The 41,468-nt window shown below is 60.9% G+C and carries 38 protein-coding genes; 25 read left to right on the top strand and 13 right to left on the bottom strand.

All coding sequences use genetic code 11. The features are described from left to right. Positions 1–2 precede the first annotated feature (2 nt). From QZ653_RS07840 to QZ653_RS07825, 4 genes are all read right to left on the bottom strand, one after another. On the bottom strand, positions 3–1,184 hold the full coding sequence (locus QZ653_RS07840; protein ID WP_296419215.1) for an ammonium transporter: 1,182 nt from the start codon (positions 1,182–1,184) through the stop codon (positions 3–5). Between the two features lie 141 nt (positions 1,185–1,325). Beyond that, positions 1,326–1,820 carry a CinA family protein gene (locus QZ653_RS07835; protein ID WP_296419213.1) on the bottom strand — a complete coding sequence of 165 codons (495 nt, stop codon included), beginning with the start codon at positions 1,818–1,820 and terminating at the stop codon, positions 1,326–1,328. After that, on the bottom strand, positions 1,813–2,319 hold the full coding sequence (locus QZ653_RS07830) for a phosphatidylglycerophosphatase A (protein ID WP_296419212.1): 507 nt from the start codon (positions 2,317–2,319) through the stop codon (positions 1,813–1,815). The genes QZ653_RS07835 and QZ653_RS07830 overlap by 8 nt, the downstream gene beginning before the upstream one ends. Continuing rightward, the gene (locus tag QZ653_RS07825; protein WP_296419210.1) at positions 2,316–3,446 is read right to left on the bottom strand and encodes a bifunctional 2-C-methyl-D-erythritol 4-phosphate cytidylyltransferase/2-C-methyl-D-erythritol 2,4-cyclodiphosphate synthase; all 1,131 of its coding nucleotides are present in this window, start codon (positions 3,444–3,446) and stop codon (positions 2,316–2,318) included. The genes QZ653_RS07830 and QZ653_RS07825 overlap by 4 nt, the downstream gene beginning before the upstream one ends. Positions 3,447–3,605: 159 nt before the next feature. Between QZ653_RS07825 and dusB the strand changes: the two genes are divergently transcribed. From dusB to hflX, 9 genes are all read left to right on the top strand, one after another. Next, on the top strand, positions 3,606–4,583 hold the full coding sequence (gene dusB, locus QZ653_RS07820) for a tRNA dihydrouridine synthase DusB (protein WP_296419208.1): 978 nt from the start codon (positions 3,606–3,608) through the stop codon (positions 4,581–4,583). Next, positions 4,580–5,674, top strand: a complete 1,095-nt coding sequence (locus QZ653_RS07815; RefSeq protein ID WP_296419206.1) for a two-component system sensor histidine kinase NtrB — start codon at positions 4,580–4,582, stop codon at positions 5,672–5,674. Before dusB ends, QZ653_RS07815 begins: the two co-directional genes overlap by 4 nt. Continuing rightward, positions 5,674–7,032, top strand: coding sequence for a response regulator (locus tag QZ653_RS07810; RefSeq protein WP_296419205.1), 1,359 nt, complete (start codon positions 5,674–5,676; stop codon positions 7,030–7,032). The genes QZ653_RS07815 and QZ653_RS07810 overlap by 1 nt, the downstream gene beginning before the upstream one ends. A 138-nt stretch (positions 7,033–7,170) precedes the next feature. Continuing rightward, on the top strand, positions 7,171–9,384 hold the full coding sequence (locus QZ653_RS07805) for a sensor histidine kinase NtrY-like (RefSeq protein ID WP_296419256.1): 2,214 nt from the start codon (positions 7,171–7,173) through the stop codon (positions 9,382–9,384). A gap of 7 nt (positions 9,385–9,391) precedes the next feature. After that, complete coding sequence (locus QZ653_RS07800; protein ID WP_296419203.1) at positions 9,392–10,798, top strand: sigma-54-dependent transcriptional regulator; 1,407 nt, start codon at positions 9,392–9,394, stop codon at positions 10,796–10,798. Positions 10,799–10,861: 63 nt separating this feature from the next. Further along, entirely contained in the window at positions 10,862–12,238 is a 1,377-nt protein-coding gene (gene trkA, locus QZ653_RS07795; protein WP_296419202.1) for a Trk system potassium transporter TrkA, read from the top strand. Positions 12,239–12,242: 4 nt separating this feature from the next. Further along, entirely contained in the window at positions 12,243–13,760 is a 1,518-nt protein-coding gene (locus QZ653_RS07790) for a TrkH family potassium uptake protein (RefSeq protein WP_296419200.1), read from the top strand. 130 nt (positions 13,761–13,890) lie between these two features. Next, on the top strand, positions 13,891–14,124 hold the full coding sequence (gene hfq / locus QZ653_RS07785) for an RNA chaperone Hfq (RefSeq protein WP_085862848.1): 234 nt from the start codon (positions 13,891–13,893) through the stop codon (positions 14,122–14,124). Between the two features lie 15 nt (positions 14,125–14,139). After that, the gene (hflX, locus tag QZ653_RS07780; RefSeq protein WP_296419196.1) at positions 14,140–15,438 is read left to right on the top strand and encodes a GTPase HflX; all 1,299 of its coding nucleotides are present in this window, start codon (positions 14,140–14,142) and stop codon (positions 15,436–15,438) included. 223 nt (positions 15,439–15,661) lie between these two features. Here hflX and QZ653_RS07775 read toward each other — a convergent pair whose 3' ends face one another. Further along, positions 15,662–18,130 carry a penicillin acylase family protein gene (locus QZ653_RS07775; protein WP_296419194.1) on the bottom strand — a complete coding sequence of 823 codons (2,469 nt, stop codon included), beginning with the start codon at positions 18,128–18,130 and terminating at the stop codon, positions 15,662–15,664. Positions 18,131–18,231: 101 nt separating this feature from the next. On the opposite strand from QZ653_RS07775, the gene QZ653_RS07770 reads away from it, so the two are divergent. Both QZ653_RS07770 and QZ653_RS07765 read left to right on the top strand, forming a co-directional pair. Beyond that, complete coding sequence (locus tag QZ653_RS07770; protein ID WP_296419192.1) at positions 18,232–19,107, top strand: NAD(P)-dependent oxidoreductase; 876 nt, start codon at positions 18,232–18,234, stop codon at positions 19,105–19,107. A 122-nt stretch (positions 19,108–19,229) separates the two neighbouring features. Then, on the top strand, positions 19,230–19,799 hold the full coding sequence (locus QZ653_RS07765; protein ID WP_296419191.1) for an outer membrane protein: 570 nt from the start codon (positions 19,230–19,232) through the stop codon (positions 19,797–19,799). Positions 19,800–19,872: 73 nt separating this feature from the next. On the opposite strand, the gene QZ653_RS07760 is transcribed toward QZ653_RS07765, so the two are convergent. From QZ653_RS07760 to QZ653_RS07750, 3 genes are read right to left on the bottom strand one after another with little or no spacing between them, the layout of a single operon-like run. Then, entirely contained in the window at positions 19,873–20,178 is a 306-nt protein-coding gene (locus tag QZ653_RS07760) for a hypothetical protein (protein ID WP_296419189.1), read from the bottom strand. A gap of 56 nt (positions 20,179–20,234) precedes the next feature. Further along, positions 20,235–20,672, bottom strand: coding sequence for a hypothetical protein (locus QZ653_RS07755; protein WP_296419188.1), 438 nt, complete (start codon positions 20,670–20,672; stop codon positions 20,235–20,237). Positions 20,673–20,716: 44 nt separating this feature from the next. Next, positions 20,717–21,718, bottom strand: a complete 1,002-nt coding sequence (locus QZ653_RS07750; protein WP_296419187.1) for a GlxA family transcriptional regulator — start codon at positions 21,716–21,718, stop codon at positions 20,717–20,719. 200 nt (positions 21,719–21,918) lie between these two features. Here QZ653_RS07750 and QZ653_RS07745 point away from each other — a divergent pair, with 200 nt between their 5' ends. Then, a complete protein-coding gene (locus QZ653_RS07745) occupies positions 21,919–23,289 on the top strand; it encodes a class II 3-deoxy-7-phosphoheptulonate synthase (RefSeq protein WP_296419185.1) in 1,371 nt (456 codons plus the stop codon). Between the two features lie 26 nt (positions 23,290–23,315). On the opposite strand, the gene QZ653_RS07740 is transcribed toward QZ653_RS07745, so the two are convergent. After that, positions 23,316–24,005 (bottom strand): PAS domain-containing protein, encoded by a 690-nt coding sequence (locus tag QZ653_RS07740; protein WP_296419183.1) that lies wholly within the window; start codon positions 24,003–24,005, stop codon positions 23,316–23,318. Between the two features lie 200 nt (positions 24,006–24,205). On the opposite strand from QZ653_RS07740, the gene QZ653_RS07735 reads away from it, so the two are divergent. The 11 genes from QZ653_RS07735 to phoB all read left to right on the top strand — a co-directional run bounded on the left by QZ653_RS07735 (position 24,206) and on the right by phoB (position 34,808). Continuing rightward, the gene (locus QZ653_RS07735) at positions 24,206–25,090 is read left to right on the top strand and encodes a YicC/YloC family endoribonuclease (protein ID WP_296419180.1); all 885 of its coding nucleotides are present in this window, start codon (positions 24,206–24,208) and stop codon (positions 25,088–25,090) included. A gap of 3 nt (positions 25,091–25,093) precedes the next feature. Continuing rightward, positions 25,094–25,732 (top strand): guanylate kinase, encoded by a 639-nt coding sequence (gene gmk, locus QZ653_RS07730; RefSeq protein WP_296419178.1) that lies wholly within the window; start codon positions 25,094–25,096, stop codon positions 25,730–25,732. After that, positions 25,732–26,247: a gamma carbonic anhydrase family protein gene (locus QZ653_RS07725; protein ID WP_296419176.1), complete on the top strand. Its 516-nt coding sequence runs from the start codon at positions 25,732–25,734 to the stop codon at positions 26,245–26,247. Before gmk ends, QZ653_RS07725 begins: the two co-directional genes overlap by 1 nt. Continuing rightward, positions 26,247–27,428, top strand: coding sequence for a trans-sulfuration enzyme family protein (locus QZ653_RS07720; RefSeq protein WP_296419175.1), 1,182 nt, complete (start codon positions 26,247–26,249; stop codon positions 27,426–27,428). Before QZ653_RS07725 ends, QZ653_RS07720 begins: the two co-directional genes overlap by 1 nt. Before the next feature lie 3 nt (positions 27,429–27,431). Beyond that, positions 27,432–28,484: an ATP-binding protein gene (locus QZ653_RS07715; RefSeq protein WP_296419173.1), complete on the top strand. Its 1,053-nt coding sequence runs from the start codon at positions 27,432–27,434 to the stop codon at positions 28,482–28,484. 150 nt (positions 28,485–28,634) lie between these two features. Further along, positions 28,635–29,663: a PstS family phosphate ABC transporter substrate-binding protein gene (locus QZ653_RS07710; protein ID WP_296419171.1), complete on the top strand. Its 1,029-nt coding sequence runs from the start codon at positions 28,635–28,637 to the stop codon at positions 29,661–29,663. A gap of 148 nt (positions 29,664–29,811) precedes the next feature. After that, complete coding sequence (gene pstC / locus QZ653_RS07705; protein ID WP_296419168.1) at positions 29,812–31,290, top strand: phosphate ABC transporter permease subunit PstC; 1,479 nt, start codon at positions 29,812–29,814, stop codon at positions 31,288–31,290. Beyond that, positions 31,287–32,594, top strand: coding sequence for a phosphate ABC transporter permease PstA (gene pstA, locus QZ653_RS07700; protein ID WP_296419166.1), 1,308 nt, complete (start codon positions 31,287–31,289; stop codon positions 32,592–32,594). Before pstC ends, pstA begins: the two co-directional genes overlap by 4 nt. Before the next feature lie 47 nt (positions 32,595–32,641). After that, the gene (gene pstB / locus QZ653_RS07695; protein WP_296419254.1) at positions 32,642–33,403 is read left to right on the top strand and encodes a phosphate ABC transporter ATP-binding protein PstB; all 762 of its coding nucleotides are present in this window, start codon (positions 32,642–32,644) and stop codon (positions 33,401–33,403) included. A gap of 9 nt (positions 33,404–33,412) precedes the next feature. Further along, positions 33,413–34,120 (top strand): phosphate signaling complex protein PhoU, encoded by a 708-nt coding sequence (gene phoU / locus QZ653_RS07690; protein ID WP_296419164.1) that lies wholly within the window; start codon positions 33,413–33,415, stop codon positions 34,118–34,120. Between the two features lie 4 nt (positions 34,121–34,124). Next, entirely contained in the window at positions 34,125–34,808 is a 684-nt protein-coding gene (gene phoB / locus QZ653_RS07685) for a phosphate regulon transcriptional regulator PhoB (protein ID WP_296419162.1), read from the top strand. On the opposite strand, the gene QZ653_RS07680 is transcribed toward phoB, so the two are convergent. The 4 genes from QZ653_RS07680 to QZ653_RS07665 are packed head-to-tail and all read right to left on the bottom strand — an operon-like array spanning position 34,805 to position 38,993. After that, positions 34,805–35,617 (bottom strand): ABC transporter permease, encoded by an 813-nt coding sequence (locus QZ653_RS07680; protein ID WP_296419160.1) that lies wholly within the window; start codon positions 35,615–35,617, stop codon positions 34,805–34,807. The two genes, phoB and QZ653_RS07680, sit on opposite strands and share 4 nt — an antisense overlap. After that, positions 35,614–36,702, bottom strand: a complete 1,089-nt coding sequence (locus tag QZ653_RS07675) for an ABC transporter permease subunit (RefSeq protein ID WP_412766003.1) — start codon at positions 36,700–36,702, stop codon at positions 35,614–35,616. Before QZ653_RS07675 ends, QZ653_RS07680 begins: the two co-directional genes overlap by 4 nt. Next, a complete protein-coding gene (locus QZ653_RS07670; RefSeq protein WP_412766002.1) occupies positions 36,699–37,850 on the bottom strand; it encodes an ABC transporter ATP-binding protein in 1,152 nt (383 codons plus the stop codon). The genes QZ653_RS07675 and QZ653_RS07670 overlap by 4 nt, the downstream gene beginning before the upstream one ends. 54 nt (positions 37,851–37,904) lie before the next feature. Continuing rightward, the gene (locus QZ653_RS07665) at positions 37,905–38,993 is read right to left on the bottom strand and encodes a polyamine ABC transporter substrate-binding protein (RefSeq protein WP_296419156.1); all 1,089 of its coding nucleotides are present in this window, start codon (positions 38,991–38,993) and stop codon (positions 37,905–37,907) included. Between the two features lie 198 nt (positions 38,994–39,191). Between QZ653_RS07665 and QZ653_RS07660 the strand changes: the two genes are divergently transcribed. After that, positions 39,192–40,589 (top strand): aspartate aminotransferase family protein, encoded by a 1,398-nt coding sequence (locus tag QZ653_RS07660; protein WP_296419154.1) that lies wholly within the window; start codon positions 39,192–39,194, stop codon positions 40,587–40,589. Continuing rightward, positions 40,589–41,468, top strand: an 880-nt coding sequence (locus tag QZ653_RS07655) for an NAD(P)/FAD-dependent oxidoreductase (protein WP_296419152.1), incomplete at its 3' end; no start/stop codon positions are given. The genes QZ653_RS07660 and QZ653_RS07655, both read left to right, overlap by 1 nt.

The following is a 41,468-nucleotide window of genomic DNA, read 5'->3' as shown; positions in this document are numbered from 1 at the left end:
GATCAGCTGGTCATGTCGTAGGCGCGTTCGCCGTGCGATGTGATATCGAGGCCGGAATGTTCGTCCTCTTCGCTGACGCGGATCGGGAAGACGGCCTTGGCGACCAGAACGATCACGGTGGTGGTCACGATCGTCCAGATGCCGACCACGGCCAGACCACCCAGCTGGGCTGTCCAATCGGCATAACCGAAGACCGCCAGCATGATGATGCCGAACATGCCGCCCACACCGTGGACCGCGAAAACGTCCAGCGTGTCGTCGATGTTGAGGATATTCTTGACCACGGAACACAGTTCCTGACACAGGATGCCAGCGATGCCGCCGATGATCAGCGCCTCAACCGGACCGACAGAGCCGGAGGCCGGGGTGATCGACGCCAGACCCGCGATTGTACCGGTGACCAGCCCCACGAGGGAGGTTTTGCCAAAGCGGATACGCTCCCACAAAATCCAGGTGAGGGAAGCTGTTGCAGCCGACAAATGCGTCACCGTCAGCGCCATCGCGGCCGAGCCATTGGCCGCCAGTTCGGACCCGCCATTGAAGCCGAACCAACCGACCCACAGCATCGCGGCCCCGATCATCACCATGCCGGGGTTGTGCGGCGGCTTGCCCTTGTCACGACGCCCGCCGAGGAATGCCGCCACGATCAGGGCCGCGATACCAGCCGTCTGGTGCACGACGATACCACCGGCAAAGTCGTTCACGCCTTCGGCAAACAAAGCCCCTTCACCGCCGGACAGCATGCCGCCGCCCCAGATCCAGTGGGCCACAGGCGCATAACAAATCAGCATCCACAGCGCGGAGAACAGCATCACAAAACCAAAGCGGATGCGTTCCACATAGGCGCCCACGATCAGCGCAGGGGTGATGATGGCAAAGGTCATCTGGAAGGCGAAGAACAGCACTTCGGGGATGTTGCCCGCCATAGTGTCTTCATCAACGCCGCTCAGGAACGCCTTACCAAGGCCGCCCCAATAGGCGTTGCCGTCGCCAAAGGCGATGGAATACCCCGCGACAAGCCACAGAATGCTCATCAGGCAGGCAATGCCGAAACACTGCATAAACACGCTGAGCACGTTGCGCGCGCGCACAAGCCCACCGTAAAACAAAGCCAGACCCGGCAGGGTCATAAACAGCACCAAGGCTGTGGCCACGATAATCCAAGCGGTATCCGCTGCGTTCATTTGACTGTCCCCTTATTTTCAGTTGCCGCGCGTCAAACCGGATTCGCAGGCGCTGAAAAAGAGGCGTGCGGCCTTAGCGGTGCTGATTTTGCAGGCACATTGCATATCGCCTAAAATTAAGGCGACATTTTTGGTCTTTGCTTACGAAAAGGGCAATCCTTGTGCGCAGGCGCGACAGACCAGTGACAGGGCATGTGCTGCGGTCTGCGCACGCACATTGGCACGCCCGATGGCGCCGAAATCAACGGTTTCGACGTGCGATTTGCCATCAATCGTGGACAGGCCAAAACACACACGGCCCTCGGGTTTGAACTCTGATCCACCAGGGCCCGCGATGCCCGTGACGGATACGGCGATCTGCGCCATGGACCGCATCCGCGCGCCTTTCGCCATTTCCTTGGCGACCCGTTCGGAAACCGCCCCATGGGCGTCGATCAGTTTGGGCGGCACGCCCAGCATGTCGGTTTTGGCCGCGTTGGAATAGGTGACAAATCCGCGATCAAAAACGGCCGATGATCCGGGTTCTTCGGTCACCGCCCATGAGATCAGCCCGGCGGTGCAGCTTTCGGCGGTCGCCAGTTTCCAGCCGCGCGCGGTGAGGGCCGCGATCACCTCTTTTGCGGTCGCCTCAGCCATGCCAAAGCGCCCCCAGCGCCGCCACACAGACCGCTGCCAGCAGCCCTGCGATGACATCGTCCAGCATCACGCCGGTGGCATTGTCCTTGCGGTCGGCCCAGCCCACGGGGCCGGGTTTGGTGATGTCGAACAGGCGAAACAACACAAAAGCCGCAATCCAGCCGGGCCAGAGCGCCAGCGCGGAGACACCTGCGTGGGCGGCCCCGATAAACACCGGCATCAGGGCGATCCATTGGCCCACGACCTCATCAATTACGATTTCTGACGGGTCATGGTTGTCGCGGCCTTGGGTCATCCATTTCGTGGCGAGATAGCCTTTGACGTAAGTGGCCGGGATCGCCAGCGCCATCAGCCAGACACCGCCTATCGCGTAGATCAGCCATGCCAAGGGCAGGGCGGCCAGTGACCCCCAGGTGCCGGGCGCGGGTTTCAGATAGCCCACGTAAAAATAGGTGGCTGTGATTTCGGCCCAGCGATCTTTCATGGTGTTGGCTTTCATGATTTCACCAGTGTGACAGTGGCCAGCGCCGCGATGCCTTCGCCGCGACCGGTAAAGCCCAGTCGTTCCGATGTGGTCGCCTTGACGCTGACACGGTCGATATCCAGCGCCATGATGCGCGCCATTTCGGCCCGCATGTCTTGGGCCACCGGGCCGATTTTGGGAAATTCGCAGATCAACGTGCAATCCATATGGGTGATGGAATAGCCCATGTCGCGCGCCAACTGGCATGCGTGTTCAAGGAAAATATGGCTGGCCGCCCCCTTCCATTGCGGATCACTGGGCGGGAAATGCTGGCCGATGTCGCCGCGACACAGCGCGCCGTAGATCGCGTCCGTCACCGTATGCATCCCCACATCCGCATCCGAATGGCCCTGAAGGCCGCGATCAAACGGAACGGTCACACCACACAGCACCACATGATCGCCGGGGCCAAACCGGTGCACGTCAAAGCCGTTGCCTGTTCTGATGTCCATCGTCGTCTCCAATAGGGCTGCGGCGCGGGCAAAGTCGCCCGGTGTCGTGATCTTCAGGTTGCGTTCATCGCCCTCAACGATGGAAACGTCCAGACCCGCGCGGCGGGCGACCTCCACATCGTCGGCGGCACCGGACCCGTGGGTGTCATGGGCGGCGGCGATGGCTGCACGGTGGAACCCCTGCGGGGTCTGCGCGCGGTAAAGGCCGGTGCGGTCCTGCACCCCCGTGACGCGGCCCTTTGCGCCGGTCCACAGGGCATCGGTGACAGCCAACGCAGGGGCGGCGGCAGGGTGGATGCTCAACGCGGCCAAGACGCGGTCAATCACCTCAGGCGGGACGCAACAGCGCGCCGCATCGTGGATCAAGACCAGATCGGCCTGTGTGGCCGCCAATCCGGACCGTACCGAGGCAGACCGTTCCGCGCCGCCTGTGACAACTGTCGCACGATCAAACAGGCCCAGTTCGCGGGCAAGGCCGTCATCATCGGGGGAAATCACGACCACGATGTCATCCACGGCTGCATGTGCCTCGAAAATCGCCAGCGTATGCTCAACAACCGTGCATCCGGCAATTTGCTGCCATTGTTTCGGCAGCGGACCGCCAGCGCGGGTTCCGCGCCCTGCAGCGACAATGATAGCGGCGGTTTTCATGGGCATCCCGTTGATAAACTTCAGCCTTTGTAGGCGGCGCTGTCTTGCTGGGGAAGGGGGTGCACTCTTGCTGCCTCATTTTTAAGCGATATGTGTTTCGCGCCTAATTTTTATGCCGGTTTGCTTGCGGCATGGGGAGCTTGGGGATACCACAATGACATGACGCAAGACATTTTGTTGCACGATCCCAAATCCCCCGTGGCCCTTGCCCCGCTGGCGGGCATCACCGATTTGCCGTTTCGCAAATTGGTTGCGTCCTTTGGGGCCGGTTGGGTCGTGTCGGAAATGGTGGCCAGTCAGGAAATGGTGCAGGCGAAACCCGGCGTGCGCGAAAAGGCGGAACTGGGGTTTGATCAGGCCAACACTGCCGTCCAGCTGGCCGGTCGTGATGCCTACTGGATGGCCGAAGCCGCCCGCACGGTCGAAGGCAACGGGGCGGCGATGATCGACATCAACATGGGCTGCCCTGCCAAGAAGGTGACGAACGGTTATTCTGGTTCCGCGTTGCTGCGCGATCTCGATCACGCGCTGACGTTGATTGAGGCGGTCGTGGGGGCTGTGGCGATCCCCGTGACGTTGAAGACGCGGCTGGGCTGGGATGACACGCTGCACAACGCGCCCGATCTGGCAAGGCGGGCCGAGGGCGCCGGCATCAAACGCATTGTCATCCACGGGCGCACGCGGTGTCAGTTTTACAAGGGCAACGCCGATTGGGCCGCGATACGGGCGGTTAAGGACGCGGTGCGCATTCCGGTCATCGCCAACGGGGATATCGTTGATGTGGCCACGGCCAAGGCGGCATTGTCTGCCTCTGGCGGGGACGGCGTGATGATCGGGCGCGGCGCACAAGGGCGGCCGTGGGTGCTGCGCGATGTGGCGGCGGGTCTGGCAGGGGCGATGCCGGAACCTGCCCCGCGCGGGGATGCCTTTGTCGATATGGTGGCGGCCCACTACGAAGACATGCTGACGTTTTACGGCGCGGAGCTGGGCAGCAAGACCGCGCGCAAACATCTGGGCTGGTACATGGATCAGACGGCCCCCGATCCGGCCCTGCGCAAGGCGGTGCTGACCGAGCGCGACCCCAAACGGGTGCTGGCGATGCTTCCTGATGCCCTGACCGAACGGGTCGCCGCATGAATGCGCTTTGGAATTCCCTTCCGGTGCCGGCGCTGCTTTTGAATGCGGATGACACCATCGCGGACAGCAACCCTGCGGCGGAAAGTTTTCTGAACCTGTCCGCCAAATCGCTGACGGGGGCGCCGGTTTGGGACAAGGTCATGATCGACGCCCCGATCGAGGGCGCCTATGCCCGCGCCAGCGCCAACCGCACCTCCCTTTTTGTCAATGACGTGGATGTGGGCAGCGGAGAACGTCCGCCCCTGCAATGCAACATCCAGTTCGCCCCGCTTCAGGATGACGGCCAGCCTGATGGCGGCACGCAGATGCTGATGATTTTCGAGCCGCGCGAAATGGCGTCGCGGATGACAAAATCCGCGCAATCCGTGCGTGCTGCGCGGTCCGCCATCGGCATGGCCGAAATGCTGGCCCATGAAATCAAGAATCCGCTGGCGGGGATCACAGGGGCGGCGCAACTGCTGTCGATGACCCTGTCCAACGGCGACCGTGAATTGACGGATCTGATCGTCGAGGAATCCCGCCGCATCGTCAAATTGCTCGAACAGGTCGAACAGTTCGGCAACGTACAGCCGCCCAACCGCGCGCCGGTCAACATTCACGATGTGCTGGACCGCGCGCGGCAATCGGCCTCGGTCGGGTTTGGCGCACATATGATGATGATCGAGGACTACGATCCGTCTTTGCCACACACCTTTGCGGATGCCGACCAGCTTTTGCAGGTGTTCCTGAACCTGCTGAAAAACGCGTCCGAGGTCGGCGGGCCGGGCGGGTCAATCCGGTTGCGGACGTTCTACGAACCCTCCTTGCGGGTGCAGCGCAAAGACGGCAGCGGCGCGCGGCTGCCCTTGCAGGTCGAAATCATCGACGACGGCCCGGGCCTGCCGCCCGATATTGCCGCCGACGTGTTCGAACCCTTCATTTCCGGCAAGGAAAACGGCACCGGCCTTGGCCTTGCCTTGGTCAGCAAACTGATCGCGGATGTGGGCGGCTGGATTTCCGTCGACAGCGTGCCCGGCAAAACCGTGTTCCGCGTATCCCTGCCCACCGTGCCCAAAGACACCCCGTTCACCGCAAACACCGGAGACACCTAATGGATGGAACAGTACTGGTCGCAGATGACGACCGCACCATTCGGACAGTTCTGACACAGGCCCTGACGCGGGCAGGCTGCAAGGTTCACGCCACATCATCCCTGGTGACCTTGATGCGCTGGATCGAGGAAGGCAAAGGCGATCTGGTGATTTCCGATGTGGTCATGCCGGATGGCAACGGGCTGGAACAACTGCCCAAAATCGCCGAGGCCCGCCCCGGTCTGCCTGTCATCGTCATCTCTGCCCAGAACACAATCATGACGGCCATCCAGGCGGCCGAGGCGGATGCCTATGACTATCTGCCAAAACCGTTTGATTTGCCGGATTTGATGAAACGCTCCGCCCGTGCGCTTGAGATCAAGCAACGGGCACCGGTCCCGCGCACCGAGGAGGGGGAGGCAGACGATCTGCCACTGGTGGGCCGCACCGCCGCCATGCAGGCGCTGTACCGTCTGGTGGCACGGGTGATGAACACGCCGCTGTCGGTTCTGGTCACCGGCGAAAGCGGCACGGGCAAAAGCCTGATTGCCCGCGCGATCCACGACTTTTCCGACCGCCGGTCGCTGCCCTTTGTGGTGGCCTCGGCTGCGGATCTTGAAGGCATGGACGGGCCGTCATCGCTGTTGTCACGCGCAAAGGGCGGGTCATTGGTGTTTGACGAAGTGGGCGATTTGCCCATGGACACGCAGGCCCGCATCGTACGGATGCTGGATGCGTTGGGCGACACTGCACCGCGCATCATGGCCACATCGCGGTCTGACCTGCTGGAGGCTTTGGAGGACGGCAAAGTTCGCGAAGACCTGTATTACCGGCTGGCAGGGGTCACCATTACGGTGCCGCCGCTGCGCGACCGCGTGGACGACATTCCGCTTCTGGCCGAACATTTTCTGGCCCGCGCCGAACGCGAAGGTGCCCCCGCACGTGCCTTAGGCCAGACCGCCGTCGATCTGGTGCGCGCCTATACCTGGCCCGGCAATGTCCGCCAGTTGGAAAACGTCGTCCGCCGCTTGGTGGTGACCGCGACAAATGAGGAAATCGGCCGCGCCGAGGTGGAACAGGTGCTGGGCTCGCAACCTGCTGTCGAACCCCTGCAAACCGGCAATTCCGACAAGCTGTCCGGTTCGGTCGCACAGCACCTCAAGCGGTATTTCGATCTGCACGGGGGCATGTTGCCGCCACCGGGGCTGTATCAGCGCGTCCTGCGCGAGGTCGAGGCCCCCTTGATCGAAATTGCCCTCGACGCCACCTCCGGCAATCAGGCTAAATGTGCGGAGCTTTTGGGCATCAACCGCAATACCTTGAGAAAAAAGATCACCGATCTGGATATTCACGTGACACGCCGCCGCAAATTGATGTAAAAGGGCAACATAACCGTGGCCCATTGGACGCAAATCCCGATGCAGGACCACATCAACAGGCGGTGGGCCGCGTTGTCATGACGCAAGCCCTTGAAATGCGGGGCTATTCGCGTGCAGCGATCCCTTTTGGGCATCAATATGCTGGCGTTTTCACGTTGGCGCAGACGTCGCAGCGTCCGCAACGCGGCGACAGTTATCCTTGTGGTGCTGGCCCCGGTACTGGTGATCCTGACGATCACTGCGCTGCGCCCTCTCGACCAGACGGGCCGCACCGACACCCTGCGTCTGATCCTTTTGGCCGATATCATCTATGTGCTTGTCATTGCCGCACTGGTGTTCAGCCGCGTCTTCGCCATGGTGGCTGCGCGACGCGCGAAATCGGCCGGATCACGCCTGCACCTGCGCCTGACCGGTGTGTTCGGTCTGCTTGCCTTGATCCCCACGGTGGCGGTCGCCGTCTTTGCGGTGCTGACCATCAATATCGGGCTTGAGGGCTGGTTTTCGGAACGGGTCCGCGATGTGGTCGGCAATTCGCTGGCGGCCGCCGAAGCCTATGAAGAAGAACACCGGCAAGAGGTCGCGCGCGACGGCTTTGGCCTTGCGGGATACCTCAACACCGAACGGCTGCAGACGTTTTTCATGGAACGCGGTGAGGTCCGTCAGGCCCTTGCGCGCGTCCAGCCGCAGATCGAACGCGGCCTGACAGAAGCCTTCGTGCTGGATGGCACCGGTGAAATCTGGGCGCGAGGTGACCGGTCTTATGAATTCTACTTTGAACAGCCGACGGCGTTGCAACTGGCGCAGTCGCGCGAAGACGGAATCGTCATTATCGAGGATTGGGAAAACAACGAATTCCGCGCGCTGATCCCCCTTGAAGCCTTCACCGACAAGTACCTTTACGTGACGCGCGCGGTTGATGGCGACATCCTTGCCCTTCTTGATGAAACCCAGGCGACTGTCGCCCTTTATGACCAGCTTGAGGATGACCGGGGGCGCGTATTGTTCGATTTCGGTCTGTTCTATCTGGGGTTCGCGCTTATCCTGATCATCGCGGCCGTCTGGGTGGGCCTGTGGTTTGCCGAACGGTTGTCGCGGCCCATCGGGCGGCTTGTGGGCGCGTCCCAGAGGGTCGGTGCGGGGGATCTGAACGTGCGGGTCCGCGAGGAAGAGGGCGAAGACGAAATCGCCCAGCTTGGCCGTTATTTCAATCAGATGACCGCCCAACTGCGGGGCCAGCGTGAGGAGTTGCTCAGCAACACCCGTCAGATCGAACGCCGCCGCCGGCTGTTTGATTCCGTGCTCTCTTCCGTTCCTTCAGGGGTTGTGGGGGTAGACGCGGAAGGGCGGGTGACCTTCGTCAACAAATCCGCCAACCGTCTTCTGGACGTCACAGGGGCCGAGAACATGGCCCTTTCAGTGGCAGTGCCGGAGTTTGCGACCCTCTTCGAGGATTTGACAACCGGCCAGAAACCCGTGGCACAAGGCCAGGTAAACCTTGTGCGCGGCGGCCAGCAGGAAAGCCTGCTTGTGCGCATGTCACCGCGCCTGCGCGAAGACGGCACCCTGGAAGGTTATGTGGTCGCGTTCGAGGACGTGACCGATCTGGTATCGGCGCAACGCATGGCCGCATGGGGCGATGTGGCGCGTCGTATTGCCCATGAAATCAAGAACCCGTTGACGCCTATTCAACTGTCAGCGGAACGGATCAAACGCAAATACCGCGCGGTGGAGGATCATGAGACGCTGACGCAACTGACCGACGTGATTGTCCGTCAAACCAATGACTTGCGACGCATTGTTGATGAATTTTCCAAATTTGCCCGCATGCCGGAGCCTGACCGCCATACCCATGACATCACCGCTTTGGTGCGCGATGCCGCCACCTTGCAGATCGCCGGTCAGCCCGATGTGGCGTTCGACGTGGACATCCCCGATGACCCAATCTGGGCCAGTCTGGACAGCACAATGATGACGCAGGCCCTTACCAACCTGATCAAGAACGCAGGCGAAGCCATTGAAACCTTGCAGGAAACCGCCCCCGAGGTCGAGGTTACGCCCCGCATCCGCATCATCATGACCGTGGCCGACAGCCATGCAACAATCACCGTGGCGGACAATGGCATCGGCCTGCCGGAAGACCGCGCCAAGCTGTTCGAACCCTACGTGACAACCCGCGACAAGGGCACCGGTCTTGGCCTGCCCATCGTCAAAAAGATCATCGACGAACACGGCGGCACCCTGACGCTGACAGATGCACCCGCTTTCGACACCACAGGACGCCATGGTGCCATGGCTGTCATCACCCTTCCTATCGACGCCAGCGTAGCTGCGTTGCAACAAGAAACTGCATGAGGTCCCCATGGGCGATATTCTGATTACCGACGACGAACGTGACATTCGCGAACTGATTTCAGACATCCTCAAGGATGAGGGGTTCACGACCCGTCTGGCCGGCACGTCCGACGAATGCATGGCCCAGATCGAGGCGGAAACACCGGCGCTGATGATCCTTGATATCTGGCTCAAGGACAGCCGGATGGATGGCATCGACATCCTCAAGCATGTCAAAAAGGATCACCCCGAGGTGCCGGTGGTGATTATCTCCGGGCACGGGAACATCGAAATCGCCGTGGCTGCGATCAAGCAGGGGGCGTATGACTTTATCGAAAAACCTTTTAATATCGACCAGTTGATGGTCGTTATTCGCCGCGCAATGGAAACCAGCCGTTTGCGTCGCGAAAACATCGCATTGAAACGTTCGGATGCGGCGCCAACGCAGATGCTGGGCGAAAGCGCGTCGTTCAAGACACTTGTCAGCCAGCTTGAGAAAGTCACAAAATCCAATGGCCGCGTTATGCTGACCGGTGAGGGCGGTTCGGGCAAGGAAACCGCCGCGCGCTACATCCATGCCCATTCCGACCGTGCCGATCTGCCGTTTGTGTCTGTCAACTGCGCGTCGATCGAACCGGACGGCATGGAAGAAGTCCTGTTTGGCCGCGAAACGGAAGGGCGCGGTGTGGAACGGGGCCTTCTGGAAGAGGCGGACGGTGGCGTCATCTATTTTGACGGGGTGTCGGACATGCCCCTTGGCACGCAGTCAAAACTGCTGCGCGTGCTGGTCGATCAGAAATTCCAGCGCGTGGGCGGGGTCGATAAGGTGCAGGTTGATGTGCGGGTTATTTCCAGCACAAACAACGACTTGCAGGCCGCTATTCATGCCGGAACCTTTCGTCAGGAACTGTACCACCGTCTGAATGTGGTGCCGATCCATGTGCCCAGTCTTGAAGAACGGCGCGAGGATATCCCCCTTCTGGCTGAACACTTCGTGACGGAACTTGAACAAAGTCAGGGCCTTATGGGGCGACCTTTAAGTGAAGAGGCGGGCGCGCTGTTACAGACCATGCGCTGGCCGGGCAATGCACGCCAGCTGCGCAATGTCATGGAACGGGTTCTGATCCTCGGCGACGGGACCGGCCCGATCATGGCGCGCGAATTGCCCGACCAGACGGAAGGGCCCAGCGACGAAGGCCGTGTGCTGCTATCGGGCAGCCTTGCGACCTTGCCCCTGCGCGAGGCACGCGAACTGTTCGAACGCGAATACCTTCTGACCCAGATCAACCGGTTTGGCGGCAACATCAGCCGCACCGCCAGTTTTGTGGGCATGGAACGGTCTGCCCTGCACCGAAAGCTCAAGACCTTGGGGGTGGTTACATCCAACAAGGCGGGCGCGCGCGTGGCCCATGTGGAGGAAGGCTCCGACGCGTAACGGATTGACCGAACGCGGGGGTTCTGTCACCACGATCAAACCGAAACGACGATAGGCGCGTTCATGAAAGTCATCATTTGCGGAGCAGGACAGGTCGGCTGGCAGATTGCCCGCCATCTGGCATCGGAACGCAACGATGTAACGGTGGTCGACAACAACCCCGAACTGGTGCGCCGCGCCACCGACACGCTTGATGTGCAGGGGATCGCAGGGTTCGCCAGCTATCCCGACATCCTCGAACGGGCAGGGGCTGCGGATGCGGATATGATCATCGCCGCAACCCATTCCGATGAGGTCAACATGGTCACCTGTCAGGTGGCCCATTCGGTCTTTGCCGTACAACGCAAAATCGCGCGTCTGCGGGGGCAAAGTTACCTCAACGCCATTTATTCCGATTTGTACCGGCGCGATCACCTGCCCATTGACGTGGTGATTTCGCCCGAAGTCGAAGTGGCCGAAGCGGCGTTGCAACGTCTGGCCGCACCGGCCGCGTTCGACACGGAAAGTTTTCTGGAAGGCAACGCGCAGCTGCTGGGTATTTCGATTGACGAAGACTGTCCGGTGATCAACACGCCGTTGCGCCAGCTGAGCGATCTGTTTTCGACATTGAAAGCCGTGGTTGTGGGCATCCGGCGCAAGGGATCCTTGTTTGTGCCATCCCCAGGCGACCAGATTTTCCCCGAAGACGATTGCTATGTCATGACGGAAAACACCGACATGGCCCGCACGCTTGAAATTTTCGGCAAGACCCAAGGCAAGCTTGAACGCGTGGTGGTTATCGGCGGCGGGAACGTGGGCCTTGCGGTGGCCCGCGCCCTTGAAACCCGCACCGACCGCGTTCGCGTTCGGGTGATTGAACGCAACCGCGAGATTGCCGAGGCCACCGCCGACCAGTTGGAACGCACCATTGTCCTTAATGGCGACGGTCTGGATGCGACGTTGCTGGAGGAGGCGAATATCGCCAACGCCGATGCCGTTCTGGCCGTGACCGACGATGACAAAACCAACCTGCTGGCCGCAGTGCGCGCCAAGGGCATGGGCTGCCCCATGGCGATCTGTCTGGCCAATGATCCCACGTTGGTGTCGCTGATGGCGCCGCTGGATATCGACGCATATATCAACCCGCGCGCCACCACCGTCAGTTCCATCCTGCAACACATCCGACACGGGCGTGTCCGGTCTGTCTATTCTATCGGTGATGCCGAAGCAGAGGTGATCGAGGCGCAGGTCCTGACAACCAGCCCCATCGCCGGCAAACGTCTGCGCGACATAGATTTTCCCGAAGGCGTGCTGGTGGGCGGTGTCCTCAAGGCCGGCAAGATGCACAAACCAAAGGGCGATTTGCGGATCGAGGAAGGCGATATCGTCGCCATTTTCGCCATGACCCCACAGGTGGCCGAGGTCGAGGCACTGTTGCAAGTGTCCATCGACTTCTTCTGATCCGATGATCGAAAGCCTGTCGAAACGTCCGTTTTTCGTCGTGCTGATGGGCATAGGCAGTCTGGCGATGGTGGTCCCGTCGCTTCACGCCCTGATGCTTGAGGATTACGCCGTCAGCCGCACGTTCTTTTACGCGGCATTGCTGTCCTTTGTGCTGACATTGTTCATCGGTTTTGCCACGGCCAATTACCAGACCTCCGCCGCGCGCGGCTATCTGGTGTCGCTGCTCGCGGCCTTTCTGGTGCTGCCCCTTATGCTGGCCGTGCCCATGTTCGAAGCCGTCCCCCGCATGTCCTTCATCGAGGCGTGGTTCGAAGCCGTCAGTTCCATCACGACCACCGGCGCCACCCTGTATGACAGCCCCCGCAGCCTGCCGTCTTCGGTGCATCTGTGGCGCGCGCTGATGGGGTGGCTGGGCGGTCTGCTTATGTGGGTCAGTGCCATTTCGATCTTTGCCCCCCTCAATATCGGCGGCTTCGAGGTGCGTGCCCTGCGCGGCGGGTCCGCCAGCGAACAAAGCCTGACGCAAATCGGGCAGGTGACGGACCCGTCGTCGCGCCTGATCCGGTTCGGGGCAAAGCTGATCCCGCTTTATACCGCGCTGACCGCGCTTTTGTGGCTGATCCTTGTGGCCTTGGGCGAAGTGCCCTTCGTGGCCTTTTGTCATGCGATGTCGGTCATGGCGACCTCCGGCATATCGCCGGTCGGTGGATTGCTCTTTTCGCCCGCAGGGTTCCTTGGTGAACTGGTCATCGCAGGCTTTTTCGTGTTCGCCCTGTCGCGGGTCGCGTTTTCGCGGGGGCTGGCTGGACAGGAACTGAACCCGCTGCACAAGGACAGCGAATTCCAGATGGGGCTGGCATTGATCGCGATTTTGTCGGTCGTCTTGTTCTTGCGCCACGGGCTGGTTGCCTTTGACGAAGGTGCCGCCAACGATCTGGTCACCGGTGCGCGTGCCATGTGGGGGGCCTTGTTCACGATCGCAAGTTTCCTGACGACCACGGGATTCGAATCCGCCGACTGGACCGCCACGCGCATGTGGTCCGGCCTCGAAACACCGGGGTTGATGCTTGTCGGGCTGTCCCTGATCGGGGGCGGGGTGGCGACAACGGCGGGCGGGATAAAACTGTTGCGGGTCTATGCGCTGTGGAAACACAGCCAGCGCGAGGTGGAACGTCTGGTCCATCCGTCCTCGGTCGGGGGGGCGGGGGCGGCTGCGCGCCAGATCCGCAGGCAGGGCGCACAGATCGCGTGGATCTTCTTCATGCTGTTTGTGATTTCCATTGCTGCGGTGATGGTGATGCTCGCCTTCACCGGCGTGCAGTTCGAAACGGCACTGGTGCTGGCGGTGGCGGCGTTGTCCACCACCGGCCCGCTGGCCGCCATCGCCGCCGAAACCCCGATATCTTACGCCGGCATCCCCGACAGCGCCAAAACGATCCTCGCCTTTACCATGGCGTTGGGCCGTCTGGAAACGCTTGCCATCATTGCCTTGCTGAACCCTGAATTCTGGCGCCGCTGACCGGTCCGTGGACCGCCGGTGACAAGGTGTTGTTTTGGGGGTGGAAATCCAAAACGTCACACGACATAGTGGTGCCGGATGGGAAACATTGGCAGAACTGCTGCCACAAAAACAATAAAGGACGGGGATCATGGCCTCAGACAAGCAAAACCTTCAGGATGCATTTCTCAATAACGTCCGCAAAGCCAAGGTTCCGGTGACGATCTTCCTGATCAACGGCGTCAAACTGCAGGGCGTGATCACTTGGTTCGACAGCTTTTGCGTGCTGCTGCGCCGCGACGGGCAAAGCCAGCTGGTCTATAAATCCGCCATCAGCACGATCATGCCCGCCCAACCCATCAGCCTTTACGACGGCGAAGAATAAGCATGGACGCCGTTCATGGGGGATGACGCCTCCGCGACGCGGGCCTTTGTCCTGCACCCGGAAATCAAATCTGACCAGTTCCGCCGCGATGCTGTTTCGGCATTGGAAGAAGGCGTGGCACTGGCCCATGCCCTGCCTGAGCTTGAGGTCGTAGGCGCACAGGTCGTGGGTCTGCCCAAAGTCCATCCCGGAATGCTGTTCGGCTCCGGTAAAATCGCAGAAATCAAAGGCTGGCTGGAAGAGGCCGATGCGGGCCTCGTTCTGATCGACGGCCCCGTCAGCCCCGTGCAACAACGCAATCTGGAAAAGGAATGGAAGGTCAAACTTCTGGACCGCACCGGATTGATTTTGGAAATTTTTAGCGACCGTGCCCGCACCCGCGAAGGTGTGCTGCAGGTTGAGATGGCGGCGCTGAGCTACCAGCGCACCCGTCTGGTGCGCGCCTGGACCCACCTGGAACGCCAGCGTGGCGGGCTTGGCTTTGTGGGCGGCCCTGGTGAAACCCAGATCGAGGCTGACCGCCGCGCCATCGACGCGCAACTCAACCGTCTGCGCAAACAACTGGAAAAAGTCGTCAAAACCCGCGAACTCCACCGCAAGGCCCGCGCCAAGGTGCCGTTCCCGATCGTGGCGCTGGTGGGCTACACCAACGCGGGCAAATCGACGTTGTTCAACCGCCTTACGGGGGCGGAGGTTTTCGCCGAAGACATGCTTTTCGCCACGCTCGACCCCACCATGCGCAAGGTCGAACTGCCCAGTGACACCGGCAAGGGAGACGATGTGATCCTCAGTGACACTGTGGGCTTCATTTCCGATCTGCCGACGCAACTGGTTGCCGCCTTCCGCGCGACGCTGGAAGAGGTGCTTGAGGCGGACGTGATCCTGCATGTCCGCGACATCAGCCACCCGCAAACAGACGTGCAGAAAAAGGCCGTCCTCGACACGCTGCGCGCACTGGATGTGAACCCCGACGTGCCGATGATTGAGGTTCTCAACAAAATCGACCTGCTGGACGCCGATGACGCCGCCTACATGGAGGCGATTCACCTGCGCGAGGACAACACCTTTGCCATCTCGGCGGTGACAGGGGCGGGTATCGAAACGCTGCTCACCCACGTCTCCGAAGACCTCAAGGGCAAAACCCGCACCGCGACGCTCACCCTTGACTGGGCGCAGGGGGCTGCCCACAGCTGGCTGCAACGCGAAGGCGTGATCGAGGAGGAGGCGCAGGGCGACACCGGCTGGACGCTTGAGGTCCGCTGGACGGCCCACCAACAGGCCAAATTCGAAAAATCCTTCCCTGACGCGCTGTAGGCGGCCCGAGTAACGTACCATTTGGGGCCTTCCCAAGACGGCCTTGGGCTCCGCCCGTTCTCGCCTGAAAACCTCCCCCAGAGGTTTTCCGGGACGCTTCGAACTCTCTGGTTCTCAAATACCTCGGGGGGGCCGAAGGCCGGGGGCAGCGCCCCCTCCGACCTCTCAATCAAGCACACCATACATTCCGGCGCCGGATCGGATTGGCGAAGCCAATTCGAAATTACTCGGCCACAGGCACCAGCGTCGTGATCCCCACAGCCCCGCCACGGGCCAGTGCGGGATCAAGCGACATGGGGATATATTCGCCCCGACGCCACAAATCCCCCAGATCGTCGTAGTACCGCGACAGGAAATGCCCCGATTGACCGGTCGATGTGATGAAAACCGAACTGTCCGGATCGGCGAAATCATAAACTCCGCGATAGGCGGCGGCATGGACGTTGTGGAACGGATCAGGCCCGCTGCCCGCCGTGCGTCCGCGCATCAAGGTGTTGTCGCCGCCTGACGTCGATTGGCGGATGTTCACGAACCACTTGAGAACCGGAGCCGCGCCCAACACCGGATGATCATGGGTCGCCTCATGGGCGTCGCCCCACCGCAGGGACTCCAAGGCGGTGCCGTGGTTTTCGGCCACCCAGACCAGCGCGTCATCAAGTGACAGCCGCGCGATGTCCGAACAGGTCTCGACGGGGGCGGATTGCAATACGTCGCACCACACAGACGCCCCGTCGGTGTCGCGAAAGACGCGTTCGATAAACAAAGGCTCCACATGGGTGTATTCGCGCGCCAGCGGGCCCAGTTCATCGCGGATCAGACGGTCCTGCAAGGCGCGCAGCCAGGCTGAATAAATGAGCGGTTCAGGCAGGTGTTCGTTCATTTCCCCGTTCCATTCAGCCAGCAGGGACAGGGCATCCTGCCGCAGCCGCTGGGGGGTGCCTTCGGGCGCGGCCTCACCGGTGAACCACAGATCCGCCCCGACCAGCGGCAGGATGGACCGCGCGGTATAGCTCACCGTGTCCAGTTGCGCCTCGATGAAACTGTCACGTGTGTGCACCTCGCGGGCCTGCATCAGACGCAGCCACCGGTTCACCCGCTGGCTGTCGCCCCAATGAAAACTCACATGTTCCGGAAACGGGGCGTCGATAATCTTGTTGTTGGTGTTGCCCACCAGACCGCCCACGGGGTCGATCCATTGGGGGTTGGTGTCATAGGGCCTGCGTCCATCCCAGCGGTTCTGGGGCAGATAGCCGAAATGGGGCAGGCGGCCTTGGGTCACGTGATCGGGGCTGCGGTTGGGCACATGGCCCACCAGCTTCAGCCCCACGGAATTGCGATCGGCCAGCGTCACCATCTGCGATGGGGCGACATATCCCTCCAGCGCCGCGATACCGGCCTCGACATTGGTGGCCCGCATCAGTGACATCGCCGCCTGCAGGGTCGTGTCCGCATCCGACAGGGCGGTCCAGCCCAGCGCTGTCACATGGCCGGGCGGGCGGATGGTGCCAAGGTCATACTGGTCGGGCGGCAGGACCGGCCCGTTTGTCGTCCACTGCATCTGGATCGTGACGGGGGCCGCATCGGCCACGCGGATGATGCTTTCGCGTGTCTCGAAACTGGCCCAGCCGTCAGGTGTGCGGTATTGGCTGGCGTCGCTCGGGTTGACCTCTTCGATGAACACATCCTGATCGTCCAGATAGGATGACGTCAGACCCCAGCCCAGATCGGCGGACCGGCCCACCATAACAACCGGCACACCCGGAATAGTGGCACCGATCACGCCGCCGCTTTGCAATTCAAGACGGGCCAGATACCAGATGGACGGGGCCGTCAGCCCCAGATGCGGGTCATTGGCCATCAGGGTCGATCCCGTGGCCGACCGGCTTAGGCCCGCGGCCCAAGCGTTCGACGCCCCCGCCAGCGCACGCGGCTTGACGGGAGACAGCGCGTCAAAGGCCATCCGCCGGTTGGGCGCATAGCGCGGCACATCCGGCATCAGCGTCGCATAACCGGGCAGGGCCGCCAGACCCGCCCCCGGAAAGTCCGGTAAAATATCGCCCAGACGGTCATCATTGTTCAGGATCAGCGACGTGCGCGCACGCAGCACCTCTTCCTCCAGATGACCGCTCAGCTGGAGGGCCATCAGCTTGGTGATGGCGATGGAGTCGGAGGCCTGCCACGGTGCAATCGCGTGATTGAACACCCACATCTCGGGCGCGCCGCGCCCGCGGGCACCGGCGTTCACTTCGTTGATCCACGCGTTCACACCCGCAGCATAAGCCCGCAACGCCGATTGCGTCCGCGCATCCAGCGCGGCAACCGACCGTTGGGACAACGTGCTGAAATCGAACCGGCGGATCAACGTATCAATCGGCAACGTCCTTTCGCCGAAAAGCTCGGACAGGCGGCCTTGGGCCGTGCGCCGCAACATCGTCATCTGCCACAAACGATCCTGCGCATGGGCCAGCCCCAAAGAAAAGAACACGTCCTCATCGGTCTGTCCGAAAATATGGGGCACATTGGCATTGTCGCGCACAATCTCGACCGGGGCCGACAGGCCCGCAATCTCAAGCCTGCCGTCGTAATCCGGCAACGACCGCGAGGCAAAGTAGTAGGCCAGCACGAAGACGGCCACGATCAGAAAGATCAACCCAGAGGCCAGCCGGACAAGCCAACGAAAGGCGAACGCCATGAAGTCTTCCTTTTATCACCGTCCCGCACCCCATTGACGACGGGGCCGCGCCCGTTACCTATCACGCAACAGCCAAAACGATGCAAGTATGAGGGAACATCATGACGAAAGTCGCATTTCTGGGCCTAGGGGTCATGGGATATCCCATGGCCGGACATCTGGTCAAAGCCGGATACGAGGTCACGGTCTACAACCGCACCCAGTCAAAAGCCTCCGCCTGGGCGGATGAATTCGGCGGCAAAATGGCAACCACCCCAGCCGTTGCAGCCATGGGCGCGGAGTTTGTCATGGCCTGTGTCGGCAACGACGATGACTTGCGCGAAATCTGCCTCGGCGAGGACGGCGCATTTGGCGCGATGTCGCGCGGCGCGATTTTTGTGGACCACACGACCGTGTCGGCGAAAGTCACCCGCGAATTGTACATCGCCGGTGAGGCGCTTGGTCTGGCGTTTGTGGACGCGCCCATTTCGGGCGGACAGGCAGGGGCCGAAAACGGCGTCCTTTCGGTCATGTGTGGTGGCGATCAGGCGGCCTTTGACGCCGCCAGCCCCATCATCGACACCTATGCGCGCATCTGCAAACGCATCGGCGACAGCGGCGCGGGACAGATGACCAAGATGTGCAACCAGATTGCCATTGCCGGTCTTGTGCAGGGCCTGTCCGAGGCGCTGCACTTTGCCGAACAGGCGGGCCTTGACGGGCGCGAAGTGGTCGAGGTGATCAGCCAGGGGGCCGCCGGATCGTGGCAGATGCAAAACCGCTACCAGACAATGATTGACGGTGAATTTGAACACGGGTTCGCGGTGGACTGGATGCGCAAGGATCTTGGCATTTGCCTGGAAGCCGCGGATGAAACCGGTGCATCACTCCCTGTCACGGCGCTGGTCGATCAGTTCTACAAAGAGGTACAGAACATGGGCGGCGGGCGTTGGGATACCTCAAGCCTGATCAAACGACTTCGGGCCCCGAAGGGCTAACACAACTATTTGTTGTATCAGTGTCACAGGTGGAAAACCTTACCTTGCTCACGTGTGATTGCCCCGCCAAACCACCTATGTGATTACTCACGTAGTTATATCTTAATGGATGGAAATTCTCAATGATCCGTACTTCTTCACTTTCTCTCGGCCTCGTTCTGGCCGGCACAACTGCATTTGCAGGTAACCTGTCCGAGCCCGTCGTCGTGGCCCCGGTTGTGGCGCCCGTCATCGTGGCACCGTCCCTCGACTGGTCCGGTTTTTACGCCGGTGCCCAGTACACACTGGGTGAAGTTTCCTCAGAGGGTACGCCCGAAACGCTCGACGTCGACGGCTTCGGTGTGCACGCCGGTTACCTTTATGACCTGGGCTCCTTCGTTCTGGGTGGTGAGCTTGATTACGAAATGCTCGAACTGTCCGGTGGCGGCGGTTCCGCTGATGTTGACGCAACACGTCTGAAAGCAATCGCCGGTTACGACCTTGGCAGCTTCATGCCTTACCTGACCGCTGGCGCAATCCAGCTGTCCGGCGACGGCTTTGAAGAAGACGGCACCTTCTACGGTCTGGGTGGCAAGTATCAGGTGACTGACAACATCCGTTTGGGTGCTGAGTATCTGGTCCACACCATTGAAGATGCCGGTGCCGACGTTGACGTCGACACATTCAGCCTGCGTGCATCCTACAACTTCTAAGTTGTCCGATCACAAACACAAAGGGCGTCGCACATGCGGCGCCCTTTTTCGTGGGCGGACCGGTGGCGCGGCCCTAGTCCGCGCGCGCGCACATCCCGACCCAGCGAGTGTTGGCCGGTTGCAGGGTCAGTCGCGCCGATCCGTCCGCCCGCACGATCATCAATCGTGACCCCAACGCGCCCGCGTCTTCATGAAACCCTTCTATGCCACCTGCCATCATAATGGCCTGCGCCGTGAAGGTCGCATCATCCATTGTCACCTGCGTGACCTGTCTGCGGGGTGGCTCATCCGGGCTTTGCGGATTTACGAACTGGTTGGGGTCGATGTCGAAGGTCACTTGCATCGTGTCACACAACAGCGTGCACGCCTCCTGCGTCATGTCGCAGACCCACTGTGCCGATGCCGTCTGCGACATCCCCACAAGAACCAGCGCCGCTAGGGCGAGACGAGGCGGTCGCATCGGCCGGACGCAAAATGTTCACGCGGATCGGGTTCCCCCTCCACGTCGGACGTCGCATAGAAATCCAGCGCACGGTCGCGGAACAGAATCAACCGTCCCGCAACATCCCCCCCGGTCGAGGTGAAAGTCAGCGTCTCGTCCGTGCGGTCCAGCGTGGCCCGCGGGTCCATGCCGGGGATTTCAAGACGGGGCTGTCCGTCCACGTATTCGGTATAGGCGATGATGTAGATCGGGTTGGAGGTGCACGCCTCACCAACGCAATACCGCTCAAACGTACAGACATAATGGGGGTAATCTGGATCGCCCGAAATGTCGGGCGCATTGGTCCGTTCGGTGAAGATCATGAACAGGGTCACCCCTGCAATCATCAGCACAACAAGAACCGGCAGGACAGTGAAATTGCGTTTGGCCATTTGATCCTCAATCCCTTGTCAGGTTTTCCGTATGCCGCGCGCCATCACACTGACAGCCGCGCCGCATGGGCGCCGCGTTCGCGGTAGGGGGTGGTGTCATAGTGTGACCTGTAGCATTTCGAAAAATGCGACGGCGACGCAAACCCGCAGGCCAGCGCCACGTTGATCACCGACATATCCGTCTGCATCAGCAGATTGCGCGCCTTTTGCAGCCGCAATTCCATGTAATAGCGTTTGGGGGACCGGTTCAGATAGCGCCGGAACAGCCGTTCCAGCTGCCGCGTAGACATGCCGACATCCTTGGCCAGAATGGAGGGGCTGATCGGTTCTTCGATGTTCTGCTCCATCGCCTGGATAACGCGGCTCAGTTTCGGATGCCGCACGCCGATCCGCGTGGGGATCGACAGACGCTGGGTGTCCTGATCGGTGCGGATCGCGGAATAAATCTGCTGATCGGCCACCGCGTTGGCCAGCGTTTCGCCGTGGTCATCTGCGATGATCTGCAAAAACAGATCAATCGAAGACGTGCCCCCGGCGGTGGTCCAGCGGTTGCCGTCCTTGACGAAGACGGATTTTGTCAGTTCGACCTCAAGAAATTCTTCGGCAAAGCTGTCGTGGTTTTCCCAGTGGATCGTCGCGCGTTTGCCATCCAGCAGGCCCGCCTTGGCCAGTGAAAAGGCCGCCGTACACAGCCCGCCCATCACCAGCCCGCGCCGCGCCTCGCGCCTGATCCAGTTCAGGATGCGTTTCGTCGTGGCCGCCTGCACATCGCGCCCGCCACACAGAATGACCGTATCATCGCGGTGCAATTCGTCCAGATCACCGTCAAGCGCAAAGGTCGTGCCGGTGGAACAGCTGATTGTGTCGCCGCCTTCGCCAATCAGGCGCCAGGTATACAGCTCCTGTCCCGCCATCCGGTTGGCCAGACGCAGACAATCAATGGCTGCGGCAAAGGACAAAAGGGTGAACTGGTCCAGCAGAACAAAGACGAACCGGCGCGGTGTGCCGGTTTGGCTTTCTACTTCGACGGGTGTGTATGTCTGCATGGTGATCGCTTCGTTAGGTGACGGTTAGGCTGAGCATCTTTCTATGGCACAATCAAGACAAATAGCCGTCGGGTCAGACTTTAGCGAAGCGGCATTTGCCATTGGACCTTATCCACATCCTCGTTATAAGCGGGTCTGGTATCGCCAAACGTCCTGCGGGGCAGGCCGCGATCACATGTATTTTCAATCGGAGCAAGAACATGACGGACTGGAAGAAATCTGACTGGCGCAACAAGCCCCGGGTGCAGATGCCGGACTATACCGACGCGGAGGCTTTGGCCGCTGTTGAGGCAAAGCTGTCTTCCTATCCACCGCTGGTTTTTGCCGGCGAGGCGCGCCGCCTGCGTCAGGAACTGGCCGCCGTCAGCCGCGGTGAGGCATTCCTGTTGCAGGGCGGCGATTGCGCCGAAAGCTTTGCGGCCTTCAACGCCGACGCAATCCGCGACACCTTCAAGGTGATGTTGCAGATGGCGGTGGTGCTGACCTACGGCGCCAAGGTGCCCGTGGTGAAAGTGGGCCGCATGGCGGGTCAATTCGCCAAGCCACGGTCGGCCCCGACAGAGACGGTGGGCGGTGTGGAACTGCCCAGCTACCGTGGTGACATCATCAACGATCTGGATTTCACGCCCGAGGCGCGAATCCCGAACCCCGACAAGATGTTGCAGGCCTACACGCAGGCGGCTGGCACGCTGAACCTGCTGCGCGCCTTTTCGACAGGGGGGTACGCGGACATCCACAAGGTCCACGGCTGGACGCTGGGCTTCACCGGCGCACCAGAGGCGGACAAATACCGTGCCATGGCCGAACAGATCAGCGGCACGCTGGACTTCATGAAGGCCGCAGGCATGGACGCCGAAGCGGCGCACGCCATGGAAACGGTGGATTTCTACACCTCACATGAGGCGCTGTTGCTGGAATATGAAGAGGCCCTGACGCGGATTGATTCCACATCCGGCAAATGGCTGGCCGGGTCCGGTCATATGATCTGGATCGGGGACCGCACCCGTCAGCCCGACGGCGCGCATGTGGAATTCTGTTCCGGCGTGCAGAACCCCATCGGGTTGAAGTGTGGCCCGACGATGACGTCTGGCCACCTCAAGGCGTTGATGCAGAAGTTGAACCCCGCCAATGAAGCAGGGCGTCTGACGCTGATCGCACGCTTTGGGGCAGGGTCCGTGGCCGAACATCTGCCGCGTCTGATCAAGGCTGTGGAAGAAGAGGGCGCCAAGGTCACGTGGGTCTGCGATCCGATGCACGGCAACACCATCAAGTCCTCCACGGGCTACAAAACCCGTCCCTTCGACAGTGTCCTGCGTGAGGTGCGCGAATTCTTTGGCGTGCACAACGCCGAAGGCACGATCCCCGGCGGTGTGCATTTTGAAATGACCGGCGCGGATGTGACCGAATGCACCGGCGGCGTGCGGGCTGTGACGGACGAAGACCTGTCTGACCGCTACCACACCGCCTGCGATCCGCGTCTGAACGCGTCGCAGTCGTTGGAATTGGCGTTCCTTGTGGCAGAAGAGCTGTCTTCGCGCCGCGCATCGGTTCTGGCGGCGCAATCCGCCTGAACCACAAAAACCAGCGTTTTGACCCCTTAAGGGTTCGACACAACAAGGCGAAGGGCAGGCGTGTCCTTCGCCTTTTGTGTGTCCGAAGGATCGGTCACAACCCTCAGCGATGGCCGCGTCCGCGCAGGGCGGCCGCCCTCGACCGCTGTCAGGCCCGTCACCGGGTCAACCCGCGGGGCTGTCACGTCAGAGATGTCGAACCGGCGTCCCCCCATGCCCCGCCGTCCGGACATCACCAGCACACCCAACAGGCGGGTCACCTGCCCGTGGTCGTCGCGCAGCGGCAACAGCAGGATCTTGCCTTGCAGGACCGGCTGGCCTACGGCGCGGGGGGATGTGAGGGGCAATTCAACGATGGCGGGCGTGGTAAACGCGGCCTCGATATAATTCGACATGGCCGCACGGGAGGCGGGCAGCATAATCGCGGTCATCGGAAGGCCACGCGGCTCCATCCCGATCAGTTTGCCGATGTTGCGTCCCGCCACACGAACGCGCGCCACGCCGGGGGCTACGCGTTCCAGAATAAAGCTGTCCTCAAGCTGGCGCCCCATGGCGACAGGGTCCAGATCGGCGCGCGACGGCACGCCAAGCCTGCGCGGCAGCGAGGTCCAATAACGTTCAAGTTCGTTCAACGCTGTAGGGTTCGTCATTATGACGTCCTCAGCTTGGGCCACATCCTTGCTGCCAAGTTTGTAGGGGTCAAATGTCATACTCATTACGGTTGTCCTGTCTGGGTCGTTTGATTGCTCAGTTTATGACACATTTGCGTCGCATTTTCTCTAAACAAAGTATTAATGGGTTAATGACACGGCGATGTTGCGGGGCAGCCTGCGGTCGATGCGGCGGGGCGACACTTGCCCTCCGATTGCATTTGCCTTTAGGTGCAATGGCATAGCCCCCGACCAAAGGACCGCCCGTGATCCGCTCCATGACCGCATTTGCCACGCAGCAAGGATTCGCCGATGACGCGGGCTGGACATGGGATGTCCGCAGTGTGAATGGCCGTGGACTGGATGTGAAACTGCGCCTGCCCGACGGGTTCAGCGATGTGGAGGGCCATGTCCGCAAGGCCGTGGCGGCGGCAATCACGCGGGGCAACGTGTCCATCAGCCTGCGTTTGAACCGGACCCAGACCGATGGCGCGCTTGAGGTGGATCAGGACAGGCTGGACCTGATCCTCGCGGCCCTAGACCAGATACAGGACCGTGCCTTTGACAAGGGCGTCACATTGGGCCAGCCCACTGCGGCGGATGTTCTGGCACAAAGGGGCGTTCTGGTGGCGCGCCAAAGCGACGACACCGGCGCCCTGATCACCCCGCTCAAGGCCGGTTTTGCCGAGGCCCTTGCCGGTCTGATTGACATGCGAGACCACGAAGGGTCTGCGCTGGAAAAGGTGCTGCGCGGCCAGATCGACACCATCGAAGGGTTGACGCAGGATGCCGCTCAAGCCGCCGCTGACCGAACCGATACCCTGCAGGATCAGCTGGACCGCGCTTTGGCCCGTGTGGCGGGCCAGACCTCCGTGGATCCCGACCGTCTGGCACAGGAACTGGCCCTGATTGCCGTGAAATCCGACATCACCGAAGAAATCGACCGGCTGGGCGCGCATATTCAGGCCGCCCGTGATCTGCTGGACGCGGGCGGACCGGTGGGGCGCAAACTCGATTTTCTGACGCAGGAATTTAACCGTGAGGCAAACACTTTGTGTTCCAAGGCCCATGCGACGGCGCTGACGCAAATCGGGCTTGCCCTCAAGGCGGTCGTCGACCAAATGCGTGAACAAGTCCAAAACGTGGAGTAACCGATGGCGCGGCGCGGTCTTCTTATCATCCTGTCCTCGCCTTCGGGTGCAGGAAAATCCACACACACCAAACGCCTGCGGGCCTGGGACCCGACCATCCGGTTTTCGGTATCAGCCACCACGCGCACCCCGCGTGAGGGGGAGGTCAACGGCGTCGATTATCACTTCAAGACCGAAGAGGATTTCAAAGCGCTCGTGACAGATGGCAAGATGCTCGAACACGCGCATGTCTTTGGCAATTTTTACGGCTCGCCCATGGATCCGGTACGCGATGCAATCAACGAAGGCGTTGATGTGTTGTTTGACGTGGACTGGCAGGGGGCCGAACAGATCAAGGACAGCCCGTTGGGCCAGCACGTGCTGAGCGTGTTTTTCCTGCCCCCGTCGATCAAGGAACTGCGCCGCCGTCTTGAGACACGCGGCCAAGACAGTATGGAGGTTATCGACAAGCGAATGGATCAAAGCTGGGACGAAATCAGCCACTGGCGCAGCTATGATTATGTGCTGGTCAACGATGATCTGGACGCCACCGAAGCGCGCCTGCGCACTATTGTTGAGGCCGAGCGTCAACGCCGTGATCAGCAACCCGATCTGGCCGATCACGTGCGCCAACTGCAAGACGAATTCGCGGAGGGCAAGTGATGCTGTATGACCTCGCGGGCGCGCGCCCGGACATTGATCCAGCCGCATGGATCGCTCCGGGCTGTCACCTGATCGGTAAGGTGACAGTCGCGCCCAAGGCGTCCGTCTGGTTTGGCACAACCATGCGCGGCGACAATGAAATGATCACTGTGGGCGCGGGCAGCAACGTGCAGGAAAACTGCGTGCTGCATACGGACATGGGATTTCCCCTGACGATTGGTGAAAACTGCACCATCGGCCACAAGGCAATGCTGCATGGCTGCACCATTGGCAATAATAGCCTGATTGGCATGGGGGCGACCGTGCTGAACGGGGCTGTCATTGGCAAAAACTGTCTGATCGGGGCAGGGGCCCTGATCACCGAAGGCAAGGTGATCCCCGATGGATCGCTTGTCATGGGCATTGGAAAGATCGTGCGCGAACTGGACGCCCAAGCGATTGCGGGCCTCACCGCCTCCGCCCTGCATTATCAAGAAAACGCTGCTCGGTTTGCAGCCGGTCTTAAGGAAATCTGATGTCTGATACGCCCAAGTCGTTGGCGCGCCGTCCGGCGTGGCCCACATCTGTGTCCCGCCCCGTGGTGACCCCTTTGCAACCGTCGGTCGTTTACGCGTCGCCCGATCCTGACGGGCTGGACCGCCAGTATGAAGACGGCTCCGGCTTTACCTATGCGCGCGAAGGGCATCCCAATGCCTCCGTTCTGGCCCAAAAGATCGACGGGCTTGAGGGGGTTGCAGGCGGGATCATCACAGGGTCCGGCATGTCGGCTGTGGGGGCGGTGTTCTTGGGCGTACTGAAGGCAGGTGATCATGTGATCGGGGCGGACCAGCTTTATGGCCGCACCTTGCGTCTGATGACGGAAGACCTGCCCAAATTCGGGGTTGAAACCTCACTGGCCGACCCCACAGATGCCGCCGCCATCGCCGCCGCCATCCAGCCCAACACGCGGATGATTGTCGTCGAAGTCGTGTCAAACCCCACGATCCGAGTGGCCGATATGGAAGGGATTGCAGCCTTGTGCGCAGACCGTGGTATTCTGCTGATGGTCGACAACACCTTTACCACCCCGCGCAGCTACCTTCCGTTTGAACATGGCGCGGATATTGTCATCCATTCGGTGACGAAACTGCTGGCCGGCCATTCGGACGCAACGCTTGGCTATGCTGTGGCCCGCGACCCCGAACTGATGGACAAGATCAACGTGGCCAATGTTACTTGGGGCCTCACGCCAAGCCCCTTTGACTGCTGGCTGGCGGAACGTGGCCTGCAATCCTTCGATCTGCGCTATGACCGCGCCGAGGCCACCGCGACCGCCCTGTCGGAGGCCTTGTCCGGTCTGCCCGGTGTGACCAAGGTCCTGCACCCCAGCCGCCCCGATCATCCTGATCACAACCGTGTGGCTCGAGTTTTGGGCGACCGTCCTGGCAATATGATGTCGTTCGAGGTGGCAGGGGGCCGTGATGCGGCCAATGCGCTGACAAACGCCGCAAAGGACCTGCCCTTCGCGCCCACCTTAGGGGATGTGGGCACGACGCTTAGCCATCCGGCGTCATCGTCCCATCGCGCGTTGACAGAAGACGGGCGCGCGAAGCTTGGCATCTCCGAAGGGTTCTTCCGCGTCTCTGTCGGTCTGGAGGACCCCGCGTTGTTGATCGACGAACTGACCCACGCCATCGCGGAAAGCCAGAAAGCCTGATCCATGTCCGATCTGCGCGCCCTGATTGCCAGTCTGCCCAATCCGGTGATTGTGGTGGGCAGCGATTTGCGCATTCGCGGCATCAACGCGCCTGCGCGCACTTTGGTCGGTAAGGATTGCGACGGCTGGCACTATGTCACGGCCCTGCGCCAACCGGCGGTTCTGGACGCGGTCGAGGCGTCGATGGCCGACGGCGGGCAGCGTGTGGCGCGCTATCTGGGCAATGACGGCGCACGTGATACGACGTGGGATGTCTCGGTCCGCGCCGTTGTCCTGTCGGAAGGGCGCACCGTCGTTATGTCCTTTCAGGACATGACCGCTGTCGAAGATGCAGGAGAGATGCGGCGCGGCTTTGTGGCCAATGTCAGCCATGAAATGCGCACGCCGCTGACGTCCCTTCTGGGGTTTATCGAAACCCTGCGCGGCCCCGCGCGCAATGATCCCGCCGCCCAACAGCGGTTCCTGGCGATCATGGAACAGGAGGCCGGGCGCATGCACCGGCTGGTCGAGGATCTGTTGTCACTCAGCCGGGTGGAAGATCAGGAACGCATCCGCCCCACGGACAAGGTGCCGCTGAACACGCTGATCGGGGAGGTACTTGAGGCGCTGGCCCCCGTGGCCACGGCGCGGGGGGCGCGCTTTGTCATGGACATGCCCGATGACACGATTGAAGTGTTGGGCGATTGGGGGCAGCTGTGGCAGGTCGTCAGCAACCTGACTGAAAACGCCGTCAAATACGGGCGCGAAGGCGGCACTGTCACGATCACCCTGTCCGAACCGGCCCAGCAAAATGCCCTGATGCAGCCCGGCGTGCGCCTGTCCGTACGTGATGAGGGGGACGGGATCGCCGCGCATCACATTGCCCGCCTGACCGAGCGATTCTACCGCGTCGACACCCACCGCAGCCGTGAAATCGGCGGCACGGGGCTGGGTCTGGCGATTGTAAAACACATCATCACCCGTCATCGGGGCCGATTGCGGATCGAAAGTGAAATCGGCCAAGGGTCTGTTTTCACAGTCATATTACCGGTCGGAACGGCTGGCCCTGCAGAATAATTCGCCTGCGGCGACGGCTGTCATATATCTTTTACATAAACGTCACAAAAGCGTTTTGCGCGGGGCGTAGCCACCTCCCCACGAGCCTTCGATCCGCGAAGGATCAGCCCCTGCGCGCAGGGGGATGAAAACGACGTACAGGAGACTTCAATGTCCTTCATCAAAACGACCGCCTCCACCCTGGCGATCACTGCCATTTCCGCGACCGCCGCTGCTGCCCGTGACAACGTTCAGGTTGCCGGTTCCTCCACCGTGCTGCCCTATGCGTCCATCGTGGCCGAAGCCTTTGGCGACAACACCGACTTCCCGACACCTGTTGTGGAATCCGGTGGTTCCTCCGCCGGTCTGGCCCGTTTCTGCGAAGGCATCGGTGAGACAACCATCGACGTGGCCAACGCCTCCCGTGGTATCCGCGACGGTGAGATTGAGGAATGCGCTGCCAACGGCGTGACTGACATCATCGAAGTGCGCATCGGCTATGACGGCATCGTTTTTGCCTCCCAGATCGATGGCCCAGACTTTACGGCCTTCACCCCATCCGATCTGTTCAACGCGCTGGCCCCACAGGTCATGGTGGATGGCGAACTCGTCGACAACCCCTACACACAGTGGTCCGAATTCAACGCGGATCTGCCAGCGGCTGACATCCTTGCTTTCATCCCCGGCACCAAGCACGGCACACGTGAAGTGTTCGAAGAAAAGGTGATCGCAGTGGGCTGCGAAGAAACCGGCGCGTTTGAGGCGATGATGGAAGCAGGCATGTCCGAAGACGACGCAGAAGACGCCTGTCTGGCTGTCCGCACCGATGGTCTGTCCGTGGACATCGACGGTGATTACACCGAAACGCTCGCCTCCATCGACGCAAACCCCAACGCCATCGGCGTCTTCGGTCTGGCCTTCTACGAAAACAACACCGATACGCTGAAAGTGGCGACCATGTCCGGTGTTGAGCCAACAACCGAAACCATCGCCGCAGGTGACTACCCTGTGTCCCGCCCGCTGTATTTCTACATCAAAGGCGCGCACATCGGTGTTATCCCCGGCCTGAAGGAATATGCACAGTTCTTCATGGCGGATGAGTTGGCAGGCCCCGACGGCCCATTGGCCCAGTACGGTCTGGTCTCCGACCCTGAGCTGGCAGCCACACAAGCCAAGATCGAAGCCGAAGAGGCCATGTAAGCCCCTTCAGGATGGCGCGGCGCTGGTCGCGCCATCCCGTTTTGCCGCCCCCCATCAGGGGCGGCCTTTTGACGACAGGCCCCATGACCGATAAGAGGGCCGAAATGAAGACCGGAACGCACGCGTTCCACCCTCGAGCGGAGCTGCCATGCCGATCCTCACCCTTCTTGTCGTCCTCGCGATTATCGCTGTCGCAGGCTATGTGCTGGGCCGCAGGCGGGCCATGGCCTCGGCCGATGGCGACATGCGCAAATTGCATTCGCTGCCCAGTTACTACGGATACAACGCCGCCCTGACGGGTCTTGTGCCTGCCGCACTGGTGCTGGCGGTCTGGACTATCGCGCAGCCCATGGTGCTGCAAAACAACGTATCCGACATGATCACCACGGAGGTGGCCGATGACGGTGCGCTGAGCCTGATCATGTCCGACGTGCGCCGCTTGGCCGATGGGTTGGACACCGCCGTGGCCCAAGGCGCGCTGACGCCTGCTGAGGCCGCGAATATGACCGCTGAGGGCACGGACGTGCGCGGCACCCTGGCCGATGTGGGCGTGGCACTTGGGTCCGAGGTGTCGCAGGACGTGCTGGGGGCCGCACAGGCCTACCGCGCAGGCTCTGCCACCGGTAACCTGATCAAGACTGTCCTTGTGTTGCTGATCGCCATTGGTGGGACGGCTTTTGCGCTGATGAAAACCACCGCGACCTTCCGCGCGCGCAACACGGTGGAACGGGGCGTCATGGCGGTGCTCATCGCAGCCGCGTCCATCGCGATCCTGACGACCATCGGGATCGTTCTGTCGCTGGTGTTCAACACGGTCGAATTCTTCCGCCTCTATCCGGCCATGGATTTCTTCTTTGGGACCACGTGGCAGCCCAGCTTTTCGGGGCGCGGCGGGGCGTCTGAACTGGGGTTGCTGCCGCTTCTTTGGGGCACGCTCTACATCTCTTTCGTGGCGCTGCTGGTGGCGGTGCCCATCGGGTTGTTCGCGGCCATTTACCTGAGCGAATATGCAGGGCCACGGGTGCGGGCCTTTGCCAAACCGATGCTTGAGGTTCTGGCCGGTATTCCCACAATCGTTTACGGCCTCTTCGCGCTGCTGGTCGTGGGGCCGATGCTGAAGGATGTCTTTGGCGGGGATGGTGCGCTTGGGGTTGCATGGATGACCGGCGACCGGTCCGTCATCACCGCAGGGCTGGTCATGGGGATCATGTTGATCCCCTTTGTGTCGTCCCTGTCCGACGACATCATCAACGCGGTGCCGCAATCCATGCGCGACGGATCGCTGGGCTTGGGCGCGACCCCGTCAGAGACCATCCGCCAAGTCGTCCTACCCGCCGCCTTGCCGGGCATCGTGGGGGCGATCCTGTTGGCCGCCTCCCGCGCGATTGGCGAGACGATGATCGTGGTCCTTGGGGCAGGGGCCGCAGGGCGCCTTGACCTTAACCCGTTTGAGGCCATGACCACCGTCACCGCCAAAATCGTCAGCCAGCTGACCGGCGACAGCGACTTTTCGTCACCCGAGGCGCTGGTGGCCTTCGCCCTTGGTATGTCGCTGTTTGTCATCACGCTGGGGCTGAATGTCTTCGCCCTCTTCATTGTCCGTAAATACCGGGAGCAATACGAATGACCGCGTCCCCCAAATCCTCCCTGCTGACGGTCGATGCGCGCACCAAAAAGCGCAACGCGGCTGAGAAGCGGTTCAAAGCTTACGGCATCGTCGCCATCGCCATTGGCCTCATGTTTCTGGTCGTGCTGCTGACGTCGATCCTGCGCTCGGGCTTGCCCGCGTTCACCAACACGGTCGTGGCGTTAGAGGCGACAGTCACGCAGGAAGATTATGACGCCGCCGAAGGCCAGCTGCTGAAAACCGCCGCATATGAGGCCCTGTTGGTGGCCAAGGTCAACGAATTCCTCACCGCCCAAGGGTCCACCATTGAGGTGGATGAGGATTTCATCACCGACCGTCTGGTGCCCAAAACAGGCGCCACGATCCGCGAATTCTACAAAGCGAACCCGGATCAGATCGGCCAGCCTGTGACGTTCAATCTGCCCGCCTCGACCCGCATCAGCCGCTATTTCGAAGGCGACCTTCTGCGCGAAGACGTGACAGACAGCCGCTTTTTGATGGTCGAAGACCTTGACGTGGTGGATGAGATGATCGCCGCAGGCCTGATCACCACGGCCTTTGACTGGAACTTCATCACCGGCACGGACACCGCCGTGGACAACCCCGGCGGCGCGGGCATTGGTGCGTCGGTCATCGGGTCGTTCTTCATGATGATCGTGGTGCTGCTGCTGGCATTGCCCATCGGCGTCGCGGCCTCGATCTATCTGGAGGAATTCGCGCCCAAGAACCGCCTGACCGATTTGATTGAGGTGAATATCTCAAACCTCGCGGCGGTGCCGTCCATCGTGTTTGGTATCCTGGGCCTTGCGGTGTTCATCCAGTTCGCCCATCTGCCGCAATCGGCCCCGCTGGTGGGTGGCCTTGTGCTGACACTGATGACACTGCCGACGATCATCATCTCAACCCGCGCGTCCCTTAAATCCGTCCCGCCAAGCATCCGCGATGCGGCCTTGGGCGTCGGGGCGTCCAAAATGCAGGCGGTGTTCCATCACGTGCTGCCGCTGGCCATGCCGGGTATCCTCACGGGCACGATCATTGGTCTGGCACAGGCCTTGGGCGAGACGGCGCCGCTGCTGCTGATTGGCATGGTGGGCTATGTGGCACGGGAATATCCGGACGGGATCATCTCGGGCTTTGTGGACAGCAACTCCGCCATGCCCGCGCAAATCTACACCTGGGCGGCCCGTGCCGACACCGGGTTTTACGAAAAGGCCTGGGGTGGCATCATTGTGCTGCTGGTCTTCCTGCTGACCATGAACCTCATCGCGATCCTGCTGCGCCGCCGGTTTGAGCGCCGCTGGTAAGGACCCCCGCCATGAAAGATCTGAATTTGACTGAAAAGAGCCACCTCATGTCCGACACCAAAATCTCCGCCAAAGGCGTGCAGGTCTATTACGGCGACAACCACGCCATCAAAGACGTGAACGTCGACATCGAAGACAAGACCGTCACCGCCTTCATCGGCCCGTCGGGCTGTGGCAAATCCACGTTCCTGCGCACCATCAACCGCATGAACGACACGATTGATATCTGCCGCGTCGAAGGCGACATCCTGATCGACGGCGAAGACATCTATGACCCTGCCGTGGATCCGGTGCAGCTGCGCGCCAAGGTGGGCATGGTGTTCCAGAAACCCAACCCGTTCCCGAAATCCATCTACGACAATGTGGCCTACGGCCCCAAAATTCACGGGCTGGCGCGCAACAAGGCCGAACTGGATGAGATCGTCGAAAAATCCCTGCGCAAGGCCGCACTGTGGAACGAAGCCAAGGACCGTCTTCAGGCCCCGGGCACGGGGCTGTCGGGCGGCCAACAGCAACGTTTGTGCATCGCGCGCGCGATTGCCACGTCACCTGAGGTTCTGTTGATGGACGAACCCTGTTCGGCGCTTGACCCGATTGCCACGGCCCAAGTCGAAGAACTGATCGACGAATTGCGCCAGTCCTTCAGCGTGGTCATCGTCACCCACTCCATGCAGCAGGCCGCGCGGGTCAGCCAGAAAACGGCCTTCTTTCACCTCGGCAACCTCGTGGAATTCGGCGAGACCGACAAGATTTTCACCAACCCCGAAGACCCCAGAACGGAGAGCTATATCTCCGGCCGGATCGGGTAAGGAGCAGTTATGAACGAGCATATTTCATCCGCCTTCGACCGCGACCTTGAGACCATTCAGGCGCTTGTTGTCAAAATGGGCGGCCTTGTGGAAAACGCGATCCTTGAGGGCGCGAAATCCCTCGAAACCCGTGACGTGGAACGGGCCGAGGTTGTCCGCAAGGGCGACAAGGTCATCGACGCGCTGGAAGAGCAGATCAACGAAGAAGCGGCCCGCGTCATCGCCCTGCGCGCGCCCGTGTCCAAAGACCTGCGGTCGCTTTTGTCGGTCTTGAAACTGGCCTCCAGTCTGGAACGCATGGGCGACTACGCCAAGAACATGGCCAAACGCACGTCGCTTCTGGCCGAAATGCAGCCCATCAACGGCACCGACGCGGCCCTACGGCGCATGTCCAAAGAGGTTCAGGCGATGTTGTCGGACGCGCTGGATGCCTACGTGCGCCGCGATGCCGATCTGGCCGAAAGCGTGCGCCAGCGCGACAGCGAAGTGGACCAGATGTACAACGCGCTGTTCCGTGAATTCCTGACCTTCATGATGGAAGACCCGCGCAACATTACGGCCTGTATGCATATGCATTTCATCGCCAAGAACGTGGAACGCATGGGCGATCTGGTCACCAATATGTCCGAACAGGTCATTTATATGGTCACCGGTGAAATGCCTGACGAAGACCGCCCCAAGATGGACCACACAGCCACCATGCAGGCGGAGGGCTGATCCCATGTCGCAGCCACATGTTCTCATCGTTGAGGACGAGCCCGCCCAGCGGGAGGTGCTGTCCTACAATCTGGAGGCTGAGGGGTTTCGCACCACCAAAGCCGAAGACGGCGAACAGGGGCTGATGCTGGTCGAGGAAGACACGCCCGACGTGATCGTTCTTGATTGGATGCTGCCCAATGTGTCCGGGATTGAGGTCTGTCGCCAGTTGAAGACACGCAGCGACACGCGAAGTATCCCGATCATCATGCTCTCGGCCCGCTCGGAAGAGGTCGACAAGGTGCGCGGGTTGGAAACGGGCGCGGATGACTATGTGGTCAAACCCTATGCGGTGGCCGAACTGATGGCGCGGGTGCGCACACAACTGCGCCGCGTGCGGCCGTCAACCGTGGGGCAAATCCTGACGTTTGAAGACATTCAACTCGATTCCGAAACCCACCGCGTCACGCGCAAATCCTTTGAGATCAAACTTGGCCCAACGGAATTTCGCCTGCTGACGACCTTCATGGAAAAACCCGGCCGTGTCTGGAGCCGTGAACACCTGCTGGACCGGGTCTGGGGGCGCGACATCTACGTCGACACCCGCACGGTCGACGTCCACATCGGACGGTTGCGCAAGGCGCTGACGCAACACGGCGGCACAGACCCCGTGCGCACGGTGCGCGGTGCGGGCTACGCCTTGGGTTAACCCGCAGCCGCGCGTTCGTCGGCGGCAGCTTTCTTTGCCGTGGCCCGTGTGATCAGCGACGCGGTGATGACGCCCAATGTCACAATGCCGATCATGATCGTGCTGAGGGCATTGATCTCGGGCGTGACGCCCAAGCGCACGGCGGAGAAGATTTTGATCGGCAATGTCGTGGCCGATGGCCCGGCGGTAAAGGACGCGATCACCAGATCATCAAGGCTGAGCGTGAACGCCAGCAACCATCCCGATATCACCGCTGGCATGATGATCGGCAAGGTCACGGAGCGGAACGCGTCAAAGGGCGTGCAACCCAGATCCAAGGCAGCTTCCTCCAGCGATTGATCGAAACTGACCAGTCGCGATGTGACGACCACGGACACGTAGCACATGGCAAAGGTCGTATGCGCCAGCACGATTGTGAAAACGCCACGGTCCAATCCGATGGCGATAAAGAACAACAGAAGCGACAGGCCTGTAATGACCTCAGGCATGACCAGCGGCGCGTAGATCATGCCGCTGAACAACCCGCGTCCTTTGAACCGACCCGCGCGGACCATGGCGTAGGCCGCCATGGTGCCCAGCACCGTGGCCAAGGTGGACGACCAGAATGCCACCTTGATCGTGACCCAAGCCGCATCCAGAAACGCATCGTTTTGCCACAGCTCCCCGTACCATTTCGTGGAAAACCCCGCCCAGACTGTCACCAGACGGCTTTCGTTAAAGCTGTAGATGATCAGGATCAGCATCGGCAGGTAGAGAAACGCAAAGCCGAACGTCAGGGACGTCGCGTTGAACCATGAAAACCGCCTCATTGGTCCGCCTCCTGATTGCGTTGGAACAGCACGATGGGGATGATCAGGATCAACAGCAGGATCACCGCCACAGCGGAGGCCACGGGCCAGTCGCGGTTGTTAAAGAATTCTTCCCACAGGACTTTGCCGATCATCAGCGTGTCCGATCCGCCCAGCAGGGACGGGATCACGAATTCGCCCAAGGTGGGGATGAAGACCAGAAAACACCCCGCGATGATGCCCGGTTTGGACAGGGGCGCTGTAACCAGCCAGAAGGCGGACAGGGCGGTGCAGCCCAGATCCTCGGCGGCCTCCACCAGACTGTCGTCCATCTTTTCCAGGGCGGCATAAATCGGCAGGACCATGAACGGCAGGTAGGTGTAGACGATGCCGATGTAGACGGCGATGTTGGTGTTCAGGATCGTCAAAGGCTCCCCAATGATCCCAAGCGACAGCAGCAGTTGGTTGAGGTAGCCTTCGGTGCTCAGGATGCCGATCCATGCGTAGACGCGGATCAGGAAGGACGTCCAGAACGGCAGGATCACCAGCATCAGCAAGGTGGGCCGCCAGTGGGAGGGTGCCCGCGCCATGGCGTAGGCGATGGGATAACCGATCAGCAAGGTCAGGAAGGTCGAGATCAGCGCGATTTTCAGCGATGACAGATAAGCCGCGAAATACAGGAAATCCGGCACGTCGACAAAGGATTGAAGGGCAGGGAACAGCAAGGCGAGAACAGCCACCACCAGCGCCACATTGACCAAGGCCACCGCCAGCGCCGTCAATGCAGCGGCGGCGGTATCAAAGAACCCGTTGGGCGTGTCCGGCACCAGTGCACGGCGCACGCGCGGGTAAACGATGCGGAACATCACCGCCGACAGCACAATCGCCGCAAACCCCGCAAAGACCGCACCCGCGCCGATAAAGGCGTAGTTTTCCAGATCAAGCCCCGCGACCATCGTCCAGAACCCGTCTTTCAAGGTCGGCGTATAGGGCGGGATGGCCAGCGCAATATCACTGAGAGAGATTTTCAGCACGATGCCAAACGGCACCAGAAAGAACACCAGAAGCCAGACATAAGGCAGCAGGATCAGGACCTTACGGCTCATTCTGAAAGCACCACGCCTGCGGTGTCCGTCCAACTGAGGTAGACGTGATCCTCCCACGTGAGGTTCCGGCGAGAGATGCGTCGCGTGTTCGTGGCCTGTGCCTTGACGATCAGGCCGGGGGCGACCTCAACATGATAGGTGGAAATGTTGCCGAGGTACGCAATGTCGAGGATCTTGCCCTCCATCACATTGGCGGCCTCAGGTTTTTCGGCAGAAATCGCGACCTTTTCGGGCCGGATCGCGAATTGCACGGTGCTGGCGGCGGGGGGTGGTGTGTCGGCGGTCGCTTTGATCGGGTCTTCCGTGGGGGACCATTTAATCGCCACAGACGTGGGGTCCGCGCCCTTTGGCTGGACCTCAACCGTGCCTTCGATCAGGTTCACATCCCCGATGAAGTCCGCCACGTAAGCGCTTGTCGGGGCTTCATAAATCTGGTCCGGCGTGGCCACTTGTGCAAGGTTGCCATCCACCATCACCGCCACGCGGGAGGCCACGGTCATCGCCTCTTCCTGGTCGTGGGTCACGATGACGAATGTGGTGCCGGTGCTTTCCTGAATATCCATCAGTTCAAACTGCGTCTCATGACGCAGCTTTTTGTCCAAGGCACCTAAAGGTTCGTCCAATAACAACAGCTTGGGCGCTTTCGCTAAACTGCGCGCCAAGGCCACACGTTGCCTTTGGCCACCCGATATCTGATGCGGTTTGCGTTTGGCGAATTTGCCCAGCTGGGTCAGTTTGAGCATCCGTTCCACGCGGTCGCCGATCTGGTCTTTGGGCATGTCGGACCGTTTGAGGCCAAAGGCGATGTTTTCCCAGACGGTCAGATGGGGGAACAGCGCGTAGGACTGGAACATCATATTGACAGGCCGCTCGTTCGGCGGCACCGGCCCGATATCCACACCGTCCAGAATGATCGACCCTTCGGTGGGTTTTTCAAACCCCGCAAGCATCCGCATCAACGTGGTTTTGCCACAGCCCGACGGCCCCAAAAGGGCAAAGAATTCCTTGGCATAGATGTCCAAGGTCAGGTCTTCGATCGCGGTGAAATCGCCAAACCGTTTGGTGACATTCTTGAACTGGATCAACGGCACTTCGGCCGGATCATCCCACGGGGCAAACACCGCATCAGGTCTGGGCTGCGCCATCATATCTCTTTCAAAAGGAAAACCCCCGCGCCGATAAAAGCGCGGGGGATCAGTGGCTTACTGGCCGGACTTGATGCGTGTCCACAAACGGGTCACGTCGCGCTGAACGCGCGCAGGATAGGGCCGCGTGATGTAGAGGTTTTCCAGCGTGGCCTCATCGGGGTAAACCGCAGGATATTCGAGGATTTCAGGATCAATAAATTCCTGTGCGGCCTCGTTCCCGCTGGCGTACCAGACGTAGTTGGTGGCAGCGGCGGCGTTTTGTGCATCAAGGATGAAGTTGATGAATGTATGCGCGCCTTCGGGGTTGGGGGCGTCTGCGGGGATGGCCATTTGGTCAAACCACATCTGCGCGCCTTCCACTGGGATCGCATAGTCGATCTCATTGCCGTTTTCGGCCTCGGCTGCGCGGAATTGCGCAAGGAACACGTCACCCGACCAGCCCACGGCCACGCAGATGTCGCCATTGGCCAGCGCTGTGATGTATTCGGAACTGCCGAATTTCTGGATGTAGGGGCGCACGCCCGCAAAGACCGCTTCCGCCTTGGCGATGACCTCAGGGTCGTGGCTGTCGGGGTCTTCGCCGATGTAGTTCAGCGCGGCGGGGATCATCTCGGTCGGGGCATCAAGGAAGTGCACGCCGCATTCGGCCAGCTTTTCCATGTTCGCAGGGTCAAAGACCAGATCCCAGCTGTCGACGGGGGCGTCTTCGCCCAAAATCTCCGCCACTTTGTCGATGTTGTACCCGATGCCTGTGGTGCCCCACATGTAGTTCACCGAATATTCGCCGTTCGGATCATACTGATCCGTGCGTTCCTGAATGGTGTCCCAAAGGTTGGCGTGGTTGGGCAGCTGCGCCAAATCCAGTGGTTGGAAGGCACCTGCGGTGATCTGGCGCTGCAGGAAGGTGGCCGAGGGCACGACGACGTCGTATCCGGACCCGCCAGACAGCAGTTTGGTTTCCAGCACCTCGTTGCTGTCGAACACGTCGTAGATCAGATCAATGCCGGTTTCGTCTTCGAACTGCGTCAGCAGGTCTTCGTCGATATAATCGGACCAGTTGTAAACGCGGACTTCTTCGGCGGCGGCCATGCCAGCTGTCAAAGCAGCGGCGGCGATGCCGGACATCAGATGTTTGGTGGTCATGAGTGGTTTCCCTGTCAAAAGAATGCAGCACTTTGGCCGCTTGCAAAGTGACTATGAAAGGCGCAATCGGGTTTTGCAATATGGCGCGCGCAGGGTGTGATCCGCGACGTGTGGTTTTGTTTGACACTGCTGCGGGTCCAAATAAGCTGCTTAAAATTCAGGCCGCACGTGCCTGACCCATCCTCAAGGACATTTGTGATGAACGTCATTTCCAACCACATGCCCACGGCTGATCTGCAGCGGCTGGATGCGGCCCACCACATGCATCCGTTTACTGCCGGGGCAGAACTGGCCGAAAAGGGCGCACGGATCATCACCTCAGCTGATGGGGTGATGCTGACCGACAGCGAGGGGCATCAAATCCTCGATGCCATGTCGGGGCTGTGGTGCGTGAACATCGGCTATGGACGCCGCGAACTGGCCGATGCGGCCCAACGGCAGATGATGGAACTGCCCTATTACAACACGTTCTTCCAGACGACCCATGTGCCTGCGATTGCGCTGTCGGCCAAGCTGGCCGAACTGGCGCCACGGGATCTGAACCATGTGTTCTACGCGGGGTCCGGGTCTGAGGCGAATGACACAAACATCCGCCTTGTCCGCCATTACTGGGCGCAAAAGGGCCAGCCGGACCGCAACATCATCATCAGCCGCACCAACGCCTATCACGGGTCCACCTTGGGCGGTGGGTCATTGGGCGGCATGTCGGGCATGCAAAACCAAGGCGTGCCGGTGATCCCCGGCATCCATCACATCGATCAGCCCGATTGGTGGTCTGAAGGCGGCGACATGTCGCCCGAGGATTTTGGCATAGCCCGTGCGCGCCAGTTGGAGGAAGCGATCCTTGCCCACGGCCCCGACCGCGTGGCCGCGTTCATAGGGGAACCCGTGCAGGGGGCTGGCGGTGTGATCGTGCCGCCCCACACCTATTGGCCGGAAATTCAGCGCATCTGCGACGAATACGGCATCCTTCTGATCGCGGATGAGGTGATTTGCGGCTTTGGCCGGACGGGCCATTGGTTCGGGTCCGACTACATGGGCATTCGGCCCCATATCATGACCATCGCCAAGGGGCTGTCGTCAGGCTACGCGCCCATCGGCGGGTCGCTGGTTTGTGATGAAGTGGCGCAGGTCGTGAACAACGCAGGCGATTTCAACCACGGCTACACCTATTCCGGCCACCCGGTGGCCTGTGCCGTGGCGCTGGAAAACCTGCGCATCCTGCAAGAGGAGCGGATCATTGAGAATGTCCACGACAAGATCGCGCCGTACCTTGCTGATAAATGGGCACAAATGACCGATCACCCCCTTGTGGGGGAGGCCAAGATCGTGGGCATGATGGGGTCCATTGCGCTCACGCCCCACAAAGCCAGCCGTGCCAAATTCGCCGCCGACGCAGGCACCGTGGGCCTGCATTGCCGCACGCGCTGTTTTGCCAACGGTCTGGTCATGCGTCATGTGGGCGACCGGATGATCATCGCGCCGCCGCTGGTGATCTCTGAAGGTGAAATCGACACGTTGATTGAACGGGCGGTTCAGTCTTTGGATGAAACCTACGACCTGATCCGTGCCGAAGGGCTGTATCAGGCCGCCTGATGGATCTGTTGACCGCCAATGACCGCGCGGGGGAATACCCTGCGTCCTATTATGCGGCTACGGCCACACCGCTTGACCCGTTTCCCGCGGCCAAGGGGGCTGTCCGCTGTGACGTCTGTGTGGTGGGGGGCGGCTATTCGGGCCTGTCGGCCGCGCTGCATCTGGCGCAGGCAGGATATGACGTGGTGCTGTTGGACGCGCAGCGCGTGGGCTTTGGCGCGTCGGGGCGCAATGGTGGGCAGGTGGGCACCGGCCAGCGGATCGGACAGGATGATCTGGAAGGGATCGCGGGGCGCGACCAAGCCCGCGCCCTTTGGGATTTATCCCTTGAATCCGTGAACTTACTGCGCAGCCTTAAAGCAAAGCACGCGATGGACTGCGGCTGGTCCGACGGAATTATCGAGGCTGATCACAAAGCCAAATTCGTGCCCCATTCCCACGCCTATGCCGAAAAACTGCAACGGGACTACGGCTATGACCTGATCCGCCCCGTGGGGCGTGAGGAGATGCGCGAACTTGTCGGCTCACCTGCCTATCACGGCGGTACGCTTGATATGGGCGGCGGCCATATCCATCCGCTGCGCTTTGCCTTTGGGCTGGCGCGGGCGGCACGGGACGCGGGTGTGCGGATTTTTGAACAATCAAAGGTGACAGAGGTGACGCCGGACGCGAAAGTCGTCACGCAACATGCTAATATCACGGCAAAACACGTCATTCTCGGGTGCAATGGCTATCTGGGCGCGCTGAACACCGATGTGGCCGCACGGGTCATGCCGATCAACAATTTTATCGCAGCAACTGCGCCCTTGGACGACTCAAAAACCATCATCCGCGACAATCATGCTGTGGCCGACAGCAAGTTCGTCATCAATTATTTCC

Origin of the sequence: Pseudooctadecabacter sp. (assembly GCF_020627745.1) — a bacterium.
Taxonomy (GTDB): domain Bacteria; phylum Pseudomonadota; class Alphaproteobacteria; order Rhodobacterales; family Rhodobacteraceae; genus Octadecabacter.
Note: the sequence above shows the minus strand (reverse complement) of the source record. Positions and strands in the feature narration are given on the sequence as shown.

What these genes read in the sequence shown, in the direction of transcription:
- QZ653_RS07775 (WP_296419194.1), bottom strand. Translation starts at nt 18,130, where the DNA reads ATGGCGTTCGCCTTTCGTTGGCTTGTCCGGCTGGCCTCTGGGTTGATC.
- QZ653_RS07840 (WP_296419215.1), bottom strand. Translation starts at nt 1,184, where the DNA reads ATGAACGCAGCGGATACCGCTTGGATTATCGTGGCCACAGCCTTGGTG.
- pstA (WP_296419166.1), top strand. Translation starts at nt 31,287, where the DNA reads ATGACCGCGTCCCCCAAATCCTCCCTGCTGACGGTCGATGCGCGCACC.
- QZ653_RS07665 (WP_296419156.1), bottom strand. Translation starts at nt 38,993, where the DNA reads ATGACCACCAAACATCTGATGTCCGGCATCGCCGCCGCTGCTTTGACA.
- QZ653_RS07715 (WP_296419173.1), top strand. Translation starts at nt 27,432, where the DNA reads ATGTCCGATCTGCGCGCCCTGATTGCCAGTCTGCCCAATCCGGTGATT.
- QZ653_RS07710 (WP_296419171.1), top strand. Translation starts at nt 28,635, where the DNA reads ATGTCCTTCATCAAAACGACCGCCTCCACCCTGGCGATCACTGCCATT.
- pstB (WP_296419254.1), top strand. Translation starts at nt 32,642, where the DNA reads ATGTCCGACACCAAAATCTCCGCCAAAGGCGTGCAGGTCTATTACGGC.
- QZ653_RS07760 (WP_296419189.1), bottom strand. Translation starts at nt 20,178, where the DNA reads ATGACGCAGGAGGCGTGCACGCTGTTGTGTGACACGATGCAAGTGACC.
- phoU (WP_296419164.1), top strand. Translation starts at nt 33,413, where the DNA reads ATGAACGAGCATATTTCATCCGCCTTCGACCGCGACCTTGAGACCATT.
- hflX (WP_296419196.1), top strand. Translation starts at nt 14,140, where the DNA reads ATGGGGGATGACGCCTCCGCGACGCGGGCCTTTGTCCTGCACCCGGAA.
- gmk (WP_296419178.1), top strand. Translation starts at nt 25,094, where the DNA reads ATGGCGCGGCGCGGTCTTCTTATCATCCTGTCCTCGCCTTCGGGTGCA.
- QZ653_RS07755 (WP_296419188.1), bottom strand. Translation starts at nt 20,672, where the DNA reads ATGGCCAAACGCAATTTCACTGTCCTGCCGGTTCTTGTTGTGCTGATG.
- QZ653_RS07800 (WP_296419203.1), top strand. Translation starts at nt 9,392, where the DNA reads ATGGGCGATATTCTGATTACCGACGACGAACGTGACATTCGCGAACTG.
- QZ653_RS07815 (WP_296419206.1), top strand. Translation starts at nt 4,580, where the DNA reads ATGAATGCGCTTTGGAATTCCCTTCCGGTGCCGGCGCTGCTTTTGAAT.
- QZ653_RS07680 (WP_296419160.1), bottom strand. Translation starts at nt 35,617, where the DNA reads ATGAGGCGGTTTTCATGGTTCAACGCGACGTCCCTGACGTTCGGCTTT.
- hfq (WP_085862848.1), top strand. Translation starts at nt 13,891, where the DNA reads ATGGCCTCAGACAAGCAAAACCTTCAGGATGCATTTCTCAATAACGTC.
- QZ653_RS07770 (WP_296419192.1), top strand. Translation starts at nt 18,232, where the DNA reads ATGACGAAAGTCGCATTTCTGGGCCTAGGGGTCATGGGATATCCCATG.
- trkA (WP_296419202.1), top strand. Translation starts at nt 10,862, where the DNA reads ATGAAAGTCATCATTTGCGGAGCAGGACAGGTCGGCTGGCAGATTGCC.
- phoB (WP_296419162.1), top strand. Translation starts at nt 34,125, where the DNA reads ATGTCGCAGCCACATGTTCTCATCGTTGAGGACGAGCCCGCCCAGCGG.
- QZ653_RS07750 (WP_296419187.1), bottom strand. Translation starts at nt 21,718, where the DNA reads ATGCAGACATACACACCCGTCGAAGTAGAAAGCCAAACCGGCACACCG.
- QZ653_RS07660 (WP_296419154.1), top strand. Translation starts at nt 39,192, where the DNA reads ATGAACGTCATTTCCAACCACATGCCCACGGCTGATCTGCAGCGGCTG.
- QZ653_RS07670 (WP_412766002.1), bottom strand. Translation starts at nt 37,850, where the DNA reads ATGATGGCGCAGCCCAGACCTGATGCGGTGTTTGCCCCGTGGGATGAT.
- QZ653_RS07720 (WP_296419175.1), top strand. Translation starts at nt 26,247, where the DNA reads ATGTCTGATACGCCCAAGTCGTTGGCGCGCCGTCCGGCGTGGCCCACA.
- pstC (WP_296419168.1), top strand. Translation starts at nt 29,812, where the DNA reads ATGCCGATCCTCACCCTTCTTGTCGTCCTCGCGATTATCGCTGTCGCA.
- QZ653_RS07835 (WP_296419213.1), bottom strand. Translation starts at nt 1,820, where the DNA reads ATGGCTGAGGCGACCGCAAAAGAGGTGATCGCGGCCCTCACCGCGCGC.
- QZ653_RS07765 (WP_296419191.1), top strand. Translation starts at nt 19,230, where the DNA reads ATGATCCGTACTTCTTCACTTTCTCTCGGCCTCGTTCTGGCCGGCACA.
- QZ653_RS07825 (WP_296419210.1), bottom strand. Translation starts at nt 3,446, where the DNA reads ATGAAAACCGCCGCTATCATTGTCGCTGCAGGGCGCGGAACCCGCGCT.
- QZ653_RS07740 (WP_296419183.1), bottom strand. Translation starts at nt 24,005, where the DNA reads ATGAGTATGACATTTGACCCCTACAAACTTGGCAGCAAGGATGTGGCC.
- QZ653_RS07725 (WP_296419176.1), top strand. Translation starts at nt 25,732, where the DNA reads ATGCTGTATGACCTCGCGGGCGCGCGCCCGGACATTGATCCAGCCGCA.
- QZ653_RS07830 (WP_296419212.1), bottom strand. Translation starts at nt 2,319, where the DNA reads ATGAAAGCCAACACCATGAAAGATCGCTGGGCCGAAATCACAGCCACC.
- QZ653_RS07745 (WP_296419185.1), top strand. Translation starts at nt 21,919, where the DNA reads ATGACGGACTGGAAGAAATCTGACTGGCGCAACAAGCCCCGGGTGCAG.
- QZ653_RS07675 (WP_412766003.1), bottom strand. Translation starts at nt 36,702, where the DNA reads ATGAGCCGTAAGGTCCTGATCCTGCTGCCTTATGTCTGGCTTCTGGTG.
- dusB (WP_296419208.1), top strand. Translation starts at nt 3,606, where the DNA reads ATGACGCAAGACATTTTGTTGCACGATCCCAAATCCCCCGTGGCCCTT.
- QZ653_RS07805 (WP_296419256.1), top strand. Translation starts at nt 7,171, where the DNA reads ATGCTGGCGTTTTCACGTTGGCGCAGACGTCGCAGCGTCCGCAACGCG.
- QZ653_RS07810 (WP_296419205.1), top strand. Translation starts at nt 5,674, where the DNA reads ATGGATGGAACAGTACTGGTCGCAGATGACGACCGCACCATTCGGACA.
- QZ653_RS07790 (WP_296419200.1), top strand. Translation starts at nt 12,243, where the DNA reads ATGATCGAAAGCCTGTCGAAACGTCCGTTTTTCGTCGTGCTGATGGGC.